Raw genomic sequence first — 57671 nt, 5'->3', positions numbered from 1 at the left:
AGGTGCACCGCGTAGCGGATCGGGTTGGCCACCGCCCACATGCTCATGACCGTCTCGTTGGCCGGTGACACGGCGAGCCGTACTCCCGCCACGTCGGCCAGGCTGAACCGCAACTCGGACACACGCCCCCCAGGAACAGGATTCGGTCCAGCCTAAAAGACTCGACCGGACCGATGGGGGCCCGCTTCACTCCCCGGACATGGGGACCAGAGAAACCATCCGCACCGCCGTTCGAGACGTCGTACCGCCGGCCGGGCTGACCCGCGCCCTGGCCGTGCAGGCCATGGTCTACGCCGTCGGCAGCGGCCTGTTCCACGCCGGCAGCGCCGTCTTCTTCACTCGCGCGCTCGGGCTCAGCGCCGCCCAGGTCGGGTTGGGGCTGTCCGTCGCGGCGGGGGTGTCGCTGCTGGGCACGGTGCCGCTGGGTGGGCTCACCGACCGGTACGGGCCGCAGCGGGTCTGGGTGGTGGGGCTGGTGCTCAACGCGGCGCTGTTCGCGACCTACCCGTTCGTGGGCGGCTTCGCGGGGTTCCTCGCCGTGGTGGTGGCGCTGGCCGCCGTGGACGCCGCTGTCGGCGTGGCCCGACAGGTCTACTCGATCAACGCGCTTCCGCCGGCCGAACGGGTCACGGCGATGGCGTACCAGCGCTCGTCGCTGAACGTCGGCTTCGGGCTCGGCGCGGTGATCAGCGGCCTGGTGCTGGCGGTGGACACGATCACCGCGTACCGGGGGATGGTCTGGTTCATCTCGACGGTCTTCCTCGTGACGGCCCTCTTCGTGCGGCGCCTGCCCCGGCTGCCGCAGGTGGCCCGACCGGCGGAGCCGATGAGTCGGCTCGCCGTGCTGCGGGACCGGCCGTTCATGGCGGTGTCCCTGGTGTCCGGGCTGCTCACCGCGCACGGGGTGCTCTACCTGACGGTCATGCCGCTGTGGATCCTCACCCACACCGACGCCCCGAAGACGATGATCGCCGGGCTGGTGCTGCTCAACACGATCCTGATCGTGCTGCTCCAGGTGCGTGTCAGCCGGGGTGCGGACACCGCAGCCGGCGCGGCCCGGGCCTCCCGCCGGGGCGGCCTGCTGATCGCCCTGTTCTGCCTGGTCCTGCCGATCTCCGGGGTCACCCGGGGCCTGCTGACCGTCGTGGTGCTGGTGGCCGCCGCCATGCTGCTGATCCTGGCCGAGCTGATCGAGTCGGCGGGCAGCTGGGGGCTCACCGCCACCCTTCCGCCGGCCGACCAGCGCGGTGCGTACGTGGGGGCGCTCGGACTCGGCGTGCAGGTCCAGTACCTGATCGCGCCGGCGGGGCTGACCGCGCTCGGGGTGACCACCGGCGGGTGGGGCTGGTTACCGACGGCAGCGATCTTCGTGCTGGTAGCGGCGGCGATCGTGCCCGCGGTGGCCTGGGCGCAACGGACGCCGAGGCTGGGTGCCGAGGCCGCAGAGCCGGCCATGACCCCGGTCCCATAGTCCGGACCTGTCTTTCCACCCCCCGTTCCATCACGTAGGGTGACCTGGACATGTGGCAGGCGCTTCTTCTCCTTAGCCGCCGCGACGAGGCCTGACCGGCCGGCACCTCGTCGCGGAGTCGCATCGCGCCGTCCAGCACATCCGAACTTCTTCTCGGCACCGCCGCGCACCGTCGCCCGGCATTTCGCCGACACCTTCCGATCTGCTGACGCCACATGTTCCAGGGAGCACTCTGAGATGGCTCAACCTGTCACCGACGCTGAGACCGATCCGATCGCCCGGCAACGCCCGAGCCGGATGCCGTACCACCGCTACCAGCCGTACCAGGAGCAGTTCCGGGTCGAACTGCCCGACCGCACCTGGCCCACCCGCGCCGTCGAGGCCGCCCCCCGCTGGTGCGCCGTGGATCTCCGCGACGGCAACCAGGCCCTGATCGACCCGATGTCGCCCGAGCGCAAGCGCCGGATGTTCCAGCTGCTGGTCCAGATGGGCTACAAGGAGATCGAGGTCGGCTTCCCCTCGGCCAGCCAGACCGACTTCGACTTCGTCCGGCAGCTCATCGAAGACGACATGATTCCGGACGACGTCACCATCCAGGTGCTCACGCAGTGCCGGGAGCACCTGATCGACCGGACGTTCGAGTCGCTGCGCGGCGCGAAGCGGGCCATCGTGCACTTCTACAACTCGACCTCCACCCTTCAGCGGCGGGTGGTCTTCGGTCTGGATCGGGACGGCATCGCCGACATCGCCACCACCGGGGCGCGGCTCTGCCAGAAGTACGCGGAGATCCACACCCCGGACACGGAGATCTTCTACGAGTACTCGCCGGAGTCGTACACGGGCACCGAGCTGGAGTACGCGCTGGAGGTCTGCTCCCGGGTGATCGACGTGATCGATCCGACCCCGGACCGGCCGCTGATCATCAACCTGCCGGCCACCGTCGAGATGGCCACCCCCAACGTGTACGCCGACTCGATCGAGTGGATGCACCGGCACCTGCCGCGCCGGGACAGCGTGGTGCTGAGCCTGCACCCGCACAACGACCGGGGCACCGGCGTGGCCGCCGCCGAGCTGGGCCTGCTCGCCGGCGCGGACCGCATCGAGGGCTGCCTGTTCGGCAACGGCGAACGCACCGGCAACGTCGACCTGGTGACCCTGGGGCTCAACATCTTCTCCCAGGGCATCGACCCGATGATCGACTTCTCGAACATCGACGAGATCCGACGAGCCGTCGAGTACTGCAACCAACTGCCGGTGCACGAGCGCCACCCGTACGCGGGCGACCTGGTCTACACCGCCTTCTCCGGTTCCCACCAGGACGCGATCAAGAAGGGCTTCGACGCCCTCGCCGCCGACGCGAAGGCGGCCGGCGTACCGATGGACGAGCACACCTGGGCGGTGCCGTACCTGCCGATCGACCCGAAGGACCTGGGCCGCACCTACGAGGCGGTCATCCGGGTCAACTCGCAGTCCGGCAAGGGCGGCGTCGCGTACATCATGAAGAGCGAGCACCAACTGGACCTGCCGCGCCGGCTCCAGATCGAGTTCTCCGGGGTGGTGCAGCAGGTCACCGATCACGACGGCGGCGAGGTCGACCCGGCCGCCATGTGGGAGATCTTCGCGACGCACTACCTGCTCGACCACCAGCCCGACCCGACGGTCCGGTTGGCCGGCTACACGATCGGCACGGTGGACGGCAAGGTCGAGATCGAGGCCCAGGTCGGTGTGGGCGGCGAACAGCGCTCGCTCGCCGCGGTCGGCAACGGCCCGATCGACGCGTACGTCAACGCGCTCCAGTCGGTCGGGGTGGGCGTACGGGTGCTCGACTACCACGAGCACGCGCTCTCCTCCGGTGGTGACGCGCAGGCCGCCGCGTACGTGGAGTGTGAGGTGGACGGCAGGACGGTCTGGGGTGTCGGCACCGACGCCAACATCGTCACGGCGTCGATCAAGGCGGTCACCAGCGCCGTCAACCGCGCCCGCCGCTGACCTGGGCGCGACACCCTCGAAGTGGCTTCCTACTTCGGGGGTGTCGCGGCGGGCAGTGAATGGCAGGGCTGGGACGGCGGGGCTTTCCGGGGCGGTCGGTGGACCAGCACCAGGGCCAGCAGCGCGCCGGCCACGAGCAGCCCGGCACACCACTCCATCGCAGCCCGGAACGCGTCGGTCAGCTCGGCCTTCTGCTCGTAGCCGCCGCCGGAGAGCCCGACGAGCAGCGGCAGCGCCGCCACCGCGAGCAGGCCGCCGGCGCGGGACGCGGCGTTGTTGAACCCGCTGGCCACACCGGAGAACCGGTCCTGCACGGCGGCCAGCACCGACGCGGTCAGCGGTGCCACCACCAGGGTCAACCCGATGCCGAAGAGCAGCACCCCGGGCAGCACGTCCCGCCAGTACGACGCGCCCGGTCCGACGCCGCGCAGCAGCAGCAGGCCGACCGCGGCTACCACCGGTCCGATTGCCAGCGGCAGCCGTGGGCCGATCCGGGCCGACAGCGCACCGGCGCGCGCGGAGCCGACCAACAGCAGCACTGTCATCGGCAGCAACGCGATGCCGGTGCGGAAGGCCGACCAGCCGACCACGTTCTGCAGGTAGACGGCGAAGAAGAAGGTGAAGCCGCCGAGTGCTGCGTAGACGACGACTGTGAAGAGGTTCAGCACCGAGAAGAGTCGGCTGCTGAACAGCCCGGTGGGCAGCATCGCGGCGTCGCCACGCCGCCGTTCCAGCAGGACGAAGGCCACTGCGGAGAGCACCCCGACCACGGCTGCGATCAGCACCTCGGCGGAGTCGAACCCGCGAGCCGGCGCGTCGATCAGGGCGTAGGTGACGCCGGCGAGCGCGAGCGCTCCGAGCAGGGCTCCGGCGACGTCGAACCGCCGTCGGGCCCGACCCCGTCCCTCGGTGCGGGAGGCGCTCTCGTCCCGGCTCTCCGGCACCCAGCGCAGGGCGGCGAGCAGCACCAGCACGGCGATCGGCAGGTTGAGGAAGAAGATCCAGCGCCAGGAGAGCGCGTCGATCAGCCAGCCCCCGATGAACGGGCCCAGCGCTGTGGACACCCCGGACAGCCCGGCCCAGGCGCCGATCGCCCGGCCCCGGTCGTCCGGATGGAAGCTCGCCTGGAGCACCGACAGCGACCCGGGTGTGAGCAGCGCGCCACCGGCGCCCTGGAGGAACCGGGCCGCGATCAGCATGCCGGTGTCCTGTGCCAGCCCGCAGAGCACGGAGGCGGCGGTGAACCAGACCACGCCGATGAGGAAGACGCGTCGTCGGCCGAAGCGGTCGCCGAGCGCGCCGCCGAGCAGCACGAACGCCGCCAGCATCAGCAGATAGCCGTTGATGGTCCACTGGAGATCGGCCACGTTCGCGCCGAGGTCCTGCCCGAGTTTCGGCAGCGCCACGTTGACGACGGTGCTGTCGAGGAAGACCATGCCAGAGGCGAGTACGGCGGCGAGCAGCGTGCCCCGGCCGGCGGTGGTGCCCATCCGGAGGGCGGTCGCCGGTACGGGTGCGGTCATCCCACCAATCTGCCTTGCATCATGTGGGAGACGCCACGAAACGCCGAAACCATGCCCGGGTACTGTGCGCAATCGCCGGGAGCCCCCAAGCTGGAGAGGTGTCGTCTGTGCGTACCAGATCAGGACCGCGAGCGGCGGTGGCCGCGCTCACCGCGGCGCTGGCGCTCGGCGTGGCCGGTTGCGTCCCGCAGGATGAGCCGACCACACCGCCGTCGAGCGACGGCGGCAACGCCGCGGAGCAGTTGAGTCAGCTCACCGTCGCTACCGCCGGCTCGATGAAGGGCTACAGCCGGGAGCGTTTCCCGCACTGGCGGGACACCGGCAAGAACTGCGATATCCGGGACAGCATCCTCCAGCGCGACGGCAAGGACGTGAAGCTCTCCGGCTGCAACGTGGTCGGTGGGCGCTGGGAGAGCGTGTACGACGGTCGCAGCTTCTCGGATCCCTCCGACGTGGACATCGACCACATGGTGCCGTTGGCCAACGCGTGGCGCTCGGGTGCCGACGAGTGGGACAACGCGAAGCGCGGGGATTTCGCCAACGACACCACCCGTCCGCAGCTCTTCGCGGTTTCCGCCTCGTCGAACCGGGCAAAGGGTGACCAGGACCCGTCGCAGTGGAAGCCGGCAAACCGGTCTTACTGGTGCAAATACGCCCAGGACTGGGTGGCGGTCAAGCACTACTGGCGGCTGACGGTGACCACCGCCGAGAAGGCCGCCCTGACCGACATGTTGGAGGGCTGTTCAGTGGGGAGCGATTCGTGAGCGCCGCCGGGGAGAGCGGTCCGTCCGCCGCCGGCATGACCGCCGACGGCACCGCCGAGACCCCCGCCGCCGTGCCGGGTGCCGGCATGGTCGCGGATTCGGGCGGGGCGGCCGGCCCGCAGGCCCGCACCACCGACATCGTGCCCGGCCCCGGCGGCGTGATGACCGACGAGGTCGGCGTCGTCACCGGTGACCTGACGCTGCGCACCGAGTACGCGGACGGCAAGGTCACAGTGCGGGTGCAGTACAAGGACGCGGACGAGTGGTACGCGGTGACCGGCACGTCGGTCACGCTGGCCGACCCGGCTGGGCTGGACGCGGTGCACGGCGTCGCCGTGGGGCTGCTGAACCGCCCCGAGGGCTGACGAGCGCCGGCACCGCGTCCAGTCTCAGACGTACGAGCCGGGCTCGGTGGGCGCGGAGACCACGCCCGGCGCGTCCCCCTCGCCCTCGGGTCGGACGATCTGCGCGCTGACCCCGTGCGGGCGCAGTTCGCCGCTGGCGATCTGCTCGGCCCAGTGGCAGGCCACCCGGCTGACGCCGATGTCCCGCAGCACCGGTCGCTCGTCGGCGCAGCGGGTGGGCTGCGCCCACGGGCAGCGGGTGTGGAAGCGGCAGCCGGACGGCGGGTTGGCCGGGGACGGCAGGTCACCGGCGAGCAGGATCCGCTCCCGGCGGTCCTCCACGTCCGGGTCCGGCACCGGCACCGCCGACATCAGCGCCCGGGTGTACGGGTGCAGCGGCTCGGTGTAGAGCCGGTCGCTCGGCGCCTCCTCGACCAGCGCGCCCAGGTACATGACGCCGACCGTGTCGGAGATGTGCCGCACCACCGCGAGGTCGTGCGCGATCACCAGGTAGGTCAGCCCCAGGCTGTCCTGGAGTTCGTCCAGCAGGTTGACCACCTGGGCCTGGATCGACACGTCGAGCGCCGAGACCGGCTCGTCGGCGACGATCAGCTCCGGCCCGAGCACCAGCGCGCGGGCGATGCCGATGCGCTGCCGCTGCCCGCCGGAGAACTCGTGCGGGTAGCGGGACAGCGCCCAGCGCGGCAGCCCGACCGCGTCCAGCGTCTCGCCGATGATCCGTCGACGGTCGGTGCGGTCGGTGCCGATCCCGTGGGTCTGCAGGCCCTCGGTCAGGATCGATTCGACGTTCTGCCGGGGGTCGAGGCTGGACATCGGGTCCTGGAAGATCATCTGCATCCGGCGACGCATGCTGCGCAGCTTGCCGGGCGGCAGCGTCGTCAGCTCGACGCCGTCGAAGCTGACCTCACCGGCGGTCGGCGGGGTGAGCTGGAGCAGCGCCCGGCCCAACGTGGACTTGCCGCAGCCGGACTCACCCACCAGGCCGTACGTCTTGCCCCGCGCGATGCTCAGGTCGACCCCGTCGACGGCCTTCACCTGGCCGACCACCCGGTCGAAGAGCACCCCCCGTTTGATCGGGAAGTGCACCTTCAGGTCGCGCACCTCGACGAGGACGTCGTTCTCGCTCACGCTGATTCCTCCTCGCGCGGGGCGGGCACCATGCCCGGCAGCGGCTCCGGGTTGACGCACCGGTAGCTCCGTCCGTCGTGCGCGTGCACCAGCTCCGGCGGCTCACCCACACACTCGTCGATCCGACGGGCGCAGCGCGGGGCGAAGGCGCATCCGTCCGGCCAGGGCAGCAGGTCGCGGACCGAACCGGGGATCGGGTTGAGCTTCTCGCCCCGCCCGGCGTCAAGGCGCGGCACCGAGCCGAGCAGACCCACTGTGTACGGGTGACGCGGCTGGCGGAACAGCGGACGACGGCGGGCCGTCTCCACCACCCGGCCGCCGTAGAGCACGTTGACGGTATCGACCATGCCGGCCACCACACCGAGATCGTGCGTGATCATCAACAGTGCGGTGCCGGAGTCCCGGACCAGTTCCTTGAGCAGCTCCAGTATCTGGGCCTGGATGGTGACGTCCAGCGCGGTGGTCGGCTCGTCGGCGATCAGCAGCCGAGGCTGGCAGGCCACCGCCATCGCGATGAGCGCACGCTGGCGCATCCCACCGGAGAGCTGGTGCGGATACTCCTTGAGCCGCCGCTTCGGGTCGGGGATGCCGACCCGGTCCAGCAGCGCCGCCGCCTCCTTCGCCGCGGTCTCGCCCTTCATCCCCCGGTGCCGGGCGAGCACCTCGGTCACCTGCAACCCGATCGGGATCACCGGGTTCAACGAGGAGAGCGGGTCCTGGAAGATCATCGCGATGTCCCGGCCCCGGATGTCCCGCCGCGACCGGTCGTCGAGCTGGAGCAGGTCCGTGCCGTCGAAGACGGCCTTGCCGCCGACCCGCAGGCCGGGCTGCTTGGGCAGCAGACCCATGATCGCGAGCGAGGTGACGCTCTTGCCACAGCCGGACTCGCCGACCAGGCCGACCACCTCACCGGCGTCGACCGAGAAGGACACCCCGTCGACCGCGTGCACGGCCCGCTGGCCGCGGCGCGCGAACGTGACGGAGAGATCTTCAACTTCGAGCAGTGCCATTACTGGCCCTCCGTTCGCGACTGCGGGGCTCGCAAGCTCACTCCTCGCGCTTCACACATGCCGGGCCTACTTCCGCAGCTTCGGGTCGAGGGCCTCACGCATCGCCTCACCCAGCAGGGTGAAGCCGAGCGCGGTGATGATGATCGCGACGGCCGGGTAGATCGCCAGTGACGGCCGGATGCCGAGGTACTGCTGCGCGTCGGCGAGCATGACCCCCCACTCCGGTACGGCGGTGTCCGGGTTGCCGAGGCCGAGGAAGGAGAGCGCCGCGGCCTCGATGATCGCGGTGGCCAGGGTCAGCGTGGCCTGCACGATCACCGGGGCGAGCGAGTTCGGCACCACGTGGGTCAGCGCGATCTTCGACTTCTTGACGCCGAGCGAGGTCGCCGCCAGCACGTAGTCGCTGTTGGCCTGGGAGATCATCGAGCCGCGCAGCAGCCGGGCGAAGACCGGCACCGAGACCACGCCGACCGCGATCATCACGGTGGTCAGGCTGGCCCCGAGCAGGGCGGCGATGCTCACCGCCAGCAGCAGGCTCGGCATCGCCAGCAGCATGTCGATGAAGCGCATCAGGGTGGTGTCGATCCACCGCCCCCACCGGCCACCGAGGCCGGCCGCAGCACCGGAGACGCCACCGATCAGTGCGCCGATCGCCAGACCGATCAGGGTGGAGACCACGCCGACCAGCAGGGTCTGCCGGGCACCCACGATCATCCGGCTGAACTCGTCACGGCCCTGATGGTCGTAGCCGAACCAGTGGTCGCCGTTCGGGCCGGGGATGACACCGGGCTTGATCAGCCCTTCCCGAATGCCGATCGTGTCCGTCGCCGCGTACGGCACGAGGAACGGGCCGACCACCGCGACCAGTACGAAGAGCGCCAGGATGACGGCGCCGACGATCGCGGCCGGGTTGCCGCGCAGCCGGCGGAACGCCTCCTGCCAGAGGCTGACGCCGCGTTCGTCGTCACGGGCGGCCAACTCGGAGAGCCGGTCGATCTTCTCGCGCTTCTTGCCTGGGCTGAGCGTCATCGCACCCTCACCCTCGGGTCGATGAAGCTGTAGGAGAGATCGACCAGGAGGTTCACCAGCACGTACACCACCGCGATGATCAGAATGAAGCCCATCAGCACCGGATAGTCGCGCTGGCCGATGGCCTCGGCGACGAACGCTCCAATGCCACTGAAGGCGAAGACGGTCTCGGTCAGCACCGCGCCGGAGAGCAGGCCGCCCGCGAGCAGACCGATCGAGGTGGCGACCGGCAGCATCGCGTTGCGCAGTACGTGCCGGCGACGGACCGTCTGCTCGGTCAGGCCCTTCGCCTCGGCGGTGCGGACGAAGTCCTCGTTGAGCACCTCCAGCACGCTCGCCCGGGTGATCCGGACGATGATCGCCAGCGGGATGCTGGCCAGCGCGATGGCGGGCAGCACCAGATGCCAGAGCGCGTCGGCGGCGGCGTCCCACTCGCGGGTCATCAGGCCATCGAGGACGAAGAAGTTGGTGACCCGGGTCGCCTCAAGCGTCGGGTCCTGCCGGCCGCTGGACGGGAACCAGTGCAGGTTCTCCGAGAAGATCGCCTTGAGCACGTAGCCCAGGAAGAAGACCGGGATGCAGATGCCGATCAGCGAACCGCCCACTGACGCGTGGTCCAGGAAACGGCCGCGACGGCGGGCGGCCAGGTAGCCCAGCGGGATGCCGATGCCGATCGCGATGATCATCGCGGTGATGGTCAGCTCGACGGTGCCGGGGAAGCGCTCGATGAACTCCGTGGTGACCGCCCGCTTGGTGGAGGTCGAGGTGCCCAGGTCGAGCTTGATCATCCGCCGGACGAACCGGCCGTACTGCACCAGGATGGGCTCGTCGAGCCCCATGTTGCGGCGGATGGCGGCACGCATCTCGGGCGTGCCGCGCTCGCCGAGGATGGCGGTCTCGGGGCCGCCGGGGAGCCGGCGGAGCCAGATGAAGAGCAGAAGGGAGAGCCCGAACAGCGTGGGTATCAGCTGAAGCAGGCGCCTGACGATGAACCGGAACACGGCGGCCTCGAAGGGGTGCGGAGGGTTGCGGGCGGGCGCTGTGCGACAGCGCCCGCCCGCGTTCCTTGCTGCGTCAGATCAGGACTTACTTGAACTCGGCGGTCGCGAAGCGCTCGTCGGTGAGCGGGCTCGCCTTGACGCCGGTCACGTCCTTGCCGAACACGATCGCCGGCGGCGAGTGCGAGATCGGCACACCGGGCAGGAACTCCATCACGGACTTGTTCAGGGCCTTGTACTTCTCGGTCCGGGCCGCGATGTCCGCGGTGGTGTCCGCGTCCTTGAACTGGTCGAACAGGGCCTTGTTGTTGAAGCCCCACTCGTCCTTCGGCCGGTCGAAGAAGGTGCCGATGAAGTTGTAGGCGTCGCCGTAGTCACCGGTCCAGCCCAGGAAGTGGATGTCGTGCTTGCTACCCGAGGTGGTGGCGTTCAGGTAGTCCGGGCTCCACTTCAGCGGGATCGCCTCGACGGTGATGCCAACGGCCTTCAGGTCCGCCGACAGCAACTCGAAGATGTCCTTCGGGTTCGGCATGTACGGCCGGGTGACCTCGGTCGGGTAGTGGAACTTCAGCGTCAGGTTCGACGCGCCGGCCTCGGCCAGCAGCGCCTTCGCCTTGGCCGGGTCGTAGGTGTACTTCGTGACGTCACCGTTCCAGCCCTCGACGGTGTCCGGCATGAAGTTGTCGGCGACCTTGGCACCCGGCGGCAGCTTGGAGGTGACCAGCTGCTGACGGTTCAGGGCGTACGCGATGGCCTGCCGGACGCGGATGTCGGCGAGCTTCGGGTTGCCCTTCTGGTTCATGGCCAGGTAGAGCACGTTGAACGCCGGGCGCGTGAGCATGTTGAAGCCCTCGCTCTTCAGCGGCTCGACGTCGGCCGGGCCAACCAGGTCGTAGCCCTGGATGTCGCCGGAGCGGAGCGCCTGCTTGCGGGCGTTCTCGTCCGAAATCGTCTTGAAGATGAGGGTCTTCAGCTTGGCCTTGGCGCCCGAGTAGTCCTCGTTGCGCTCCAGGGTCAGCGTCTTGTTGGCGACGTCCCAGGTCTTGAACTTGAACGGGCCGGTGCCGGTCGGGTGCGCCGTCGCGTACGCCGGGTACTTGATGTCCTCGGCGGTGCCCGCGACGTTGCTCGCGTCGAACTCCTGCAGCGCCTTCGGGCTGTGGATGGAGAACGAGGGGAGCATCAGCGCGGCCGGGATCTTGCTGGAAACCCGGGTGAACGCCAGGTCCACAGTGGTCGCGTCCTTGGCGGCGCACGACTTGAAGAGGCTCGCGGGCAGGTCTTCGCTCTCGTTCTTCGCGAAGCCACCCATGACGTCCTGCCAGTACGCGGTCACGTCCGGGCTCTGCATGAGGCCCTTGGCGTTGTACCAGCGGTTGAAGTTGACGCAGACGGCCTCGGCGTTGAAGTCGGTGCCGTCGTGGAACTTCACGCCCGAGCGGAGCTTGAAGGTCCAGGTGGTGCCGGCGGCGTCCGGGGTCCAGGACTCGGCCAGGCCGGGGGTGACCTTCGTGCCACCCTCCTCCGGTCGGACCAGGGTCTCGAAGACCTGACGCGCGACGCGCAGCGACTCACCATCGCTGGCGAAGCTCGGGTCGAGCACCTTCGGGTCTCCGGCGACGCCGAAGACGAGGGTGTCCTTCTTGCTACCACCGGATTTGTCGTCGTCGCGGTTGCTCTCGGCGCAGCCTGCTACCGCGAGGGCCGCGACCGCGATGGCCGCGATCGCGACCTTCGGCCTGGGTGCACGCATGTGTGCTTCACCTCGTCCTTGGGGGTACGGACAACGTGGTGACAGGGGTCACCGATGGCGGTGACCATAGCTCCCGATGCGTCCACCCGGAAACCGCTGAGTGGACGGTTGGTATCGGATCGTGCCTCAACCGCCGCTTGACATTCGATTCTTAGGTAAACAGCGGCAAAAACCGATCAATCAGCACCCGCGATGCCAAACTGTTACGTCGAACAGCCCCGATGAGGGCACAGGTGTCAGATCATTTCCGGGCAGAGACGCAGCGGTGGCCGGCACCCACACGGGGTGCCGGCCACCGGCCGTTCGTCAGGGGGATCAGACCGCGCGGCGCCCCTCGAAGGCCCGACCAAGGGTGATCTCGTCGGCGTACTCCAGATCGCCACCGACCGGCAGCCCGCTGGCCAGCCGGGTCACCGAGATGCCCATCGGCTTCACCATCAACGCCAGGTAGGTGGCGGTCGCCTCGCCCTCGGTGTTCGGATCCGTGGCCAGGATCAACTCCCGTACCCCGCCGCCACCGAGCCGGATCATCAGCTCCCGGATGCGCAGATTGTCCGGGCCGATCCCCTCCAGCGGATTGATCGCGCCACCCAGCACGTGGTAGCGACCGCGGAACTCACCCGTCCGCTCGATGGCCACCACGTCCTTGGGCTCCTCGACCACGCACAGCACCTCGTCGGTGCGACGCTGGTCGCGGCAGATCCGGCACTGCTCGGACTCGGCCACGTTGTAGCAGGTCGTGCAGAACCGCACCAGCTCCTTGACCTTGCGCAGCGCGCCGGCCAGCCGGTTGACGTCGGCCGGATCCGCCGAGAGGACGTGGAACGCGATCCGCTGAGCGCTCTTCGGACCCACGCCCGGCAGCCGACCCAGCTCGTCGATCAGATCCTGGATGGCACCTTCGTACATCTGCCGGCTCAGAAACCGGGCAGGCCGAGGCCGCCCATGCCGCCGGCGACCGGGCCCATCTTGCGCTCGGTCAACTCCCGGGCCGCCTCGGCGGCGTTGTGCACGGCCGCGACGACCAGATCTTCCAGCGTCTCCACGTCGTCCGGGTCGACGGCCTTCGGGTCGATCTTGATGGCCTTCAGCTCACCGGAGCCGGAGACGGTCGCGGTGACCAGCCCGCCGCCGGCGGTGCCGGTCAGCTCGGCCTCGGCCAGCTCGGCCTGGGCGGCGGCGATCTGCTGCTGCATCTTCTGCGCCTGCTTCAGCATCTGCTGCATGTTCGGCTGTCCACCTGGGCGCACGGGATGGCTCCTTCTCGCACTCGTCTGCTCGACCGCCGCTCAGCCTATCCGCTGGGACCGACCTCGCCCCGCCCGGTGCGTCCGCCCACGCCGAGCCTTCGGGTACGGCTACCCCTACCCCGAACCGGCCATCTGCTGGTAGTGCGCCCACAGCCGTCGCACTGGTCTGCTCGTGGCATGAACCTCAACCGCACCGGCCGGCTCGGCGCACTGTGCTGGCTCGCGGCCGCACCCATCTTCCTCGTCGCCAGCCTGATCACCGGGCTGCGGTGGCGCGAGCCCGCCTACAGCTGGGCCACCCACAACATCAGCGACCTTGGCAACGCCCACTGCGGCATCTGGGACACGACCCGCCCCCGCTACGTCTGCTCACCGTGGCACCCACTGATGAACACCGCGACACTGGCCACCGCCGTCCTGCTCGCCGCCGGGCTCCTGCTGACCTGGCGGATCCTCGGTCACGGCCCGGTGGTGCGCACGGCACAGACACTCCTGCTGCTGGCCACCGGCGGATACGCCCTCGTGGCCCTCCACCCGGCCGACATCGACGAGAACCTGCACGTCCTCGGCGCAGTCCTGATCATGGGGATGGGCAACATCGGCCTGCTCCTCGCCGGCTTCGCGCCACGTACCACGACGCTCGGCCGGTGGCGACGGCTAACCCTCACCGCCGGGCTGATCGCGCTGGCCGGAACAACACTGTTCGCCGCCCAGCAGGGCCTGGCCATCGGGGTAGGCGGCATGGAACGAGTAGCCGTCCTACCCTTCCCCCTCTGGGCCTGCGCCCTGGGTGTCCTGCTCGCCGAGGCCCCTCCCCTGCGCGATCTTGCACTTCCTGCCTCGACATAAGGGGGCATTCCACGCAAGACGACGACCGAAGCTGCAAGATCGCCGTGCCGAGCGGGGCCGCTAACGGGCGTCGACTTCGTTGATCTTCTCGGCGCCGAAGGTTTCCCGGAGCAGCCGTACCGCCTGCTCCTCGCTGGACTCCCGTGCGGTCTTCTCGTCGATGATCTCGTCCAACGGCTCGTCGCCCGGGTCGAACCCCTCAAAGGCCGGGGCCGCGGCCGGTGCCGCGCCGCCGGGTCGGCCGGCCCGCGCGGGGCCGTCGAAGTCCGGGTCGTAGGGCGGCTCGCCCGCCCATTCGGCGTCCGCGACCGGCCGGGCTGCCGCTCCGGTACGCGCACCGCGCCCCGCCGCCGCCGCGCGAGCCGCGGCGATGGCGCTGCTCACCGGCGCACCACCGGCTGTCGCCGGCTGCCGGGCCGCCGGTGTCGGGTTACCCCGCCCGCCCGGCTTACCGCCACCGGCCGCTGACCCGGCACCGCCTGCTCCGGTGCCGTTGGTGCCACCACCGTTGGTGCCGCTGCCGTTCGCGCCGCTCGACGCCGGTACGGAGTGGGAGTTCGACTCGTTTCCGGCCGACGCGCCGCCAGGTCGGGCGGCCTCCGGCCAGTCCTCGTCATCCGTAGCCTCGGCGGCGAGAGCGCCGCCGCCGGGGCGGGCCGCCGCCGGCCAGTCGCCGTCGTCGTCCGTCGCCGGGGCGGAGGTCGCTGCGCCCTGCCCACCAGCACCGTGACCAGCGGAACCCGCACCGACACCGCCACGTGAAGCCGAGCCGGCAGCGCCGGTCGGGTTCGCGTCGGTAGGCGAGGCGTTCGTCGGACCGGCGGCGGTCGGGGCGTTGGGTCCCACAATCCCCGGCCGGGCGGCGTTCGCACCTGGCGCTGCGTTCGGGCCTGACCCAGCATTCGAGCCGGGCGCGGCGCTGAAGCCAGGCGCGCCATTCGAGCCAGCCGCCGCGCTCGAACTTGGCGCAGCGTTCGAGCCAGGCGCTGCGTTCGAGCCGGGCGCGCGGTTCGTGCTTGGCCCGGCTGGCGGCGCGCTCGTTGGGCCGGGGGCAGTCGGGGTCGCGGCGTTCGTCGCGGCAGCGGGCGTGTCCGACGTGGCTGGCGGCGCGGCGGGGCGGGCCGGTGCGGTCTGCTGTGTGCGCGGTGAGCCGGACAACGACACGCCACCGCGCTCGCCGGCCACCTCGCAGCGGATCTGCCAGCGCCCGCCCAACTCCTCGTACAGCGCGTCGGTGAGCACCGCCGCGTGGTCGGCCATCATCTTGGCCAGCACTGTGGACTTCACCGTCAGCACCAGCATGTCGCCGTCGAGTTCGCGGACGACCGCGTCGCGCATCAGGGCGGCGATCCGCTTGTTGGTCCGGTTGACCTTGCCGACCACGTCGGGCCAGACGCGGCGGACCGCTACCGCGTCCAGCGCTGCGGCGGGTGCTCCGGGTCGGGGCGGCGCGGGCGTGGCCGGGTCGGGAAGCACCGCCGACGGTGGCACCACGCGACGCGGGGCCGGCCCGGCGGGCGAGACGGGTGCGGCCTGGTCAGCGGGGGCCGACCCGGTCGACGCGCCGGGGGAGGCCGGGATCGGCGAGTCGGCCGCCGAGGCGTACGTGGCCGGTGCACCGGAGGTCGGAGCGGGCGCCCGGGTGACCGAAGCAGCCGGGGCGGAAGCGCCCTGGGCCGGGGACGCCGCCTGGTCGACAGCCCACGGCGGTGCGGAGGTCGGGGCGTTCGCAGGTGCCGGGGTGGCGGCAGCCGGGACCGGGGTGGCTTGCTGTGGGCGTACCCCTGGGTGGTTGGTCGGCGCGGAACCGGCGGCGGCCGACGGCGCGTCGGTGCCGCCCACTGTGAGCCGGCGTTCCATCCGCTCCAGGCGCTGGAGCAGGCCGCCGGTGGAGTCGTCCGCGCCGGGCAGCAGCATCCGGGCGCAGATCAGCTCCAGCAGCAGGCGAGGCGCGGTGGTGCCGCGCATCTCGACCAGGCCGTTGTGCACGATGTCGGCGCAGCGGGACAGGGTGGCAGAGCCGAGCTGCGAAGCCTGGGCTGCCATCCGCTCGATCTGGTCGGCCGGGCCGTCGATGAGACCCTTTGCGGCGGCGTCCGGCACCTGCTGGATCACGATCAGGTCGCGGAGCCGCTCCAGCAGGTCGGAGGCGAACCGGCGCATGTCGTGCCCGGCCTCGGCGACCCGGTCGACGGTGGCGTACGCGGCCGCGCCGTCACCGGCGGCCAGCGCGTCGCACATCTCGTCGATCAGCGCCGAGTCGGTGACCCCGAGCAGCGCGACGGCCCGGGCGTAGCTGACCCCCTCCGCGCCGGCGCCGGCGATGAGCTGGTCGAGCACCGAGAGGCTGTCCCGCATGCTGCCGCCACCGGCGCGGACCACCAGCGGAAAGACCGCCGGCTCGACGGCGACGCCCTCGGCCTGGGTGAGCTGCTCCAGGTACGGGCGGACCACCTTCGGCGGAAACAGCCGGAACGGGTAGTGGTGGGTCCGCGACCGGATCGTGCCGAGGACCTTCTCCGGCTCGGTGGTGGCGAAGATGAACTTGACGTACTCCGGGGGCTCCTCGACCAACTTGAGCAGGGCGTTGAAGCCCTGGGTCGAGACCATGTGCGCCTCGTCGATGATGTAGATCTTGAAGCGGCTGCTGGCCGGCGCGAAGAAGGCGCGCTCGCGCAGCTCGCGGGCGTCGTCGACACCGCCGTGGCTGGCCGCGTCGATCTCGATCACGTCGATCGAGCCGGCGCCGTCGGCGGCCAGCGAGCGGCAGGAGTCACACTTGCCGCACGGCTCGGGAGTGGGGCCCTGCTCACAGTTGAGCGAGCGGGCCATGATCCGGGCGCTGGTGGTCTTGCCGCAGCCACGGGGGCCGGAGAAGAGGTAGGCGTGGTTGAGCCGTCCGCTGCGCAGCGCCTGCGACAGCGGCTCGGTCACGTGCTCCTGACCGATGACCTCAGCAAAGGTACGCGGCCGGTACTTGCGGTAGAGCGCCAGCGTCACTCGTCCCGCCTCCTCTCGACCGAGCCATTCTGCGCCGGTCGGGCGCGGGTGACCACCCACCACCCCGGGCGCCTGGGCCTTCGGGCTTGATCGACTCGGCTATCGGCCTTGATCGACTCGGCTTCCTGGAAACCGCGGTGTCCGCATGGCCGGGACACCGCGACATCACGGATGCCGAGTGGATCAACCGGCCCACAGACAAAAAGGCCTCCCGTGCACCCGGCAGAGCTCGCTTATCCTTGCTGCCTTCCGGCCCTGGGGAGGTTCACGAGATACCGCCGCACGGGAGGTGACGCCCAGCCTACCCGACCGCCCGTCGATCTTCAGGGGGTGGTGGGGTGGCCCGGCCGACAGGGGCCTGTATCCTGGCTCGCGGAGGATTCGCCTAGAGGCCTAGGGCGCACGCTTGGAAAGCGTGTTGGGTTTACACCCTCACGAGTTCGAATCTCGTATCCTCCGCTCGTCTGAGCAGCACGAACGACAGGGCCGGCCCTAACGGGGACCGGCCCTGAGTCGTCTGTGCGGTGGCGGCGTCGCCGAGGTTGGCCTCTTCGAATCGGACACCGGCCAGGTGGGAGTTGGCGAGATAAGCACCGGCCAGGTCGAGTCGGCTGAGGTCCGCCCCGCGGAAATCAAGAAGATCCCCGGAGAGGTACGCCGTGGCCGAAGCGTCGGTGAACCACTCCTGGAGCGCTTTCCGCGCGTCCGGGCTGTCCGGCCAGCGGGTCACGTCGCCGCTGGCCCGCTTGTATCTGCTCATTTGTCGAACACCACCTTGCCGTCCCACTCCGACCTCGGCCCCGATCCGGAACTTAGCGTGCGCTGGCGAGGTCAGGCGCGGGCGCGGGCCCAGGAGAGGAAGCGGTCGGTCAGCCGGGCCGGGTCGACGTCGGTGAGGTGTTCGCCGGCCTCTGTTTGCAGCGTCGCCAGGTAGACGGTCAACGCGAGCCGGTCGTGCCGGTATTCGCCGAGCAGCCGCAGCTTCGCCGCCGAGCAGGGCCAGGCGATGCCGCACGCGGCACAGCGCCAGGTGGGTCGGGTCGGCAGGTGGTTCCGGTAGCGGCGGCGGGGCATGGGCGGATCTCCTTCGCGGTGGACGGGGGCCGCCCCGCCTCCCCGTCGGGGCGACCCCGGACTGACGCCGACCGCCGGGCTCCTGCGCCTCCACCGGCCACGCCGTCTTCTGTGGACCACCCTCGGGAGAGTTACGGGACAGATACACCGCGTAGCGATATGGTTGTCAGATATTTAGGACATCCAATGGAGGGGCCGTGAACGACGCTCTTCGGGTGGCGCTCAGCGACACCGGGCACACCACCGAATCCCTCGCCGAGACCGTCGGCGTCGACCCGAAGACCGTGGGGCGCTGGTTGACCGAGGACCGCATCCCGCATCCACGGCACCGACTGGCGGCAGCGGAGGCGCTGCACAAGGACGTGTCGGACATCTGGCCGGACACTTCAAGACGTCGTGATCCCATTTGGTTTCGTCCGTGGCAGGAGATCGAGCGCGAGGCGGTGTCGCTTCGGTCGTACGAGTCGACAGTTCTGCCGGGGTTGCTCCAGACCGAGGCGTACGCCCGCGCGGTGCTGGGCGGCGCGGGTCTGATCCCTCGCGGTGAGATCGAGCGGCATCTCACGGTCCGGCTCGGCCGGCAGGGCATCCTCAAGCGGGACGACCCGCCGCAGTTCACGGCGGTCGTCGACGAGGCGGTCATCCGCCGTCCGGTGGGCGGCCGGTCGACGATGCGCGAGCAACTGCTGGCCGTGGCGTCGGCCTGCGTCGAGCCGCACATCCGGGTGCACGTCGTGCCCAGCACGGTCGGCGCCTATGCCGGCCTCAACGGACCTTTCGTGATCGCGCACAGCCACGACCACCGGGTCGCCGGCTACCTCGACAACCAACTTCAGGGACAAGTGGCTAGCGACCCCGAGGACATCGCCGCCATGATGGCGGCATGGGAGAACGTGCGCGGCGAGGCGTTGTCCCACTGGCAGTCGGTCGAACTCATCCAGGAAGTGGCGGAGTCATGGAGCTGAACGGCGCCCGGTGGCGCAAGAGCAGCCGCAGCAGCGGCAACGGCGGAAACTGCGTCGAGGTCGCCGACAATCTGCCCGGCGTCATCGGCGTACGGGATTCAAAGGACCCGACCGGCCCGGCGCTCGCCTTCGCGCCCACGGCCTGGCGCGCGTTCGTCACCCAGCTCACCCGACGCACCTGACCTGTACCCGGTCACACGCCCACCTCGGCAGGTAGGTCAGGAGCCGTCGCGGAGATCGCCCAGACGTTCCGCCCGGAACGTGATCTCGTCGAAGGTCACGCCGCACCCCTCACCGGTCGGGGACTGGCCAGCGAGGCCGATCCGGTCGCGAGACGTGTCCGGGTCGAGGAGGAAGACGCGGATCAGCTGCCAGGTCTCCCCGTCGACCGAGGCGTGGTACGCGTAGACCCCGTCGATCCGGGAGACCCGCAGCCACACCGTCGCCCCTGCTCGCCGATGCCCGTTCGTCGGGCGAGACCCCGGTACCGTGCCAGGCACCGACGGGCCGACATCCCGTCGTACACATGTTCTATCCACAGGCTGTGGACGACCGGAGGTTCCATGGGTTACCAGCTCAGCGCGGTGGTCGCGGACATCGAACTGCTCCGCGAGCAGACCGCAGAGCTGGATCACGCGGTCCTCGGCGAGCTGCGCCAGGATTTCGGGCTGCTGCCGGTCACGCCCCAGTTGGTGGTCGAGCTGACCGGGTCGCTGCCGGATTACGCGACGGACGACCGCAGCGCCGAGCACCCGTTCGGCCTGGTGTTGTCGACGGCGCTGGTCGAGGTGCTGACCCGCTGGTCACAGTCGGGGCCGGTGGCCTATCTGGAGGCGGAGTTCGGTGGTGGCGTCGGCTACCAGTCGGCAGCGGTGTGGCTGGGCGGGGTGCCGTCCTGGGGCCCACGCTTCGACGACGAGTTGGATGGGCCGCGCGAGCGGTGGCCGATCAACGGTGCCCTGACCCAGCTGGGTGTCGAGCCCGGCACGTGGGTCGACCCGTTCGCCGAACTGGGGTTGCACCTGGAGCGGAACACCGACGGTTGGCTGGCACACGGGCGGCGTCGACTCAGCGCCGACTACTGGGATGAGCTGGTCGAACAGTGGGAAAACCAGTAATCCGGCATTCGGCAGCAACCTGAACGCTCCCGTTCCGTTGGGGACTGGGGGATTCCATGAAATTGCGACAATTTGCGTTTATCGCCACGCTGTTGACGGCTGCCTCGATCGCGGGCAGCGGCGTACCGCCAACCGGGTCGATTCCGAACGGCCGGCCCGCCGGCAACGTGGAAATCATTGACCTGAACGGCCTGCGCAACATCGAGTTCGGTGCCACCGAGGACGAGCTGACCCGACGCGGCATCCTGCGTACCAGCCTGGACGCCTGCGGGCCGATGCTCGCCGGCCACGACACGGTCAGCCCGGTCTTCATGGAGGACAGGCTCGTGCTGCTCTGGGTCGGCGACCCGATGCGGACACCGGAGGGCATAGCGGCAGGCTCACCCGTCGATGAGGTCTGGGACCGCTACCCGGAGGTCAGCCGGTTGCGCGCTCCACAGGGGACGCGTCGCCTCGACGGGTTGCTCGCCCGCAGCGGCGACCGCGCGTACCTGTTCCTGCACGACGGGCGCACGGTCCGAAAAACCATCGCCGGGTACGCGGACTGGGCCCGCCGTCTCTTCGACGAGGGCGTCGGCCCCTGCTGAACAGCCGTTCAGCTGCTGCCCGACAAGCCGATAGTTGGGCATCGAGCTTCGTGAAATTATGCCTCCGCTCGCGCAGATCGCGCGACTTCGGCGGGGGAGCCAAGCGTGCGTACAACCGTGTTCGATCCGGTGTGGAGATACCTGGCGAGGTGGACGGCCGTGGCCGCCCTCAGCGCCGCCGGGGCGGGCCTGCTGGCCGGTCCTGCCACCGCCGCCCCGACCGGCGAGCCGCCCGCTGCTTCATGTTCAAGCAGCCCGCCGGCACGGTCCTGCACCTGGCCGACCCGGGCGGTGAGGAGGACATCCAGGGCGCCATCCTCAACGGGCAGTTCCAGCCGGTCTGCTCGGTGCGCTACCCCACGGACTGCATGCTCGAAGGGTCCGGGCCGTACCGGCTCTTCCTTCAGGAGACCTACGGCAACAAGGCCGCCTACGCCCTCAAGATGCCGCGGCTCTCACGGTCCGTCGGCTGTCCGGCCCTGCCCCTGACCGCATTCGGGGACCCGGGCGCGGCGATCGGGACCGGCACCGTGCCGCCGAACCAGGGCATCAGCTGTCAAGCGCTGCGGGTCACCACCCCCGGCCCGCTGGTCGTCCGCATGGAGCAGTACGCGAACCAGTACCTCAACTGGCAGGTGTACGACGAGGCCGGACGAGTGGTGTGCACGGAGTGGGACTCCTCGCGGTCCTGCGCCGCACCGACGGCCGGCAACTACACGTTCGTGGCGCAGAACTGGAACTGGGAACCGGTCACCTATCAGGTGGCGGTGGCCCGGCTCGACCAGCTCGAAGGTTGTGCCGCCCCCACCGGGCTCGGGTGGGACCAGCCGACCCTGACGGTGCACCAGACCTCGGCGGTGCAGACCAACTGCCAGCCGTTCCACGGCGAGGCCGGTGAGCGCGTCATGGTCTACCGAACCCCGGACCGGTACAACGACGTCTCCTCCTGGCTCGTCGACGAGCAGGGCGGCGTGGTGTGCACCGAAACCACGGAGGGGGAGGACGGTTGCGTCCTTCCGTCGACCGGGACCTTCCGGGTCATCTCCTACCTCTCCCGCTGGGAGTCGGAGGACACCGACCTGACCTACCGGATGCAGGTGCGCAGCCTCTCGGACGCGACCGGCTGCCCGACGGTCACGCCCGGTGCGTACAACGCCGCCCCGGCCGGCCCGCTCGGCGCCGTCCGGTGCCGCGTCCTGGACCTCCCCGCCGCGGGCACCTACCGGGTCAAGGCGGTCGGGGAAGACAACTACCGGCAGTACGCGAACGTCTACGACAGCACCGGCCACCGGGTGTGCACGGACGAGTCGTGTCAGGTCCCCACCGCCGGCAGGTACACGCTCGTGCTCGGTGGCGGTGCTCCAGACTCGGTGATCGACGAGGGCCTGCGGTACCACCTCGCGGTGCTGCCGTGGTTGCCGTCCGACTGCCGGCCGGCGTCCGACACCGGCTGGCAGGACGCACCGGTACGAGGGCAGCTCGCCAACCCCGCGCAGTACGACTGCCTTCAGCTGAGCAGCCCTTCCGGCGCCCTCATCACCGAACTGCTCTCGGGTGACGCCACCGGAGCCGGCTCGCCCGACGTGACGGTGATCGACTCCACCGGGGCGTTCATGTGTGACTCCTCCTGGGCGCTGCGCCAGTACCACTGCGAGCTGACCGGCCAGGCGCCGTTCCTCGCCGTGCTCAACTCGCGCAACGGCGCCTCGGACGGGCCGTACTCGCTCGCGTTCGCACGTACCGACGGCCCGCCCGCCTGCCCGACGCTGCCGGCGGGTGAGACGGGTGCCACGGTGACGACGGGTGCGGACCGGTTCGGGGTCTGTTTCTCGATCCCGGCCGACGCTCGCGCCGCCACGGAGTCGTTCACGTGGAAGCGGACCGACGGCACCGGTGACGGGCGGCGAGCCGGCCCTCCACTCGGAGAGCCGGCTCGCCGAACACCACAGCGTCAGCGGCCGAGCGACCGCCAGAAGTCGTACTAGTGGACCGTCGCGAAATCGCTCGTTCCCGGCCGCGCCCCGGACGCGGCGACGAAACCGGCGAGCGCGATCTCCGCGGTCTGTCTCAGGTCTTCCCGGCTGACTCCGGCGGCGGCATGCACCGCCTGCCCCTCGGTGACGATCATGACGAAGCGGGCGAGCGCTACCGGATCGGCGTGCGCGGGTAGGTCGCCTTCGGCGACGGCGCGGGCGAGCCGGTCGGCGAGGGCACCTTCACCGCCCAGGCGGCTGGTGGCGAGGAACCCGGCGACGGACGCGTTCTCGGTGGAGCAGCTGGTGCCGCCCTGGATCGACAGGCAACCGGCCGGTCGGTCGGTCCGGGTCACGGCGACCACGTTCTCGCGCAGCAGGGTGGCGACCACCTCGTACGCGGTCGGTTGGGCGAAGGCGTCCCGCGCGTACCCCATGTCCTTTTCGGCGTAGCGGGCCACGGCCTTGCGGAACAGCTCCTCCTTACTGCCGAAGGCGGCGTAGAGGCTGGGCTTGTTGATCCCCATTGCCTCGCTGAGGTCGCTCACCGAGGCGCCTTCGTACCCCTGACGCCAGAACACCTCCACAGCGCGCTCGAGCGCCTCGTCGGCGTCGAAGCCCCGTGGCCGACCTCGCTGCGGCACAGCTCATCACCCCTTCTCCGCCCATCCTACCGACAGCGAAACCGATCGGTACAGAAATTTGCGGACCCGGTCGACGGTTGCTACGGTCTGATATGTACTGCTCGGTACAGAACATGCTGGAGGCCCAGCCGGCCGCACACCGCCACACCCCAACAGAGGAGATCCATCGTGGGACAGCTCGACGGCAAGACCGCCCTCGTCACCGGGGGCACCACTGGCATCGGCCTGGCCGCCGCCCGCCGCTTCGCCGCCGAAGGCGCGTACGTCTTCGTCACCGGTCGCCGCAAGGGCCCGGTGGACGAGGCCGTCGCCAGCATCGGCGCGAGCGTCACCGGCATCGCCAGCGATGTCAGCAAGCTCGACGACCTGGACCGGGTGATGCGGGCGATCGAGGAGCGGGGCGCCGGCCTGGACGTGGTGTTCGCCAACGCCGGCGGTGGCGAGTTCCGGTCGCTCGACTCGATCACGGTCGAGCACGTGGCCACCACCTTCGACACCAACATCTACGGCACCATCTTCACAGTGCAGAAGGCCCTGCCCCTGCTCAACGAGGGCGCGTCGATCGTGCTGACCGGCTCGACCGCCGCCAGCAACGGCACCCCGGCGTTCAGCGTCTACGCCGCGTCCAAGGCGGCCATCCGCTCGTTCGGCCGCACCTGGGCCGCCGAGCTGATCGGCCGGAAGATCCGGGTCAACACCCTGATCCCCGGCTCGACCGAGACCCCCGGGCTCGCGGGCCTCGCGCCCAGCCCCGCGGAGGCTCCCGGGTTGCTGAAGGCCATCGCCTCGGGCGTGCCCATGCAGCGCATGGCACACCCGGACGAGATCGCCAACGCCGCGCTCTTCCTCGCCTCCGACCAGAGCAGCTTCATGACCGGCGGCGAGTTGTTCGTCGACGGTGGGGAGCAGCAGCTCTGACGCGAAAACGCCCGGTCGATCCTCGCGGATCGACCGGGCGTTTCTGCATCTCAGAGCGGTGGCGGAGGGATTTGAACCCTCGGAGGGCGTTAACCCTCACACGCTTTCGAGGCGTGCTCCTTAGGCCGCTCGGACACGCCACCGCCGACGAGGGTACAGGACCGCCGGTTCCGACGCCGAACCGGTATCGCCCGGGCCGGCCTGGCAGGATCTTTGCCATGAGTACGCACATCGGCGCGAAGCCGGGCGAGATCGCCGAGCGGGTCCTGATGCCGGGTGACCCCCTGCGGGCCAAGTGGATCGCGGAGACCTACCTCGAGGGCGCCACCTGCTACTCGACGGTTCGGGGCATGCTGGGCTTCACCGGCCGCTGGAACGGCGTCGAGGTTTCCGTCCAGGGCTCCGGCATGGGCATGCCGTCGGCCTCCATCTACGCCCACGAACTGATCAACGAGTACGGCGTGAAGACGCTGATCCGGGTCGGCTCCTGTGGTGCCCTCAGCACCGACCTGCAACTGCGGGACGTGGTGGCCGCGATCGGGTCGTCCACCGACTCGAACATGAACCGGATGCGCTTCGACGGGCTGATCGACTACGCCCCGGTGGCCGACTTCGGGCTGCTGCGTACGTCGGTCGAGGTGGCCGAGCGGCGCGGCATCACCATGCACGTGGGGCCGATCCTGGCGGCGGACGCCTTCTACACCGACCGGCCGGACCTTTACGACACCCTCGCCGACTACGGCGTGCTGGCTGTGGAGATGGAGTCGGCGGCGCTCTACACGATCGCTGCCCGGTTCAAGGCCCGTGCGCTGACCGTGTTGACAGTCAGCGACCACATCAAGACCGGTGAGAAGACCACCTCGGAGGAGCGCGAGCAGACCTTCAGCCAGATGGTCGAGATCGCCCTCGACACGATCATCGCCTGATCCATTCCGGCGGGGGCGCTGGCACTGCCGAGAGCGGTATGACTCAGAGGTATAAATATGCCTCAGAGTCATACCGCTCTTCCACATATGCCGGGCCCAGACCGCCACGCCGGCCCGACCGCGCCACGCCGGCCCGACCGCGCCACGCCGGGCCAGACCGCCATGCCAGCCCGACCCGCCACCCCAGTCAGACGGCGGCCAGCGCCTCGGTCGGCGCCAGGCGGGCGGCGCGCACCGCCGGATAGAGGCCGGCGAAGCCGCCGATGACCAGTGTCGCGCCCACCCCGCCGAGCATCGCCCAGGCCGGCACCACTGTCGGCCAGTCCTGCGACAGCGCGTAGCCCGAGGTGACCAGGATGCCCAGCACCACCCCACCGATCCCGCCAAGCGCGGAGAGCAGCAGCGATTCGGTGAGGAACTGGGCCCGTACCTGACCGCGGGTGGCGCCGAGTGACCGGCGCAGGCCGATCTCGGCTCGGCGTTCCAGCACCGAGATCACCATGGTGTTCGCCACGCCGACCCCACCGACCAGCAGGGCGACCGCGCCCAGGCCCAGCAACAGGCCGGTGAACGCGTCGTCGGTCGCCTCGGCGGCGGCCAGCGCGTCCGAGGGCCGGGACACCTCGACCTCGTTCGGCGCCTCCGGATTGGTGGTCGCGCCCAGCACCGACCGGACCGCCTCGACCTGCGACTCCTGCGCCCGGGTGTAGACGGTGGTCGGGTGACCGTCGAAGCCCAGGTATTCGGCCGCCGCCGCCCAGCCGACCAACGCCGACGTGTCCAACTCCGGGGCGAGCGGTGCGGCGGCGAGGGTGCCGACCACTGTGAACGGCCGCCCACCCAGCCACACCTGCACCTGCGGGTCCGCCGAGGTGATCCCGAGCCGCTGCGCGGCGGTGGCGCCGAGCACGACCGCCGGGTAGCGGGCGGTCGCCTCGTTGAGCCAGCTGCCGGTCGTCACCTCGGCTCCCACGGTGCCGAGCAGGTCCAGCCGGGCCGCGCGGGTGGCGATGCCACCGGTCTCCGCCGCCGGGATCCGGTCCGAGCGGTACACCTTGGCGTCGGGCACCTGCCCGGTCGCGGACACCTCGGTCACCGGACCGATCCGCCCGATCATCGCGATCGACTCCTCGGGCAGTTGGGCGTCCGCGCCGAACAGGGTGGTGCCCGGCTCGACGGTGAGCAGGTTGGTGCCGAGCGCGTCGAGCGCCCGGTCCAGCTCGGCCCGGGACGACGAGGAGATGCCGACCACCGCGATCATCGCTGCGATGCCGATCGCGATGCCCAACGCGGAGAGGAACGCCCGCAGGGGACGGGTCCGCAGCCCCACCCCACCGACGCGCACGACGTCCGCCGGCCGCAGTCGGGCCGGGGTCAGCGTCGCCATCAGCCGACCCCACCCGACGCGAGGGCCGAGTCGTGCCGCACCGCGCCGTCGCGCATCCGCACCTGCCGGGGCAGGCTTCCCGCGATCTCCCGGTCATGGGTGATCACCACGACGGTGGTGCCGGCCCGGTGCAGATCGTGCAGCAACTCCAACACGCCGGCACCGGAGTGGGAGTCGAGGTTGCCGGTCGGCTCGTCGGCGAGCAGCACCGCCGGCTCGCCGACCACCGCGCGGGCCACGGCCACCCGCTGCCGTTCCCCGCCGGACAGCTCGTGCGGCCGGTGCCCCAACCGGTGGCCCAGGCCGACCCGGACCAACGCGGCCTCCGCCCGTTCGCGCCGCCGCCGCAGCGGTACGCCGGAGTAGAGCAACCCGTCGGCCACGTTGTCCACGACCGGGACGCCAGGAGCGAGGTGGAACTGCTGGAAGACGAAGCCGATCCGGGTGGCCCGCAGCGCGGACAGCTCCCGGTCGGTCAGCTTCGCCGCGTCGTACCCGTCGATGAGGACGCTGCCCGACGACGGCCGGTCCAGGGTGCCGATCAGGTGCAGCATGGTCGACTTGCCCGATCCGGACGGGCCGACGATCGCGACCAACTCGCCGTGACCGATCCGCAGCGACACGTCGTCCAACGCGACGACGCCGCCGGCGTACCGCTTGCTGACCCGGTCGAGCACGATCACCTCGCCGCTCACGTCGGCACCACCACCGACGTGCCCTCGGTGAGGCCCGTACCGGTGACCTCCACCCGGCCGTCGGCGAACAACCCGGTGGTCACCGCGAGGACCCGGCTCGCGTCGCCCTCGGCGACCTGGACGCCGTAGCCGCCCTCGGCCAGCGCCAACAGCGCCGCCACCGGCACGGTGAGCACGTCGCGGCGCTCCGAGACGGTGAACGTCACGTCCGCGCTGGCCTGGTCGAAGCCGGTGAGGGCCTTCGGGTCGGTCACCGCGACGGTCACCTCGATCTTCGTCTCGGCGTCGCCGGCCTGCCCGTTGGCGCCGGTCGCGCCGGCCTGGACGACCGTTTCGACAGTGCTGATCGTGCCCGCCACCGTCCCGCCGTCCGGCAGCCGCACGGTGACCTTCGCGTCGCGCCTGGCCAACCGCTGGTCGTCCACGTCCAACTCGACGGTGACGACCGGGCTGGTGCCGGTGTACGTCAGCACCGCCTGGCCGGGCTGGGTGAGATCGCCGACGTCGACCTGGTGGCTCTCCACCCGGACCTCCCGGTCGGCGTACACGACCCGCCCCGGCTCGACCCGACCGGTCTCGCTCAGGCCCAGATCGTCCTGCCAGTCCCGGACGGCGTCCGCGGTGGCGCCGGTGTACTCGTCGTCGACAGTGAAGCCGGTGTAGCCCAGCGTTTCGAGGTTCCGCTCGAACTGCGCGACGTCGGGCCCCTCCACCCCGGGGGCGAGGGTCCGGTACGCGGGCAACCCGCCGTAGAGCAGCACCACCTCCTCGTTGTCGACCAGGTAGAGCGTCTTGCCCCGCCGCACCGTCGACCCGGTGGCAGCCAGCCCGGTGACGGTGCCGTTGAGCTTCGCCGTGGCGGTACGCGTCGCGCCGTACCCCAGCTCACCGTCCGCGGTCTCCGAGTCGGCGAGGGTCTGCCGGGTGACCGTGGCGGTTGCGGGTGGAGCGCTGCCGGCCTGGGCGTGGCCTCCGTCGGCGCCGCCGCCGAAGCCCACCGCGGCGACCACGCCCACGGCGGCGACCAGCAGGACGACGCCGCCGGTGACGGCGGCGCGCAGCCGCGAGCGTCGGATGGGGCCGGTCACCGGCCACCTCCGAACTGCGGCGCGTGCTGCCGGCACTTCTCCAGCGCGGCCTTCATGGCCGGGTCGCCGATGTTGATCGCGTTGCCCCCCGCCCCGATGCGGACCCGCCCGTCGGCGTCCGGGTCCGGGAAGTCCGGCACCCCGTTCTCCCGCATGCACTTGGCCAGCGTCCGCATCTGCTCGGCCTGCTCGGGGTTGAGCTGCGGTCCCTGCCCGCCGTTGGGCAGCTTGTCCTGGCACTTCTCCATGGCCGCCTGGACCTTCTGCTGATCCACGTCCGCACCGAACCGGAAGCCGGGACGCCCGCCCGCCTCCGGGTCGGGCATGTCCACCCCGTTCTCCCGCATGCAACGGGCGAAGGCGAGTTGCCGGTCCGAGTCACTGACCGGCGTGCCGCTCGCCGTGGCCTCGGCCTTCGCCCCGCCGGCGGTAGCGACCCCGCCGCCGTCGTCGCCTCCCGCGCCGCACCCGGACAGCGCCAGGGCGAGCAGGACGGGGATCGCAAGCATCTGTCGTCGCATGGTGTCCGCTTCCGCTCAGGTCCGGCGCGGTTCGCCGAACGTGGCACCCAGTGCACGGCAGCGGGCGTATCCCCGGCGTTACCGTCGGCGGTTATGCCGGCGTTACCGCACCCCGAGCACCATTGAGGGGTGAGAGTGCTGGTGGTCGAGGACGAGAACGTGCTGGCGGACGCCATCGCCGAGTGGCTGCGTCGGGAGTCGTTCGCTGTCGACGTGGCGTACGACGGGGACGCCGCGTTGGAACGGCTCGGCGTCAACGAGTACGCCGTGGTGGTCCTGGACCGGGATCTGCCGGTGGTGCACGGCGACGACGTGTGCCGGGCGATCGTGGACGCGGGCGGGGAGACCCGGGTGCTGATGCTTACCGCGTCGGCGGCGGTCCGGGAACGGGTGGCGGGGTTGGCGCTCGGTGCCGACGACTACCTGACCAAGCCGTTCGCCCTGGTCGAGCTGTCGGCCCGGGTGCACGCGCTGACCCGCCGATCCCGCCCGGCGGCGCCGCCGACGCTGCGTCGCGCCGGCATCCAGCTCGACCCGGCCCGACACGAGGTACGCCGTGACGACCGGCACGTGGCGCTGTCCCGCAAGGAGTTCGCGGTGCTGGCCGAGCTGCTGCGCGCCGACGGCGCGGTGGTCTCCGCCGAGGACCTGCTGGAACGCGCCTGGGACGAGCACATCGACCCGTTCACCAACGTGGTCCGGGTGACAGTCATGAAGCTGCGCCGCAAACTCGGCGACCCACCGGTGATCGAGACGGTCCCCGGGGCGGGGTACCAGATCCGATGAAACGCCTGACGATCCGCGCCCGGCTCACCCTCATCTACGGCGGGCTCTTCCTGTTGGCCGGCGTGGTCCTGCTCGCCGTCACGTACGTGCTGGTGGATCAGCGGATGCCGCAGCCGTTCGGGGTGAGCCTGCGAGACCTGCCGAAGACAGCCCCCACGACGCCCAGCGGGCAGAACGTCGACAACCTGCGCGCCCTGTTGCAGGAGGTGCAGGACGAGGCGAAGCGCAACGCGTTGGAGTCGCTGCTCACCCAGGGCGGTATCGCGTTGATCGTGGTGTCGACGGTGGCGATCGCGTTCGGCTGGCTGCTCGCCGGTCGGGCGTTGCAGCCCCTGCTCCAGATCACCGGCACGGCCCGCCGGATCGCCGGCGCGGACACCGCCGGCCGTGGTCTGCACGAGCGGATCGCGCTCACCGGCCCTCCCGACGAGGTACGCGAACTCGCCGACACCTTCGACGAGATGCTGGAACGGCTGGATCGCTCCTTCGACGGGCAGCGCCGGTTCGTGGCGAACGCCTCGCACGAGCTGCGTACGCCGCTGGCGCTCAACCGCGCCCTGGTGGAGCTGGCGATCACCCGCCCGGACGCGTCGGCGGAGACCCGGCGGCTGGGCGAGTCGCTGTTGGCGGTCAACGAACGCCACGAGCGGTTGATCGACGGTCTGCTGACCCTGGCCGACTCGGAGAACGAGCTGACCGAGCGTACGCCGGTCGACCTGGCCGAGGTCTGCGCGCACACGACCGATCAGGCCGGGAAGCAGGCACCCGACGTGCGGGTTCGGCGGGCCCTGGCCCCGGCGCCCACCACCGGCGACCCGGTGCTGTTGGAGCGGCTCACGTTCAACCTGGTGGAGAACGCGCTGCGCCACAACCTGCCCGCCGACGGTTGGGTGGAGGTACGCACCGGGCTGGTCGACGGTCGGCCCACTCTCACGGTGACCAACACCGGCCCGGTCATCCCCGGCTACGACGTCGAGACGATGTTCCAGCCCTTCCGCCGGCTGTCGCGGGAGCGGGTCGTCGGCGCGCGGGGCTTCGGGCTGGGGCTGTCCATCGTCCGCGCGGTGGCCCGGGCCCACGGCGGCACCGCCGAGGCGCAGCCCCGGCCGGACGGCGGTCTGATCGTCACGGTCACAGTGCCGCCGGCCTGACCGGCGACGCGGCTTCAGCGGAAGAACGCGCGCAGGACGGTGGCGGTCTCGGCCTCCAGCACCCCGCCGTAGACCTCGGGGCGGTGGTTGAGCCGACGGTCCCGCAGCACGTCCCAGAGCGATCCGGCCGCGCCGGTCTTGGGCTCCCACGCGCCGAACACGACTGTGGAGACCCGGGCCAGCACCAGCGCCCCGGCGCACATGGTGCACGGTTCGAGGGTGACCACCAGGGTGCAGCCGTCCAGCCGCCACCGGCCGGTGCGCTCGGCACCCCGGCGCAGGGCCAGCACCTCGGCGTGGGCGGTGGGGTCTCCGGTCAGCTCGCGCTCGTTGCGTCCGGTGGCCAACTCGGTGCCGTCGGGCCCGTAGAGCACCGCCCCCACCGGCACGTCGTCGACGTCGGTACTGACCGTGTCGTCGACGGGTGGACCGGCGACGGCGATCTCCAGGGCGCGACGCATCCACAGCTCGTGCCGCTGTCGTCGGCCGACCTCGCCCGGGTCCGCCAAACCCTCGTGGGCGCCGGGCCCGGCGCGGCCCACCACGCCGGGGGTCGGCTGGCCCGGTCGGATCGACTCCAGCGACGGATCGGTGGCGTCGGCCGGCTCAGACCTCACGCAGCTCCTCGACCTCGTCGGCGCAGCCGAGCACCTGGCAGATCTCGGCGGTGACGTCCGCCGGCATCATCCCCTCGTGGGTACAGAGGGTCAGCAGCTTCTGCGCGGAGATGCCCAGGTTGGCCAGCAGATCGGCGTCACCGACCGGGTCGGCCTCCGGGTCGACGACGGGCTGCTCGCTCTCCTCGTCACCGGTGCTCACCGGGCGTGGCTCGTCGTCACCGTCGAGCCCGGTGACCGAGGTCTTCAGGTCACCGACCAGCAGCGCCCCGAGCTGCGACTCCTCGGCGTACGCGGAGTCCGAACCGAACACCCGCAGGTCCTCGCCCTCGTCAAGGCGCAGGATCACCAGGTACGCGTCGTCGCCCTCGACGAAGAGCAGCGACACGTCGGCCTCCTGGTCGACGTCACGCAGCCGGTCGGCAACCTCGTCGATGTCGGTGGCGCCACGCAGACTGACCTCGGCCGCGGTCCAGCCACTGTCGTCGCGCACCACGGCCGCAGCGAAGTACGACACGGTCCCCCCAATAGCCCTCGACACAGCGTCGACTCGTTACGCGTGCACGTTAGCCGGTCGGATCGGCAGGTGACCCGTCAACGCCCCGAAGGGCGGGTCATTCCTGACAAAGTCGGATCAGCCGACGACTCGACGGCGGGTGGCGATGAGCTGGCGCAGACGCTCGGTGCGCTGCCGCTGCGGTCGGCTGCGCTGGCGGACCGCCCGGGCGCCCGCCAACTCGGCCAGCAACTGCAGTCGACGGCGATTGCGATCGGGATCCTGCCGGGGAGTGGTCCAGGCCATAGTCCCGAGCGTGCCGAGTCTCGGCGGCCACGTCAAGACGGCGTTCGCTACGCAGCCAACCGGGCACACGGTGCAGTCACCGAGCGCCGTTTCGGGGCCCGTCCGTGCCGGTCACCACAGCGGCCAGTCACCACTGGTGGCCCAGCGGACCGCCACCACGGCGGCCGCGATGCTCCAACCACCCGCCGTGACGATGGCGACCCCGGTGGCCACCCCTCGGTCGCCGTAGCGGACCAGCACCAGGGCGGTGACCCAGGCCAGCAGGCCGGCGAACACCGTCCACCACGCGTAGCTGGTCACGTCGGTGCCGAGCAGGCCGAACAGCAGCAGCCAACCGGCCGCCGCGCCACCACCGGAGGCGACACCACCACCGGTGACCGGGTGCGGCTCGCGGTAGGTGGGCCGCGTCGGTGGCCCGGAGGGGAAGAGACCCGACGGGGTACGCGGCACCGGGCGGACGGCACCGAAATCCGGGCCAGGATCGGGTCGCGCAATGGTCACCGTCGCTGCCCTCTCTCACGCGTGCCGCTCGTGCCCACGGTACCGGCTCTGCCAGGATGACCGGATGTCCTCGCCGACGATCAGGCGCCGCGCTCGTCCGGCGTACCCGATCCTGCTGCTGCTCGCCCCGGTGCTGGCCGCCGGCTGTGCGACCACCCGGCCGGGGGTGCCCGAGGGCGCCGCGCCGACGCCACCTTCGGTCTGGGCGACCGCGGACCAGCCGGCGTCGCAGCCGCCCACGCCGGCGGCGACCGACCCGAGCTCCCCGGCGCCGTCGTCGGCCAGGCCGTCGGCGACGGCACCCCGCACCGGGCTGAAGCACGTCTTTCCGGTACGCGCCGACAACGTCGACTACCACCCGACGCACGGGGCGTACCCAGGGACGGATCTCTTCGCCGACTGCGGCGAGCCGTTCGTGGCGGTGACCGACGGGACGGTGCTGGAGGTGAGCCGCGTGGACCGGTACCGCAAGCGTGGGCCACAGGGCCCGGACAACGGCGGTCTGTCGGTCGCTCTGCTCGGCGACGACGGGGTGCGCTACTACGGCTCGCACCTGAGCGTCGTGACCAGCGGAGTCGACGTCGGGGTGCGGGTCCGCGCCGGGCAGCAGCTCGGCAAGGTGGGCCGCACCGGCAACGCGAACAACGTGTGTCACGTGCACTTCGGCATCTCGCCGGCGTGCGTGGGCAAGGACGGCTGGTGGATCCGGCGCGGGGTGATCTGGCCGGCGCGTTACCTGGACTCCTGGCGGCGCGGCGGCAACCGGGAGCCGGCCGCCGAGGTCACCGCGTGGCAACGCAAGCACGGCTGCCCGAAAGCGCCCTGACATGGCCCGCGCGAGAGATCCCATCGCCGACCTGCGCCGGATCGCGTTCCTGCTGGAACGGGCGAACGAGGCCACCTACCGGGTACGCGCGTTCCGGTCGGCGGCGAAGGCGCTGGCCGGCCTGCCTGCGGCCGAGCTGACCGAACGGGCCGGCAACGGCACGCTCACCGAACTGGCCGGTGTCGGTGACGTCACGGCCCGCTGCGTGGCGGAGTCCCTCGCCGGTGAGGAACCGGTCTACCTCCGCCGGCTGGTGGCGACCGAGGGCAGCGACCTGGACGCCGAGGCCACGGCGCTCCGCGCCGCCCTGCGCGGCGACTGTCACACCCACTCGGACTGGTCCGACGGCGGCTCACCCATTGAGGAGATGGCGCTGGCAGCTGTGGAGTTGGGCCACGAGTACCTGGTGCTGACCGACCACTCGCCCCGGCTGACGGTGGCCCGGGGGCTGACCGCGGAGCGGCTACGCCGGCAACTCGACCACGTGGCGCAGGTCAACGCGGCGCTGCCCGAGGGTTTCCGGATCCTCACCGGGATCGAGGTGGACATCCTCGCCGACGGCTCCCTGGACCAGGACGACGACCTGCTGGCGCGGCTCGACGTGGTGGTCGGGTCGGTGCACAGCGGCCTGAAGGACGAGCGGTCGAAGATGACCCGGCGCATGCTGAAGGCGGTCGCCAACCCGCACCTGGACATCCTCGGTCACGTCACCGGCCGAATGGTGTCGTCCCGCCCGGCCGGGGTGACCGGTCCGGGCGATCGGGGGCACCGCGCGCGTACCCGGGCGGAGAGCGACTTCGACGCGGACGCCGTCTTCGCCGCCTGCGCCGAGCACGACACCGCCGTCGAGATCAACTCTCGGCCGGAGCGGCAGGACCCGCCGAAGCGCCTGATCCGCCGCGCCCTGGAGGCTGGCTGCCGGTTCGCCATCAACACCGACGCGCACGCGCCCGGCCAACTCGACTGGCAACGATTCGGCTGTGAACGCGCCGCCCTCTGCGGCGTCCCCGCCGACCGCGTGATCAACACCTGGTCGGCAGAGCAACTGGTGACCTGGACGCACAACCGCACCTGACCAGCCCTCCGGCGCTGATCCACTCACGTTCCTTGAAATCGGGCTGTCCCGGTCCGCCGGACACCCCGACTTCAAGAAGACCGAGTCGATCACGCGCCGGATCGAGCGGTGGTCTGTCAGCGGCGGGCGGGTTCGGCGGCGGGTGTGGCGGGAGCACCGACGCCGACGACCGGGCTGCTCCGGCGGCGACTGAACATCCCCTGCGAGACCGCGACCCCGAGCAGCACGATCAGCGCGCCGACCGGTTGGTGCCAGTTGAGTCGTTCGTCGAGCGCCAGAGCACCGATCAGCACCGCGAAGATCGGAATCAGGTACGTGACGGTGGACGCGGTGCTCGCGCCGGCCACCCGGATGTTGCGCATGTTGATCACGAAAGCGAGCCCGGTGCCGAGCGCGCCGAGGGTCAGCACACTTGCCACCACCCCCGCCGACAGCTCGGTGGGCAGCGGCGGCAGGCCGGCGACGAAGGGGGTGACGATGGCCAGCTGCGCGGCGGCGAGCAGCAGTTGCGCGGTGGAGAGCGACAGACCCGAGTACGCGCTGCCGGCGACGAACCGCTTCTGGTACGGGATGGACACGCCGTAGCAGGCCGCCGCACCGAAGCACATGAGCTGCCCGGTGAAGTGTGCCCCGCCGATGCCCTCCCAGACCCCGAGCACCACCAGCACCCCGACGAAGCCCAGCCCGAGCCCGACCGCGCGGCGCACTGTGAGCCGCTCGGTGCGGAAGACCAGCACCGCCAGCGGCAGCACGATCAACGGCGTGGTGGCGTTCCAGATGCCGGCCAGCATCGACTCGACCCGCTGCTCGCCGTAGCCGAAGAGGGTGAACGGCACCGCCACGCCGAAGGCGGCGACGACGGTCAGGTGTGCCCAGACCCGGGGCTCGCGGGGCAGCCGGTCGCGCAGCACGGCGAGGACCACCAGCAGGGTCAGACCGCCGGCGACGACCCGGTAGAGGGTGAGTTGGACCGGGTGCAGCTCGGCCACCCCGACCTTGATGAAGAGAAAGCTGGAACCCCAGATCGCGGCGAGGGCGACAAAGCCGGGCAGCCAGGCGCGGACCGGCGCTTTGTCAGGAGTGGTATCGGTGGTCACCCCTGACACTCTGCCGCAACCGTACGACAAAGTCGCGCGCCTTTCGGCCGTCACGCCGTACCTGAACCCGCAGCTCCAACACGACAAACGTCGGCGACACAGGGGTGGGGTGGTCACGTAGGGTCGCAGCGTGGGACGAATTGATGAACTCGCCAACCGTTACGTGGCCGAGTGGGCGCCGTTGAGCCCCACCGGCGCGACCTTCGTCGGCATCGCCGGCCATGACGACCAGCTCGACGACCTCTCGCCCGACGGCTACGGGGCGCGCGCGGACCTCACCCGCCGGACCCTCGCCGAGCTGGAGGTGACCGAGCCGGAGACCGAATCGGAACGGACCGCCAAGGAGGCCATGCAGGAACGGCTCGGCCTGGACCTCGCCCGGTACGACGCCGGCGAGGTGACCAGCGAGGTCAGCGTGATCACCAGCGGGCTGCACGAGATCCGCATGGTGTTCGACCTGATGCCCACCACGACCAGCGACGACCAGGCCAACATCGCCGCCCGCCTCAACGGCTTCGGTGCCGCACTGGAGGGCTACAAGACCACGCTGCGTGAGGCGCTCGCCGCCGGTGCGGTCAGCTCGAAGGTGCAGCTGGTCGAGGTGGCGAAGCAGTGCGACATCTGGGTCGACCCGACCGGTGACAACTTCTTCCACGGGCTGGTCGAGCGGCTCGGGGCGGAGGGCACGCTCGGCTCGGAGCTGCGTCGGGGTGCGGCGGCGGCGACCGCGGCGACCGCGGAGTTCGGCCAGTTCCTGCGTACCGAGCTGGCCCCGCACGGGCGGGACAAGCAGGCCGCCGGCCGGGAGCGCTACGAGCTCGCCTCGCAGTACTTCCTCGGCGCCAAGGTCGACCTGGACGAGACGTACGCGTGGGGCTTCGCGGAGCTGGCCCGCCTGGAGGCGGAGATGCGGGTCGTGGCGGGGCGCATCGCCGGCTCCGGTGCCAGCGTCGACGAGGCCGTGGCCACCCTGGACGCCGACCCGGCCCGGACCATCCAGGGCAAGGAGGCATTCCGGGACTGGATGCAGGCGCTGGCCGACAAGGCGATCACCGAGCTGCACGGCACCCACTTCGACATCCCGGAGCAGGTCCGCCGCATCGAGTGCTGCCTCGCACCGACCAGTGACGGCGCCATCTACTACACCGGCCCGAGTGAGGACTTCTCCCGGCCGGGTCGGATGTGGTGGGCGGTGCCGCAGGGCATCAGCGACTTCTCCACCTGGCGCGAGGTGACCACGGTCTTCCACGAGGGCGTGCCGGGTCACCACCTCCAGGTGGGGCAGACCGCCGTCCGGGCCGACCTGCTCAACCGTTGGCAGCGGCTGCTCTGCTGGGTCTCCGGCCACGGTGAGGGCTGGGCGCTCTACTCGGAGCGGCTGATGGACGAGCTGGGCTACCTGGAGGATCCGGGCGACAAGCTGGGCATGCTCGACGGCCAGGCGATGCGCGCGGCACGGGTGATTGTGGACATCGGCATGCACCTGGAGCTGGAGATTCCGAAGGACAATCCGTTCGGTTTCCACCCGGGCGAGCGGTGGACGCCCGAGCTGGGCTGGGAGTTCATGCGGGCGCACTGCCGGGTTCCGGACGAGAACCTGCGCTTCGAGCTGAACCGCTACCTGGGTTGGCCGGGGCAGGCGCCGTCGTACAAGGTGGGTGAGCGGATCTGGCTCCAGGCCCGCGAGGACGCCAAGGCCCGCAAGGGCGCCGATTTCGACCTGCGGGAGTTCCACCGGCAGGCGTTGGACCTGGGTGCGCTGGGTCTCGACCCGCTGCGCCGGGCGCTGGCCCGGCTCTGACCGGGCGGTGGCTGCGGGCGCCGACGGTACGACGAGTCCGTCGCCGCGCGCAGCCACGCCCCGAGCCGAAGCTGCTCGCGCGACCGGACGCCCGAGGCCGCTCTGCGGCTGTGCGCTCAGCCGAGGGTGAGTGCCAACGCCGGGCGGGCGGTCAGCGTGTCGCTGGTGACGAACGCCAGGTCGATGGTCGGGTCGGTGAACGTGATCGGGATGGGCGAGGTGATCGGAAGGCCGTCCGGTAGCGGCAAATCCGGAGTCAGCGTGATCTTGATGCCGAGCAGTCGGCCGACGAACCGGGTCGCGTAGAAGGCCACGTCTCCCCGCACGGTCAACTGGTTGGTCGCGTACCGCTGGTTGCGCCCTTCGGGGCCGTCGGCCCGCAGCAGAAAGTCGGTGGTCACCGCCTCCCGCATGCTGAACTTCAGCACCTTGAGGTCGCCCTTCACGGTGTGCAGGTCCGTGACCCCGTCGAACCGCAGCCCGGTCATCCGCACCGACGACCCGGTGACCTTCGACGGCGTCTGGGCCACCGTCGGCAGGGACGGATCGGCGGCGATCCGCGGCAGGAGCTTGCCCGGCTGCACCGTTCCCGGCCGGTCGGGTGCCGGTTTTCCGGGCTTGCCCGGGGTCGGCTTGCCCGGGGGCTGCGCCGGGCAGTCGGCGGGGCCGGGGCGGGGCGTCGCCGTGCTGGTCGGCCGGGCTGCCGGCGTCGCGGTGGGGCTCACCGAGGGCGCGGGGTCCTCGCGGCCTCCAAGGCCGAGCAGATCACCGATCCCGTCCAGGATGTCGGTGATCACGTTGCCACCCTGTCCCGGGCTCGGGGCGGGCGTCGGCGTGGCCGCGCTGCGGCTGGGCGACGGGGTGACGGCCCGGGGCGGAGTGGGGCAGCCGGTCGAGGCCGGTCGGCTCGGCGCGGCCTGCACCGCTCGGGGCTGGCTGGCCAACCCGACGGCCGCCAGGCCGAGGACCACGAGAGCGATGGCGAAGGCTCGCGGATCAGCGGAACGTCCCGGCCACTCGGGCGGCGCACCCTCGTCGGACGCTCCAACCCCCGGATGATCGACCCGCGCGACACCGCCCTGGGCAGCACCGCCCTGGTCGACACCGCCCTGGCTGGCGCCAGCGTGTCCGACACCGTCCTGCTCGGCGCCGCCACTGTCAGATCCGTCGGCGCCGACATCAGCCAGGCCAACGCCGGCCAGGCCGGCACCGCCCGGGTCGTCGCCGTTCTGCTCGATCTCGGCCGGTGGCGGGGTGGGTGGTGCGGGGCGGATCGGGGTCCAGGCGAAGGCGAGCGCGCTGCCGACGATGCCGAGCAGCAGACCGGCGAAGAAGCCGCCCAGGTTGAGCCCGATCAGCGAGTACACAGCGGTGACCGCCGCGACGACCGAGTAGAACAGCCGCTGTGCCGGGGTGAACCAGAGCAGCAGGCCACAGGTCACCAGGATGATCGGGATCAGCAGCGAGAGCAGGCCGGTAGCACCACTGTGGAAGCTGAGGCCGTTGAGGGTCATCCGAGTGGAGGCGAACATCTCCAGCCCGGCCAGGGCGATGAGCAGTCCGCCCCAGAACGGCCGGCTGCGCTGCCAGCGGCGGAAGAGCCGCCACGCCTGAGCCGGACCACCGGGCCGGGCGTGGGACGGGTTCGCGGTTGTCACGTACTCCTCCTGGCCGAGCGGGGACGGGACCGAGCGGGGATGGGGTCGTGAGCCCGGCCCGCGGTGCTGACCACCGCGGGCCTGGGCTCAGCTCAGAAGCACTCCTTGCCCTTGGCGTCGTCACCCACGTTGACCTTGAGTCGGAGGCCGACCAGGTTGAACGTGGCCGCCGTGGTGTAGCGGGACACCTGTTGCAGGTTGGTGATGGTGACGTGGTCGGAGTTCTGGCCGAACGAGCCGGCCTGCGCCGTCGGGTTCAGGTCGGTGGCGTCCCGACCGATCCTGATGTTGGTGAAGGTCGCGTTGCCGTTCAACGAGTCCATCGCGATCAGCAGGTCCTTGGCGCGGGCGGGTTCCTTGCCCTCGCCGGCGTTGATGGTGAGCACCACCGGCAGGCCCGGCAGGTCGGCGCGGACGGACTGGCAGAGGCTGTACAACTCGGCGCTGCTGATCTCGGAAAGCGCGATCGGGTGGACCTGACCGGACTTCCCGTCCTTGCCCTTCTCGCGGACGATGCCGCCGTACTGCTTGAAGCCGTCGCCCTCCAGGCGGTCGGCGCCGATTTTGAACGTCTGCCCGGAGACCGTGATGTCGGACGCGATCGCGCCGGTCGACATTCCGAAGAGGATGGCGCCGGCAGCCGCCGTGGCGGGCACCATCATGGCGGCGAAACGCCACCATCGGGTACGACCCTGACTCTCTAACCGATCCTGCACGGGTTCCTCCTCGGGTCGATGCGCGCGAGTGGCCGGTCCCGAGCGGGTGTCCCACACTGGGAGCCCGCAGCCTGTTACCGGCTGGTAACCATCGGGCTTGATGGTGCACCCGTTGCGGCGCAGGTCACAACCCCCTGATTACCGGGCGGTAACAGTCGGGCAACCAAGCGAAGGTGTGGCATCACAGACAGTGAACACATTCGCCCTCGCAACCCTCCTATTTGGCAACAAGGTGGGCATGAAGCGGTAGAGGGATCAGCGCAACGTGACTCTACATTGACTAATTACAATCGAATAACAAATGTAAAGCACGCAGGTCGTACGGGTTGCCACATGGTCGAGGGGTGAACCGCGTCGCGGTCCACCCCTCGGTCGTACGTCCGGTCGTACGCGTCAGCGCTGCTCGACCTCGCCCGGAGCCGGACGCTGGGTCGGCACGGTCGGGTCCTCCGACTTCCAGTTGGTCGAAGCCGGCGGGATCTCGTCGGTCAGTGGCCCACCGACCGGCTGCGGCCTGGGCTGCTCGACGGTGTCCGTGTCGCGTACCGGCTCCTGGTCCACCCGGGTCGGCGTCGGGTCGTCGACCGCCGGCTCGGCGCGGTGCCGGGCCGTCCCACCCTCGGGTCGGGTCACCAGCCACACACCGAAGACGACAGCGATCAGACCGAGGACACCAGCGACGATCGGGCCCCAGAAACTGATCAGGCCGATCTTGAAGCGGTTGTCCTTGACCGTCTCGACACTGCGGCTGACCGTGTCGTCGTTGTAGTTGAAGTCCGCGTCCAGCAGCACCGTGGGGGTGCCGGTGTTCGGCTGCAACTCCTTGTGCTGCTGCTCCCGCACGTTCACGTACGAGCCGGTGACCGGGTCGACCCAGACGGTCCGGATGTTGCTGTAGACGATCTGACCGCTGGTGGCACCTGGCGCGAACTTGCCGACCAACGTCTGGAGGCTGCTCTCCGGCGTGGCCAGCACCTCGTTCTCGATCCGCTGCTCGAAGCGGTACGCCTCGATGCCCTTGATCTTTTCGGTGCCGACGAACTTCGCGGGAGTGGCCCGCTTCAGATCACGGTCGAAAATCTGGTAGTCGCGCTTGTCCGTGCCGAACGGGAACTTGTAGATCTGACCGGAGTACTTGACATTGCCGACCGGAGTCCCGTCCGCCCCGGTCTCGTTGAGCCACTGCTCCTTCCACGAGGCGGCCGCACCGGAGATCCGGTCGAGAGCGAGTTCGGTGCTGTACTGGCTGACCACCACCTCAGGGCTGTCGGTACGCCGGACCGTCTGGTAGACGTCCCAGATCACCGCGTCGCCCTTGAGGTCCTCGGGCAGCCGATCCTTGGTGTCGTCGGGCTGTGGAATGACCTCGACATTGGACGTGAGGTCGCCCTGCAGGACCTCGATGGTCGCCGAATCTCCGACCCGGGTGATCTTCAGGAACTTGGCGTTCTTCGCCTCGGCGACGGACGTCGTCGGCTCAAGATCATAGGGGAGCTTGGTCACGGCAGGGGCCACATAAAACGGCAGCCCGGCCGCGAAGACCAGCAATAAGACGCCAAGCCCGAAGAGCGCGGCGCCCACGCGAAGCTTCACTCATCCTCCTGTAACCTGCCGCCCTACGACCTGTTGTCCGGGGCACCCGATCCTTAACATGGCGGGAGGTTACTCCCCGGTCACCTTCAAAGCGACCCCCTGGATGTCCAGATGTCCACAGCCGCCGCGCCAACAGTTTCGGAGCCTTCGGTAACCGGCCGACTTCCCGCCCTCGACGCGCTGCGAGCAATCGGCGCGGTGGCGGTCGTCGGTCACCACATCGGGTTCCAGACCGCCGTCACCATGAACACCACCTGGGGCGGCTGGCTGGCTCGACTGGACGTCGGCGTCGCCATCTTCTTCGTACTGTCCGGGTTTCTGCTGTTTCGGCCGTGGGCGCTCAACGCCGCGACGGGCCGGGCCCGGCCCCGCGCCAAGCGCTACCTGTGGCGGCGAGCCCTGCGCATCCTGCCCGCCTACTGGTTGGCGATCGTGGTCTGTCTGATCGTCCTGCCGCAGAACGGGCAGGCGTCCGTCGGCGACTGGATCCGCCACCTCACCTTCACCCAGATCTACCAACCCGGGCAGTTGCGCGCCGGGCTCAGCCAGACCTGGAGTCTCGCCACCGAGGTCGTGTTCTACCTGATCCTGCCGCTGGTCGCCGTGCTCGCCGTCGGCCGGTCCTGGCGTCCCGTCCGGACCATCGTGATCGTCAGCGGTAGTGCGCTGCTGACCGCCGGATGGCTCACCCTGATGGGGCTCGGCTGGCTCGACACCGCCCTGCACACCATGTGGTTCCCCTCGTACGCCGCCTGGTTCGGTGCCGGCATGGCACTGGCGGCGGCGCACGTCGCCCTGCGCACCGGGACCGCGCCCGTGGCCTTCCGGGTCCTGGACGACCTGGCCTCGGCACCGGTGACCTGCTGGGCCGCCGCCGTCGGCCTGATGGCGATCGCGACGACGCCCGTCGCCGGCCCCCGCGACCTCACCGAGCCGACGGCCGCCGAGTTCGGCGTCAAGCTGGCCCTCTACCTCGTGATCGCGGCGCTGATCCTGATCCCGGTGGCCTTCGGCGGGCCGAGCCGGGCCAAGGAGATCTTCGGCAGCTCGTCCGCCCGGTGGCTCGGCGCGGTCTCGTACGGGCTGTTCCTGTGGCACCCCATGGTCATCGAACTCATCTACCTGGTCGACGACCGACCGCTGTTCACCGGTGGGCTGCTCAACACGTTCGCCCTCACCATGGCCTTCGGTCTGGTGTACGCCGCGGTCAGCTACTACGGCGTCGAGCGGCCCCTGCAACTGCTCGGGTCGCAGGGTCGCCGCCGATCCACCGGGCGTGGGCAGACGCCCGGGGCCCCCGCCACCGACGTGGCCGCACCGGCCACCACACCGCCGACCGTCGCGGCTGGCACTCCGGTGCCCACGGTCGGCGGGTAGCGCCCAGCGCTGGCCCATCGGGGCATTGCCGGCCGGCACACCAGCCCCTAATGTGACGCGGGTCGCTAAATTACTTGAGAGTAGGGTTCGCGTGGAGCGTCGCTTCGGCATGCCCGGACACGTGTTGTTCCTCAACTGGCGAGACACCCGCAACCCCGAGGGTGGCGGTTCCGAGGTGTACGTGGAACGGATCGCCGCCGAACTGGTGGCGCGCGGATTCCGCGCCACTCTCTTCTGCGCCGCCCACAGCCAGGCTCCCGCCGACGAGGTCAACGAGGCGGGCGTACGGCTGGTAAGGCGCGGCGGCCGACACAGCGTCTACCTCTGGGCGGCACTCTGTTACGTCGCAGGCGCGCTGGGTATCGGCCCGCTGGCGGCCCGCCGTGGCGGCCGGCCCGACGTCCTGGTCGACGTCTGCAACGGGTTGCCGTTCCTCGCCCCGCTGTGGGCACGGCGTCCGGTGGTCAAGCTGATCCACCACGTGCACCGCGAGCAGTGGCCCGTAGTGCTTCCACAGTGGGCGGCCCGGTTCGGCTGGTGGATCGAATCGTCGCTCGCCGTACGCCTCTACCGGCGGTGCCGGTACGTCACCGTCTCCGAGGCGACCCGCCGAGAGTTGGCAGTGCTCGGTGTGCCGCCGGAGCAGGTCTCCGTGGTGCACAACGGCACCCCGACGATGCCCCACACCGACGCCGAACGGGCGACGTTCCCGCTGCTCGTGACGCTGAACCGACTGGTGCCACACAAGCGGGTGGAGGTGGCGCTGCGGGCCGTCGCGGCCCTCGCCGACGAGCTGCCCCAACTACGTCTGGTCGTCGCCGGCCAGGGCTGGTGGGAGTCGCACCTGCGTGAACTCGCCGCGGAGCTGGACATCACCGAGCGGGTGGACTTCCGGGGCTTCGTGACCGAGGAGGAGAAGGCCGCCCTGCTCGCCTCGGCCTGGGTGGCCCTGACCCCGTCCCTCAAGGAGGGCTGGGGGCTCACGATCGTGGAGGCGGGTTCGGCGGGCACCCCGACTGTAGCGTTCCGGGGAGCGGGCGGAGTCGCCGAAGCGGTCGTCGACGGGCGTACCGGCCTGCTGGCCGACGACATCGACGACTACCTGATGAAGGTGCGCACGCTTCTGCACCAGGATGAGCTGCGGCGGGAGATGGGCGCCCAGGCCCGGGAGCACGCCGCCAGCTTCACCTGGCAGGCCGCGGGTGGGCGCTTCGAGGCGATCCTCAAGGGTGTGGAGTCGCCCCGCCCAGTGCAGCAGCGGGGCGAGCCGTCCTACCTGTCGCCGTAAACCGCGGGGGCGTACGGGTCCTTCTTACCGGCCCGCTTGGCCGCCTCCGAGACGAGCTTGGCCTCCTTTGCGGCCTCCTCGTCGGTGGCGGTCGCGGCGGCCGAGATCCCGCCGAGAGCCAGGACCCCCAGCAACGCCGCCACCAGGCCAGACACGACCAGGGTCAGAGCTCTACGCATGCCAATCCTCCAATGGCGAGACGTGCGAGCGGACGTTACCACGCGGTAGCTCGCCGGTGTAGTGCCGAAACGGCGGCAGCGATGACCACCAGAAGGGCAGCGCTGAGGGCCGCCACCACCGCCAGTCGGGCCGGCCCGGACCCGCCCGATTCCCGCACGGTCGCCGGGTTGCGGTACAGCGTCAGGAACGGTCCGTCGTGGACCGTCACCAGGCCGCCGAGCACCTGAGAATCCACCTCGCCGGAGAGCTCGCGCTGCACCAGGACCCAGCGCACCCCCGTGGTCCAGACCGGCCGCCCCTCGACCAGCGCCTCGCGCATCTCACGGACGCGCGGGTTCTCGCCGGCCACGGCGACGTCGCCGACCCGGAGCGTGTCGTCGGTCAGGACCGTCCCGGGCAGGTAGCGGGGCGCCGGGTCCAGGACGACCCGACCAGGGTTCCACGGGTACGCCCGGTAGGCGCTCAACGGCAACGAGAGGATCTCCCCCGGCTCCTCCTCGATGTGCTCGGCCACCCGCTGCCACTCCGCCGGATAACTCACCGACCGAAGCCGGCCGGCACCGCCGAACGCGAGGTCCGGCAGGACCGCCACCGGCAGGAACAGCAGCCCGACCAGGACCACCCCGGCCACCTCCCGGTCGATCCGGGCCACCAGCCGCTCGGCCCCCAACGCCGCGCACACCACCAGCAGCAGGGCGTACGGCGCCAGGAACTTCTGCCCATCTCGCAGCAGCCCCGCGCCCGGCAGGTGCACCACCGCCCAGCGCAGCGCGGCATCCCCGCCGGGGAGCAGCCCGAAGGCGGCGAGCAGACAACCGGTCCCGGCGAGCACCGCCAGGCGCGCCGCCCCACCCGGGGGTAGCCGGCGCCGCAGCAGGCCCGCACCGACACCGGCCAGGATCAGCAGCAGGAGAGTCGCCACCGGCACCAGTGGCGCCGCGCGACTGGCGGGGGTGGCCTGTGCGCTCCAGATGCCACCGGTGCCGGCCAGCGCCACCAGCGGGCCGGCCCAGTTCTCCGAACGCGCCGCGAACGCCGCCACCCCCGCCGGGTCCGACGAACCTCCGGCACCGGTGACCAGGGCCGCGACCACCCAGGGGGCGTTGAGCACTCCGACCGCGGCCAACGCCTGCCGGGACCGGTGCGGATGCATCCGCTGCGACACCAGCAGCGACCGGGGCGCGCGCATCCGGTCCGACGTCAGCACCAGCACAGTGCCCAGCGCGATCAGACCGCCGGTCGGCGTGATGGCGGCGGGAGCGGCGGCGAGCACCACCCGGGCGAGCGCGCCGTCGCGCCCGGCCCGCAGGTCCAGCGCCGCCCGCACCAGCCAGGGCAGCGCGGCGTACGCGAGCAGCAGCCCCCACTGCCCGATCAGCAAACGCTCGGCGAGGTACGGCGACCACGCGTACGCCAACGCGGCGAACAGCCGGACCGCGCGCCGTTCGGTCGGCACCAACCGGCCGGCGCCGACCGCCGCGAGGAAGACCGCCCCGGCGAGCGCCAGCCGCTGCACCAACCAGCCCGGCACGAGCTGGGTGACCAGCGAGACCAGTGCGTCCATCGGCACCGCCCGGGGCAGACTCTGCGCCGGGGCGACGAGATCCCAGGTCAACGGCTGCCGGGGTACGAACACCATGTCGTACAGCAACGCGTAGCCGGGCGCCGCCAGCGGGGCCAGCACCACCACCGTGACCGCCGCCGCTACCGCGTACAGCGACAGCGTGTCCCGCGTCCGCCGAACCGGTGCGGCCTCGACGCCGTCGGTGGGCTCAACCATTCACGACGCCGGCACCGCCCGGCCGACGGTGATCAGCTCGGTGCACACCCCGACCCCTGGCGTCCGGACGGTGACCTCGACGGCGTCCCCCGCACCCTCCAGCAGGAAGAACAGGTCGTTCAGCCCGCGTCGCAGGGTGATCTCGCGCGTGGCGTCCCCGAGCCGGAACAGCGCCGTCGAGTCGCCCGAGCTGAGGTAGCCGAAGTGCACCACGTACGGCCACTCCACCAGGTATCCGTCCAACGGGATCCGAGTGGGTCGGCCGCCCTCCGCCAGGTGCCCGCAACCGTCCACCCGACCAGGAACGATCTTCCGTCCCTGGACCACCACCGGACGGATCCGGCCGAGGTCATCGAACGTCGACGGTCGCGCGGCCTCCGTCACGAAGGTGGGTCGACGCTCGGCCGGGCGGAAGAAGTGCGACTGGAGATTGTCCGGCCAGAAATAGCCGGCGATCACCCGGTCCGGGACGGCGGTGTCGAAGAAGACGGTGCCCGGCGGGGCTGCGGCGAGCTCGGCCTGCGTCGTCGCGAGATAGTCCCGCCCGTACTTGGTACTCCAGTTGTCCCCGAAACGGGCCGTGCTCCACAGGGTGCCCACGCCAATGGTCGCCAGGACGACAATCACCGAGACCAGGCCGACCGCGAACGCGCCCGGCTCGCGCAGGACCGTCGGCACCGGCCACGCCGACACCTCGTCCTCGTCGGTGTCCTTGATCCCCAGCAGGGCCGCACCGACACAGATCGCGGCGACCAGCACCACGTCGGCGACGTACCGGGGGACGACGCCGATCAGCGGGCCGAGCGGCCCGCCCAGCCGGGTGATGGCGAAGAGCGCGGCGACCAGGCCGAGGTAGGAGGTGAGCAGCAGCCAGGCCCGGCCGGCCGACGGACGCCGCCGGACGGTGACCACGACGAGCGTCGCCAGCACCGCCCACGACAACCACTTGGCGATGTCGTACGGGTCGACGAGTGGGGGACCGTCACCGGCGTAGCTCCAACGCCAGGGACCTCCGAGCAGACCCGGCACCACGGTCTCGCCGACCAGGTCACCGAGGAAGTTGAGCACCGGACCGACCGAGGTCGGGTCCCGCAGTTCACCGGAGGGACGGCTCAGGTAGAACGCCAGGTATCCCCCCGACAGCGCGCCGAGCATCAGCCAGGCCGGCCAGTGCCGGCGGATCGCCGTCGCGAGACTGCGCAACACGCCACCGGAGGTGAAGAGGAAGACGGTCAGCAGGAACAGCAGCGGCACGATCAGCAGGGACTTGGTGTCGAAGAGCAGGCCGAACACCAGCCAGAGCGCGATCGCCACGAGGTGCCGCAGGCGACCGGTCCGCACGTACCGGACCTGGGCTGCCACCGCCATGACCAGGGCCAACTGCATCGGCAGCACGAGCAGCCCGACCAACCACAGCGAGGAGACCTCAAGCGTCAGCGGGCTGAAAATGAACAGGCACAGCGGAATGAGCAGGCCCCAACCGGGCCGGAGCAGATCGCGCAACAGCCGGTAGAGCGCGATCCCGGTCGCCGCCTGGCCAACCGCCAGCAGCAACACCCACGGCCAGGTGGCGAAGCCCGCCGCCCGCACCATCGCCCACGCCACCAACAGGCCGCCGGGCATGAGGTGGTTGTTGAACGTACGCAGGAGATAGTCCGCGTCCAGCCCGGTGTCGAGAACCTGGGCGGCGATGACGAACTCGTCCTGCGAGAACCAGCCACGGGTGGCGAGACCGGCGCGCCAGGCGACGGACACCGCGATGAGGGCGATCGCCACGGCGCGGACGGGGTCGGCGCGGAGCCATCGGCCGATCGGCCCGGGCCCGTCGCCGTCGGACGCGACGCGTTCCGGATGCGTCTCGGCCTCAGCTTCTGGCATTGACATGGTCGGCAGCCTGCCACACGCTTACACGCCGTGGGGACGGCCGTTCTCCCGATAACGCCACCGCAGCGCCCCTGGTCGCCCGTCCGTGCCCGGTCCGGATAACGTCGCGCGACAGTCGTCGGCTGCAGGTGCGCGTCCGGCCGGTGAAGACAGGAGCCGAAATGCGTGCAGAGGTGGCCAGTGGCGCCGCTCCGGGGTCCAGCCGGAGCCGGCACACGGCCCGACGGTTCCGGCACCTGGTCATCTGCATCGCTCTCACCGCCCTCGCCTTCCAGCAGGCCCCGGGCCAGGTCGTCCCCGACACCAAGGTCGACCTGAACGTCAACCCGGCCGGGTGGCTGCTCCGTTCGCTGCACCTGTGGGACCCCACCGGCACGTTCGGCCAACTACAGAACCAGGCGTACGGCTATCTCTGGCCGATGGGCCCGTTCTTCCTGCTCGGGTCGGAGTCCGGCCTCGCGCCGTGGGTGGTGCAGCGGCTGTGGTGGGCACTGCTCTTCTGTGTCGCCTACCTGGGGGCCGTGCGCCTGGCGGGCCGGCTCAACATCGGAACGCCCGCCGGGCGCATGATCGCCGGCGTCGCCTTCGCGCTGTCACCGCGCATCCTCACCCAGCTCGGCTGGTCCTCGGTGGAAGCCTGGCCCAGCGCCGTCGCCCCCTGGGTGCTCATTCCACTGGTCGGTCTCGCCGCCGGCACGCGACTGCGACGCGCCGTCGCCGCGTCAGCCCTCGCCGTCGCCTGCGCCGGTGGGGTCAACGCCACTGCCGTGTTCGCGGTGGTGCCACTGGCCCTGCTCTGGCTCGCCACAGTCCAGCCCGTACGCCGCCGGGTCACCGCCATCGCCGCCTGGTGTGGCGCGGTGGCCCTGGCCACCGCGTGGTGGTTGGTTCCGCTGCTGGTCCTCGGGCGGTACAGCCCACCCTTCCTGGACTACATCGAGACCGCCCGGAACACCACGAGCGTCACCGACGGGGTGACCACCCTGCGCGGCGCCTCCTACTGGGTCGCCTACCTGGCCTCCCCGTTCGGACCGACCATCCCGTCCGGTGCGCGACTCGCCAACGAGGCGGTGCTGGTCGCCGCCACCCTGGCGGTCGCCGCCCTCGGTGTGCTCGGGCTGTCCCGACGGGGGATGCCGCACCGCCGGTTCCTCATCACCGGTCTGGTGCTCGGCGTCGCGCTCGTCGGTCTCGGGCACGTCGGCGACCTGCCGAACATCCTCGCCGGGCCACAGCGGGAGTTCCTCGACGGCATCGGCGCGCCCCTGCGCAACGTGCACAAGTTCGACGTCCTGCTCCGCCTACCCCTGTGCCTGGGCATGGCGCACCTGATCGGGCTGACCGTCCGGGCGGCGCGCACCGCGCCCGCGCGGCACCGTCCGCGAACCGTCGCACGCGCCTGGCTGACCGCCGGCGCCGCGATCGCCGCCGTCACGGCGGTCGCCACGCCCGCACTCGCGGGCGGTCTCGCCACCCCGGGCAGCGTCAAGGAGGTGCCCGGCTACTGGCACGACGCCACCGACTGGCTCGACGCGAACACGGGGCGCGGGCGGGTGCTCGTCGTACCCGGGGCGCGTTTCCCGTCGTACGACTGGGGCAGCACCACCGACGAGATCACTCAGCCGCTGCTCAACAGCCGATGGGCGGTACGCAACGCCATCCCCTTCACCCCACCGACCACGATCCGACTGCTGGACGTGATCGAGTCGACGCTCGCCACCGGCGCCGGGTCGACCGGTCTGGCGGACCTGCTGGCCCGATCCGGAATCAGCCACGTCCTGTTCCGCGCCGACCTCGACCACGGCCGCTCCGACACGACCCGCCCAGCGGTGGTCCGGCAGGCGCTGGAGCGCTCACCCGGGTTGACCCGCGTCACGTCCTTCGGCCCCCTGCGCGGCGGGCCCTCGTCCCCCGACGAGTTCCGCGACCACGGGCTCGACGTGCCCGTCCGGGCGCTGGAGGTCTACCGGGTCGACCGGCCCGTCGAGCCGGTGGTCGCCTACGACAGAGCCGCCGTGACGACAGTGGTCGGTGGCCCCGAATCGCTGCTCGACCTCGCCGCGGCAGGGCAACTCGGCTCGGCGCCCACCGTCCTGGCCGGCGACGCGTCGACCGCCGACGTCACCGGACCGCTGGCCATGACCGATGGACTGCGCAGGCGGGACGTGTCGTTCGGCGGACTACGTGACAACACCTCCCAGACGTTGACCGCCGACGACACCTTCGAGGTCACCGCGCCCGCCCACGACTACCTCCCCGAGTGGGGTTCGGAGCACTCCACCGTCGCCCGTTTCGAGGGCATCAACGCGATCCGCACCTCCACCGCCCGTTCGCAGGTGGACTCCCCCGGCGGTGCCCGCCCCGAGCACCAGCCGTACGCGGCGATGGACGGCAACCCGGCGACCTCCTGGCAGTCCGCGCCGTACTCGCCCAGCGACCAACAGTGGATCGAGGTGGGCCTCGCCAATCCGACGACGGTCACCCGGGTCGAGGTGTGGTTCGACCTGAAGGCCGATGCCCTGCCCACCACGGTGACCGTCAGCGCCGGGTACGAGAGCAGCACCATCGAGCAGTTCAGCGACCACATGGTGTTCGAACTGCCCGGCATCCACGCCACCCGCGAGGTCCGGGTCTCGGTCGACAGCGCGTACGACCTGCGCCCGTTCGGAAACGGCTCGGTCGGCATCGCCGAGATCAAGATTCCGGGTATCCAGACCAGCCGCACCCTGGTCCTGCCCACCGCACCGGTCACCGACCGGCCGGCGACAGTCGTCGTGTCCGCTGCACCCACCACGCCGGGCTGCTTCTCCGTCGACGGGCACCCGCGCTGCTCCACCGACGCCATCCGCGGTTCCGAGGACGGCTCCACCATCGACCGGACCCTGACCCTGCCGGCCGCCGGCGCGTACGACGCCAAGCTGTGGGCGCGGCCGACGGCCGGCCCTGACCTGGACAACGCCCTCGACAAGCTGGTGACCGACGCGCAGCCGCTTCGCCTCTCGGCGCAGATCAGCGCCTCCTCGACGGCAGTGCCCGACCCGACCGGCCGGGCCGGCGCGGCGCTCGACGGGAACCCGGCCACCAGTTGGTCACCGGCGATCGACGACGAGGCACCGATCCTGCGACTCAAGTGGCTCAAGCCGCAGACCATCACCGGGCTCCGCTTCTCGACCGACCCCAAGACACCCGCCACCCGTCTCGGCAGCGTCCGGGTCGTCGGCGACGACGGGTTCCGCAGCAGCCTGCTCGGCGACGACGGGCTGCTCCGCCTGGACCCGCCGATGCGGACCGACGAAATCACCATCCAGTTCCTCGACAAGCCGTCCGCCACCAGCACCGACCCGTACAAGCTGCGGCTGCCGGAGAAGTTGTCCATCGCGGTCGGCGAGGTGACCGTGCTACCCGGAGCGCCCACCGTCGGACCGCGCCTCGACACACCCCTGTCGCTGGCCTGCGGATCGGGGCCGACGCTCCAGATCGGCGCGGCGCGGGTGACCACCACGCTGCGCGGCACGCTCCGCGACCTGCTGGAAATGCGCGAGATGCCGGTGACGCCGTGCGGCCGGGGCACGCCCCGGCAGCTTGACCTGGGCCGCGGGGAGCACCGCATCGTCGCCGCCCCGAGCCAGCTTGCCTCGCCCACCAGGGTCGCCCTGGTACCGAGGACGGCCACCCCGGCCTCGGCGACCGCCAGCGCCACCGAGATCGAATCCTGGGCGGCCACCAAGCGCCGGGTACGGGTGGCCAGTCGCCCCGTCGACCGGGTGCTCGCCGTGCGGGAGAACACCAACACCGGCTGGCAGGCCACCCTTGGCGGGCGGACGCTGAAACCACTGGTGGTGGACGGGTGGCAGCAGGGCTGGATCCTTCCCGCCGGCGCCTCCGGAGAGGTGCTGTTGCGTTTCGCCCCGGACACGCCGTACCGGGCGGGGCTTCTCCTCGGCGGCATCCTGCTCGCGGTGGTGGTCCTGCTCGCGGTGCTGCCCGCCCGACAGCCCACCGGGCGAACCTCGGCGACCGCCCCACCACGCGGCCGACGCCGGGTCACCCGCTCGCTGCCGCTGCTGGCCGTCGGGGCCGCCGCGCTGGTGCTGTGGAGCGGCCTCATCGGCGGCCTGCTGGTCGCGGCGGGATTCATGCTGGCGGTACCCGGCCCACGCCGTCTGCCCTGGCCGGCCGACCCACGTCGGGCCAGGACGATCAGCCGGGCCGTCGAAACCTGGCTCCCTGGCGCGCTCGTCCTGCTCGCCGGGTGGCTCTACCTCGACTCGACACGGCGGAACACCGACGCGCTCGTGCAACTCACGATCGTCGTCGCCCTGGGCGCCCTCTGGCTCTCCACCGCCTCCAGACGACGCCCGGTACGCCGGCCCACGCCAACCACCGGGACCTCAGCCGTTGCGGCGGCTGCCCTGGTCGCGCAGGGACCGAAGCCGGACCCGGCCGGGCACGACGCGGCCGAGCCGGCGAGGCCCGGCCAGTCGGCCGGGCCAGCCGACGGGCAACTTCCGACCTTCTCCGAGATCACATGAGTCTTCGACGACCCGTCCGTCGGGAGACGACGGCCCAGACGGAGCTGACACGCGGATGGAGTACGGGCCTCGGCGCTGCCGGGGTCAGCGTCACAGTGGCCGGGGTCCTGGTCAACGGCCTGGCCTACCTGGTGCCGGTCCTGGCCGCCCGGCGACTCGACCCGGCCGACCTCAGCGCGCTCGCCGCCGCCCTCGGTCTGGTGGCCATCGTCGGTGTGCCCGGGCTCGGCCTGCAACTTGCCGTCGCCGTACACCGCGCCCGGCACGGCGCCTCCGACACTCGGCGGCTCACCGCGGTCACCGCCGCAGTGTGCGCGGGAACCCTCGTCGCGGCGACACCACTGCTGGTCACCGCCCTGGATCTCCCGGTCGAGATGCCCGCGCTGCTGGCGGTCACCACAGCGGCGATCGTGCTCTCCTCCCGGTCCCTCGGAGAACTGCAGGGTGGCCAACGCTTCGTACGACTCGCCGTCGGGATGGCAGTGCTCGCCGCCGGCCGCTACGGCGGCGTCATCGCCGGGTTGCTGCTCGGCGCGGGACCGACCGGCGCGCTGGCGGTCGGCGCGTTGACCGCCGCCCTCACCCCTGCGGTGCTGGCCCGACTCGCCCGCGAGCCCCGACGGTCGTCCACCGCGCCACGGCTGACAGTTGCTCAGGTCGTTGCCGGCTGCGGTGCGACAGTGGCGATGCTCGTCGTCTCCTACGCCGACCTGCTGCTGGCCCGGCAACTGCTGTCCCCGTCGGATTCCGGGGCGTACTCGGTCGGCACCGTCCTGAGCAAGGGCGCGCTCTGGGCGCCGCAGGTCGCCGCCGTCCTCGCCCTACCTCGGCTGGCCCGTGGTGACCGGCGCAGCCGAACGGTTGCGCTCGCGGTGACGGGCGGGTGTGGCGTGGTGCTGGTCCTCGCCTCGACCCTCGCCGGAGGGCTCGCATTCCGCCTCGCCGGTGGGCCCGACTACGACCACCTGGGCCGGTACGCGCCCCTCTTCGCGGCGGTCGGTGCGCTCTACGCGGTGGCGTTCGTGCTGCTCAACGACCGCCTCGCGGCCAGCGCACGCTGGGCGGCGGCACCGCTGTGGGTGGGTGTGGCCGGCCTGGTGGCCGTCACCGCGACCCTCCGACCCCACACCGTCAGTGGCCTTCTCCTCGTGGCCGTGGGCACGGCCATCGTCACCACCGCGCTGATGGCGGTGACGGCCCGTCGACCCGCTCCGGTTCCGGCGGCTGACCCTAGCCCTCCGCGAGCCAGTCCGTCAGCAGTCGGTGGTCGATCGAGTCCACCCGACCGAGCGGACGACCCGATGCCGCCCGGTCCCGCAGCTCCGCCCGGGTGAACCAGCGCGCCTCCAGCAACTCCTCGCCGTCCACGCGTACCTCGTCGGAGGTGGCGGTGGCCCGGAAGCCCACCATCAGGCCGGCGGGGAACGGCCACGCCTGTGACCCCTGGTAGGTCACGTCGGTGACTGTCACGCCCGCCTCCTCGCCCATCTCCCGACGGACCGCGTCCTCCAGGCTCTCGCCGATCTCGACGAAGCCGGCCAGCGTCGAGTACGCGTCCTCGGCCGCGCCCGCGTGCCGGGCCAGCAGACAGCGCCCCGACCGACCGGGTGCCTCGACCAACACGATGATGGCCGGCTCGATCCGGGGGAACAGCAGACGTCCGCACTCCGTGTCGGTGCAGGTCCGCAGGTGCCCGCCGCCGTCAGCGACGGCCGGCGCGCCGCACGTCCCGCAGAATCGCTGCTGCCGGTGCCAGTGCAACAAACCCCTGGCGTACGCCTGGACGGCCGCGTCGCCGGGTTCGAGCCGCCCGACCAGTGCCCGCACGTCGACGGACCGCGCCGCACCGGCCATCTCGACGGCGGACCGCTCGGAGAGCGCGGAGAGGTCCGCGGCGAACACGGCGGCCTCCCCGTCGAGCCCCAGGAAGACGGTCTCGCCGGCGGCGGACCGGACCAGCGCCGCGCGCTCCGCACTGAGCCGAACCGGCCCGTGCCCGTCGACGAGACAACGGTCCCGCCACATCGGCAGCAGCATGGTGGTCGACTCGGTGAGCAGCGCGCCCAACCGCGTCGGATCGGTGCGCAACGGTCCAGCCCGGTCCAGCGATCCGCCGCCGTACGCCAACACCCGCTCCGCAGCGTCCACCCGGTCACCGTGCCACGTCGGTGGTCGGCCGTCGGCACCGCCCCCGGACCGGTGCGACACGCCGAACGACACGCGGTAGCTGCGCCTGGTGGGCGCAGCCGACGAGTACGGCCGGGGATTCGTTACCGTAGGTGCCTCCGGGAGGGAGGACCTCCCGCGGCACCCTGGCGATCGAGGTTGCAGTGACGCTGTACGGCGAAAACAGTCCACCCGCCGACGACCGGCCCACAGTGCAGGTCACCGCGGTCACCTGGCCGGACGACGGAGCTGAGCCGGTCACCACAGCCGCTCCCGGCGAGCCGGACGGCGGCCCGCGCCGGCCGCGTCGGATGCGCGTGCTGCTCGCCGCCGGCATCACCGGTGGCGTCCTCGCCGCCGTGGCGGGTGCCGGCGCCTGGGCGTACGCCGGTGACGTCCCCCGCGGCACCAGCGTGCTCGGCACCGAACTGGGCGGCCGGAGCCGCGCGGACGCCGACCGGGAGTTGCGGGCGGAGCTGGACCGGCGGGCGGCAACGCTCGCCACGCCGCTGAAGGTCACCGTCGACGGGCGTACCGCCGAGATCAACCCGGCCGACGTGGGGCTGGCCGTCGACGTGCCGGCGACCGTCGCGGCAGCGGCCGAGGCCGACGCGCACCCGGTCAGCCGGTTGGTCGGCTCCCGCACCGTCGAGCCGGTGGTGACCGTCGACGTGGGCCGGTTGGACGACGCGCTCCGTAAGGTGCTCGGCAACCAGGCCCAGGGCATGACGATGCCGGCGATCACCTATCAGGGCACCACGCCGAAGGTCGTACAGCCCAAGCCCGGGCTGGCTCTGAACCCGGAGCGTTCCGCCGAGGTGGTCCGCGCCGGCTGGTTGGCCGGCGCCCCGGTCACCGTGCCCCTGGTGGAGACCCACCCGACGACCACTCCAGAAGAGTTGGACCGGATGGTCAGTGAGCTGGCGAAGCCGGCGGTCGCCGCGCCGGTCACCCTGCGTACCAACAAAGGCCAGGTGACGGTCCCGCCCGCCGCCATCGCGAAGAGCCTCCGGTTCGGGGCCGACAAGACCGGCAAGCTCACCCCGTCGGTGGACGTCAAGCGGCTGCGGGCGGCGCTCGGCGACAAGCTGGCCGCCATCGAGGTGCCACCGAAGGACGCCACGATGACGATTTCCGGTGGCCGACCCACAGCCAAGGAGGGGCGGTCCGGGCAGCAGCTGGACACGGCAGCCCTCAGTCGAGACCTGCTGGCCGTGCTGCCGAAGGCGGACGGCCGCGAGGTGACCGGCGAGTTGAAGCCGACGCCGCCGCAGTTGACCGGGGAGAAGCTCGCCGGCCTGGGCATCAAGGAGCGGGTGTCGACCTTCACCACCCGGTTCACCGGCGGCATGGCCTCGTCACGCAGCCAGAACATCGCGACCATCGCGAGGAAGGTGGACGGCACTGTCGTGCTACCTGGAAAGACGTTCTCGCTCAACGGGCACACCGGCGAGCGCGGCTACGCCCAGGGCTACCGGGACGCACCTGTCATCCTCGACGGCAAGCTCGTCCCGGGCGTCGGCGGCGGCACCTCGCAGTTCACCACCACGCTGTTCAACGCGACCTACTACGCCGGCTTGGAAGACGTCGAACACAAGCCGCACTCCTACTGGTTCGACAGGTACCCGGCGGTCATCGAGTCGACCATCTTCTGGCCGAATCTGGACTTCAAGTTCCGCAACAACACCGAGTACGGCGTGCTCATCGACACGTCGTACACGTCCAGCACGATCACCGTGTCGATCTGGAGCACGAAGATCTACGACAGCGTGAAGACCGAGTACGGGCCGCGCCGCAACATGACGGCGCCGAAGCAGATCCATCTGGCTCCCGGCCCCTCGTGCATCGAGACCAACGGCATCAACGGCTTCACCCAGGACGCCTTCCGGGTCATCAAGAAGGGCGGCGTGGTGGTCAAGCGGGAGAAGTTCACCTGGCGCTACGACGCCGAGCCCCGCTACGTCTGCGGGCCGAAGGCCTCCTGAGGCCCCACCCGCGCCGGATCGGTCCTGCTCCGAGGTTGGTGCTGCTCTGAGGTCGGTGCTGCTCCGGGACGCGCCGAAGGCAAACGCCACAACGCCGCCCTCATCTGCCTCGCCCGCCGCCGCTGCGACGTCCTGTTCGCCATGCTCCGCGACAAGATCCCCTACCAGGCAAGACCGATCGTCGCGGTCATCCCCGGCTGACCACATCAGGCAAAATCCGCAGATGACCCGACCCCTGCTCCTGCTCGACGTCGACGGTGTCCTCAATCCCTACGGAACTTCTCAACCACCGGCCGGCTACACCGAGCACCACCCTTTCCCCGACGAGGAACCCGTCCGTGTCAACTCCGCACACGGCGCCTGGATCACCGAAGCGAGCACCGTCCTGGACGTCGCATGGGCCACGGCCTGGAACGACGAAGCCAACCAGCTCCTCGCACCGCTACTACACATCACCTGCCTGCCCGTGATCACCATGCCAGCCGCACCGTTCCACCCCAGCGACAAAATCCCGCTCATCGCCGCCTACGCCCAGCAACGGCCCGCGGCATGGATCGACGACCTCCACACACCCCAAGCCCACACCTGGGCCGCGACACGCAGCAGCCCCACCCTGTTGATCACCGCCGACCCGACGATCGGCCTGACCCGCGATGCCATCGACCACGTCATCGTCTGGGCCAAAGCCCTCGATCCGCGTTGACAGACCCCATAGGGACACCTCGAACGCCGACCTGCAACATCCTGGATGTAGTGGCGTCCGCACGCCGTGAGGCCGCTACATCCTGGTTCGAGCGTGACCTTGACGGCTTCGGAGCAGCTCGGACCCCT

The 57671-nt window shown here is 71.0% G+C and carries 53 protein-coding genes, 2 tRNA genes and 1 other RNA gene (1 of these 56 running past the window's edge); 24 read left to right on the top strand and 32 right to left on the bottom strand.

The features are described from left to right. Positions 1-122: the start of a helix-turn-helix domain-containing protein gene (locus FB453_RS32300; RefSeq protein ID WP_145796342.1), read on the bottom strand. It extends 865 nt beyond the left edge of the window; 122 of the gene's 987 nt are visible here — the first part of the coding sequence; its start codon is at positions 120-122; its stop codon lies beyond the left edge, outside the window. A gap of 77 nt (positions 123-199) precedes the next feature. Between FB453_RS32300 and FB453_RS32295 the strand changes: the two genes are divergently transcribed. Together FB453_RS32295 and leuA are read left to right on the top strand one after the other, a co-directional pair. Beyond that, positions 200-1471 carry an MFS transporter gene (locus FB453_RS32295; protein ID WP_145796340.1) on the top strand — a complete coding sequence of 424 codons (1272 nt, stop codon included), beginning with the start codon at positions 200-202 and terminating at the stop codon, positions 1469-1471. Positions 1472-1708: 237 nt separating this feature from the next. Beyond that, the gene (gene leuA, locus FB453_RS32290; RefSeq protein WP_145796339.1) at positions 1709-3460 is read left to right on the top strand and encodes a 2-isopropylmalate synthase; all 1752 of its coding nucleotides are present in this window, start codon (positions 1709-1711) and stop codon (positions 3458-3460) included. A 29-nt stretch (positions 3461-3489) separates the two neighbouring features. Here leuA and FB453_RS32285 read toward each other — a convergent pair whose 3' ends face one another. Continuing rightward, positions 3490-4983 (bottom strand): MFS transporter, encoded by a 1494-nt coding sequence (locus FB453_RS32285; RefSeq protein ID WP_145796337.1) that lies wholly within the window; start codon positions 4981-4983, stop codon positions 3490-3492. A 107-nt stretch (positions 4984-5090) separates the two neighbouring features. On the opposite strand from FB453_RS32285, the gene FB453_RS32280 reads away from it, so the two are divergent. Next, positions 5091-5747 (top strand): HNH endonuclease family protein, encoded by a 657-nt coding sequence (locus tag FB453_RS32280; protein ID WP_145796335.1) that lies wholly within the window; start codon positions 5091-5093, stop codon positions 5745-5747. After that, entirely contained in the window at positions 5723-6112 is a 390-nt protein-coding gene (locus tag FB453_RS32275) for a hypothetical protein (RefSeq protein WP_145796367.1), read from the top strand. The genes FB453_RS32280 and FB453_RS32275 overlap by 25 nt, the downstream gene beginning before the upstream one ends. Before the next feature lie 24 nt (positions 6113-6136). Here FB453_RS32275 and FB453_RS32270 read toward each other — a convergent pair whose 3' ends face one another. The 7 genes from FB453_RS32270 to FB453_RS32240 form a co-directional block, all read right to left on the bottom strand. After that, positions 6137-7240 carry an oligopeptide/dipeptide ABC transporter ATP-binding protein gene (locus FB453_RS32270; protein WP_145796333.1) on the bottom strand — a complete coding sequence of 368 codons (1104 nt, stop codon included), beginning with the start codon at positions 7238-7240 and terminating at the stop codon, positions 6137-6139. Next, positions 7237-8250: an ABC transporter ATP-binding protein gene (locus tag FB453_RS32265; RefSeq protein WP_091403410.1), complete on the bottom strand. Its 1014-nt coding sequence runs from the start codon at positions 8248-8250 to the stop codon at positions 7237-7239. The genes FB453_RS32270 and FB453_RS32265 overlap by 4 nt, the downstream gene beginning before the upstream one ends. Before the next feature lie 66 nt (positions 8251-8316). Further along, positions 8317-9279, bottom strand: a complete 963-nt coding sequence (locus tag FB453_RS32260) for an ABC transporter permease (protein ID WP_091403413.1) — start codon at positions 9277-9279, stop codon at positions 8317-8319. Beyond that, positions 9276-10280, bottom strand: a complete 1005-nt coding sequence (locus tag FB453_RS32255; RefSeq protein WP_088950603.1) for an ABC transporter permease — start codon at positions 10278-10280, stop codon at positions 9276-9278. The genes FB453_RS32260 and FB453_RS32255 overlap by 4 nt, the downstream gene beginning before the upstream one ends. Positions 10281-10365: 85 nt before the next feature. Next, on the bottom strand, positions 10366-12030 hold the full coding sequence (locus FB453_RS32250; protein WP_112588588.1) for an ABC transporter substrate-binding protein: 1665 nt from the start codon (positions 12028-12030) through the stop codon (positions 10366-10368). 315 nt (positions 12031-12345) lie between these two features. Continuing rightward, positions 12346-12939 (bottom strand): recombination mediator RecR, encoded by a 594-nt coding sequence (gene recR / locus FB453_RS32245; RefSeq protein ID WP_091403417.1) that lies wholly within the window; start codon positions 12937-12939, stop codon positions 12346-12348. Between the two features lie 8 nt (positions 12940-12947). Next, positions 12948-13256, bottom strand: coding sequence for a YbaB/EbfC family nucleoid-associated protein (locus tag FB453_RS32240; RefSeq protein WP_007466279.1), 309 nt, complete (start codon positions 13254-13256; stop codon positions 12948-12950). 201 nt (positions 13257-13457) lie between these two features. Between FB453_RS32240 and FB453_RS32235 the strand changes: the two genes are divergently transcribed. Next, the gene (locus FB453_RS32235; RefSeq protein WP_145796330.1) at positions 13458-14129 is read left to right on the top strand and encodes a DUF998 domain-containing protein; all 672 of its coding nucleotides are present in this window, start codon (positions 13458-13460) and stop codon (positions 14127-14129) included. Positions 14130-14189: 60 nt separating this feature from the next. Here FB453_RS32235 and FB453_RS32230 read toward each other — a convergent pair whose 3' ends face one another. Further along, on the bottom strand, positions 14190-17129 hold the full coding sequence (locus FB453_RS32230) for a DNA polymerase III subunit gamma and tau (protein ID WP_145796328.1): 2940 nt from the start codon (positions 17127-17129) through the stop codon (positions 14190-14192). 202 nt (positions 17130-17331) lie between these two features. Continuing rightward, positions 17332-17421: signal recognition particle sRNA small type (gene ffs, locus FB453_RS32225), an RNA gene on the bottom strand. A gap of 82 nt (positions 17422-17503) precedes the next feature. Here ffs and FB453_RS32220 point away from each other — a divergent pair. Then, positions 17504-17588, top strand: a tRNA-Ser gene (locus FB453_RS32220). On the opposite strand, the gene FB453_RS32215 is transcribed toward FB453_RS32220, so the two are convergent. Continuing rightward, positions 17554-17889, bottom strand: a complete 336-nt coding sequence (locus FB453_RS32215) for a pentapeptide repeat-containing protein (protein WP_145796326.1) — start codon at positions 17887-17889, stop codon at positions 17554-17556. The genes FB453_RS32220 and FB453_RS32215 overlap by 35 nt on opposite strands. Positions 17890-17960: 71 nt before the next feature. Continuing rightward, positions 17961-18203, bottom strand: a complete 243-nt coding sequence (locus FB453_RS32210) for a flavin reductase (protein ID WP_112604744.1) — start codon at positions 18201-18203, stop codon at positions 17961-17963. Between the two features lie 197 nt (positions 18204-18400). Here FB453_RS32210 and FB453_RS32205 point away from each other — a divergent pair, with 197 nt between their 5' ends. Both FB453_RS32205 and FB453_RS32200 read left to right on the top strand, forming a co-directional pair. Further along, complete coding sequence (locus tag FB453_RS32205) at positions 18401-19168, top strand: helix-turn-helix domain-containing protein (protein WP_145796324.1); 768 nt, start codon at positions 18401-18403, stop codon at positions 19166-19168. Then, a complete protein-coding gene (locus FB453_RS32200; protein ID WP_145796322.1) occupies positions 19159-19350 on the top strand; it encodes a DUF397 domain-containing protein in 192 nt (63 codons plus the stop codon). Before FB453_RS32205 ends, FB453_RS32200 begins: the two co-directional genes overlap by 10 nt. Before the next feature lie 36 nt (positions 19351-19386). On the opposite strand, the gene FB453_RS35240 is transcribed toward FB453_RS32200, so the two are convergent. Continuing rightward, positions 19387-19608 carry a DUF1349 domain-containing protein gene (locus FB453_RS35240; RefSeq protein WP_249037858.1) on the bottom strand — a complete coding sequence of 74 codons (222 nt, stop codon included), beginning with the start codon at positions 19606-19608 and terminating at the stop codon, positions 19387-19389. A gap of 123 nt (positions 19609-19731) precedes the next feature. On the opposite strand from FB453_RS35240, the gene FB453_RS32190 reads away from it, so the two are divergent. The 3 genes from FB453_RS32190 to FB453_RS32180 all read left to right on the top strand — a co-directional run bounded on the left by FB453_RS32190 (position 19732) and on the right by FB453_RS32180 (position 22858). Then, on the top strand, positions 19732-20286 hold the full coding sequence (locus FB453_RS32190) for a hypothetical protein (RefSeq protein WP_145796318.1): 555 nt from the start codon (positions 19732-19734) through the stop codon (positions 20284-20286). 92 nt (positions 20287-20378) lie between these two features. Then, the gene (locus FB453_RS32185) at positions 20379-20873 is read left to right on the top strand and encodes a hypothetical protein (protein WP_486480563.1); all 495 of its coding nucleotides are present in this window, start codon (positions 20379-20381) and stop codon (positions 20871-20873) included. A 242-nt stretch (positions 20874-21115) separates the two neighbouring features. Next, complete coding sequence (locus FB453_RS32180) at positions 21116-22858, top strand: hypothetical protein (protein ID WP_145796314.1); 1743 nt, start codon at positions 21116-21118, stop codon at positions 22856-22858. Here FB453_RS32180 and FB453_RS32175 read toward each other — a convergent pair. After that, entirely contained in the window at positions 22855-23490 is a 636-nt protein-coding gene (locus FB453_RS32175) for a TetR/AcrR family transcriptional regulator (protein ID WP_145796312.1), read from the bottom strand. The genes FB453_RS32180 and FB453_RS32175 overlap by 4 nt on opposite strands. A 168-nt stretch (positions 23491-23658) precedes the next feature. Here FB453_RS32175 and FB453_RS32170 point away from each other — a divergent pair, with 168 nt between their 5' ends. Further along, positions 23659-24408, top strand: coding sequence for an SDR family oxidoreductase (locus FB453_RS32170; RefSeq protein ID WP_145796309.1), 750 nt, complete (start codon positions 23659-23661; stop codon positions 24406-24408). A 56-nt stretch (positions 24409-24464) separates the two neighbouring features. On the opposite strand, the gene FB453_RS32165 is transcribed toward FB453_RS32170, so the two are convergent. Next, a tRNA-Ser gene (locus FB453_RS32165) sits at positions 24465-24551 on the bottom strand. 75 nt (positions 24552-24626) lie between these two features. Between FB453_RS32165 and deoD the strand changes: the two genes are divergently transcribed. Continuing rightward, a complete protein-coding gene (gene deoD / locus FB453_RS32160; RefSeq protein WP_074315244.1) occupies positions 24627-25334 on the top strand; it encodes a purine-nucleoside phosphorylase in 708 nt (235 codons plus the stop codon). A 187-nt stretch (positions 25335-25521) separates the two neighbouring features. Here deoD and FB453_RS32155 read toward each other — a convergent pair whose 3' ends face one another. From FB453_RS32155 to FB453_RS32140, 4 genes are read right to left on the bottom strand one after another with little or no spacing between them, the layout of a single operon-like run. After that, a complete protein-coding gene (locus tag FB453_RS32155; protein ID WP_145796307.1) occupies positions 25522-26721 on the bottom strand; it encodes an ABC transporter permease in 1200 nt (399 codons plus the stop codon). Continuing rightward, entirely contained in the window at positions 26721-27404 is a 684-nt protein-coding gene (locus FB453_RS32150) for an ABC transporter ATP-binding protein (protein ID WP_211326764.1), read from the bottom strand. Before FB453_RS32150 ends, FB453_RS32155 begins: the two co-directional genes overlap by 1 nt. Positions 27405-27412: 8 nt before the next feature. Then, the gene (locus FB453_RS32145) at positions 27413-28504 is read right to left on the bottom strand and encodes a peptidoglycan-binding protein (protein WP_145796305.1); all 1092 of its coding nucleotides are present in this window, start codon (positions 28502-28504) and stop codon (positions 27413-27415) included. Next, positions 28501-29013, bottom strand: a complete 513-nt coding sequence (locus tag FB453_RS32140; RefSeq protein ID WP_486480562.1) for a hypothetical protein — start codon at positions 29011-29013, stop codon at positions 28501-28503. The genes FB453_RS32145 and FB453_RS32140 overlap by 4 nt, the downstream gene beginning before the upstream one ends. A 141-nt stretch (positions 29014-29154) precedes the next feature. Here FB453_RS32140 and FB453_RS32135 point away from each other — a divergent pair, with 141 nt between their 5' ends. Further along, on the top strand, positions 29155-29811 hold the full coding sequence (locus FB453_RS32135; protein WP_181518658.1) for a response regulator transcription factor: 657 nt from the start codon (positions 29155-29157) through the stop codon (positions 29809-29811). Beyond that, entirely contained in the window at positions 29808-30962 is a 1155-nt protein-coding gene (locus FB453_RS32130) for a sensor histidine kinase (protein WP_145796300.1), read from the top strand. The genes FB453_RS32135 and FB453_RS32130 overlap by 4 nt, the downstream gene beginning before the upstream one ends. Before the next feature lie 14 nt (positions 30963-30976). On the opposite strand, the gene FB453_RS32125 is transcribed toward FB453_RS32130, so the two are convergent. From FB453_RS32125 to FB453_RS32115, 4 genes are all read right to left on the bottom strand, one after another. Beyond that, positions 30977-31423, bottom strand: coding sequence for a nucleoside deaminase (locus tag FB453_RS32125; RefSeq protein WP_091403639.1), 447 nt, complete (start codon positions 31421-31423; stop codon positions 30977-30979). Between the two features lie 145 nt (positions 31424-31568). After that, the gene (locus tag FB453_RS32120) at positions 31569-32096 is read right to left on the bottom strand and encodes a tRNA adenosine deaminase-associated protein (RefSeq protein WP_112586846.1); all 528 of its coding nucleotides are present in this window, start codon (positions 32094-32096) and stop codon (positions 31569-31571) included. Between the two features lie 117 nt (positions 32097-32213). Next, the gene (locus tag FB453_RS34535) at positions 32214-32381 is read right to left on the bottom strand and encodes a hypothetical protein (RefSeq protein ID WP_167362451.1); all 168 of its coding nucleotides are present in this window, start codon (positions 32379-32381) and stop codon (positions 32214-32216) included. 111 nt (positions 32382-32492) lie between these two features. Continuing rightward, positions 32493-32882 carry a hypothetical protein gene (locus FB453_RS32115; RefSeq protein ID WP_181518659.1) on the bottom strand — a complete coding sequence of 130 codons (390 nt, stop codon included), beginning with the start codon at positions 32880-32882 and terminating at the stop codon, positions 32493-32495. A gap of 64 nt (positions 32883-32946) precedes the next feature. Here FB453_RS32115 and FB453_RS32110 point away from each other — a divergent pair, with 64 nt between their 5' ends. Then, a complete protein-coding gene (locus tag FB453_RS32110; protein ID WP_145796298.1) occupies positions 32947-33708 on the top strand; it encodes a peptidoglycan DD-metalloendopeptidase family protein in 762 nt (253 codons plus the stop codon). A gap of 1 nt (position 33709) precedes the next feature. Continuing rightward, a complete protein-coding gene (locus FB453_RS32105) occupies positions 33710-34783 on the top strand; it encodes a PHP domain-containing protein (protein ID WP_112586852.1) in 1074 nt (357 codons plus the stop codon). A 116-nt stretch (positions 34784-34899) separates the two neighbouring features. Here the strand turns inward: FB453_RS32105 and FB453_RS32100 are convergent, their stop codons facing one another. Then, positions 34900-35880 (bottom strand): DMT family transporter, encoded by a 981-nt coding sequence (locus FB453_RS32100; protein WP_145796296.1) that lies wholly within the window; start codon positions 35878-35880, stop codon positions 34900-34902. 130 nt (positions 35881-36010) lie between these two features. On the opposite strand from FB453_RS32100, the gene FB453_RS32095 reads away from it, so the two are divergent. Continuing rightward, a complete protein-coding gene (locus FB453_RS32095; RefSeq protein ID WP_145796295.1) occupies positions 36011-37681 on the top strand; it encodes a DUF885 domain-containing protein in 1671 nt (556 codons plus the stop codon). A 116-nt stretch (positions 37682-37797) separates the two neighbouring features. Here FB453_RS32095 and FB453_RS32090 read toward each other — a convergent pair whose 3' ends face one another. The 3 genes from FB453_RS32090 to pgfA all read right to left on the bottom strand — a co-directional run bounded on the left by FB453_RS32090 (position 37798) and on the right by pgfA (position 41648). Further along, the gene (locus tag FB453_RS32090; protein ID WP_145796293.1) at positions 37798-39339 is read right to left on the bottom strand and encodes a DUF6114 domain-containing protein; all 1542 of its coding nucleotides are present in this window, start codon (positions 39337-39339) and stop codon (positions 37798-37800) included. Between the two features lie 92 nt (positions 39340-39431). Then, the gene (locus FB453_RS32085; protein ID WP_112586860.1) at positions 39432-40055 is read right to left on the bottom strand and encodes a DUF6230 family protein; all 624 of its coding nucleotides are present in this window, start codon (positions 40053-40055) and stop codon (positions 39432-39434) included. Positions 40056-40448: 393 nt separating this feature from the next. After that, positions 40449-41648, bottom strand: coding sequence for a cell envelope lipid trafficking protein PgfA (gene pgfA, locus FB453_RS32080; RefSeq protein ID WP_145796290.1), 1200 nt, complete (start codon positions 41646-41648; stop codon positions 40449-40451). Between the two features lie 111 nt (positions 41649-41759). On the opposite strand from pgfA, the gene FB453_RS32075 reads away from it, so the two are divergent. Together FB453_RS32075 and FB453_RS32070 are read left to right on the top strand one after the other, a co-directional pair. After that, positions 41760-43025: an acyltransferase family protein gene (locus tag FB453_RS32075; RefSeq protein WP_145796287.1), complete on the top strand. Its 1266-nt coding sequence runs from the start codon at positions 41760-41762 to the stop codon at positions 43023-43025. A gap of 109 nt (positions 43026-43134) precedes the next feature. Beyond that, positions 43135-44313: a glycosyltransferase family 4 protein gene (locus FB453_RS32070; RefSeq protein ID WP_145796365.1), complete on the top strand. Its 1179-nt coding sequence runs from the start codon at positions 43135-43137 to the stop codon at positions 44311-44313. On the opposite strand, the gene FB453_RS32065 is transcribed toward FB453_RS32070, so the two are convergent. From FB453_RS32065 to FB453_RS32055, 3 genes are read right to left on the bottom strand one after another with little or no spacing between them, the layout of a single operon-like run. Continuing rightward, positions 44298-44492 carry a hypothetical protein gene (locus FB453_RS32065; protein WP_145796285.1) on the bottom strand — a complete coding sequence of 65 codons (195 nt, stop codon included), beginning with the start codon at positions 44490-44492 and terminating at the stop codon, positions 44298-44300. The genes FB453_RS32070 and FB453_RS32065 overlap by 16 nt on opposite strands. A gap of 35 nt (positions 44493-44527) precedes the next feature. Next, positions 44528-46273, bottom strand: coding sequence for an MmpA family trehalose lipid delivery protein (locus tag FB453_RS32060; protein WP_145796283.1), 1746 nt, complete (start codon positions 46271-46273; stop codon positions 44528-44530). Then, entirely contained in the window at positions 46274-48151 is a 1878-nt protein-coding gene (locus tag FB453_RS32055) for a hypothetical protein (RefSeq protein WP_486480566.1), read from the bottom strand. It lies immediately after the preceding gene. A 167-nt stretch (positions 48152-48318) separates the two neighbouring features. Between FB453_RS32055 and FB453_RS32050 the strand changes: the two genes are divergently transcribed. Continuing rightward, positions 48319-52689: an alpha-(1->3)-arabinofuranosyltransferase gene (locus FB453_RS32050; protein ID WP_145796278.1), complete on the top strand. Its 4371-nt coding sequence runs from the start codon at positions 48319-48321 to the stop codon at positions 52687-52689. Beyond that, positions 52686-54023: a lipopolysaccharide biosynthesis protein gene (locus tag FB453_RS32045; protein ID WP_486480561.1), complete on the top strand. Its 1338-nt coding sequence runs from the start codon at positions 52686-52688 to the stop codon at positions 54021-54023. The genes FB453_RS32050 and FB453_RS32045 overlap by 4 nt, the downstream gene beginning before the upstream one ends. Here the strand turns inward: FB453_RS32045 and nudC are convergent. Further along, a complete protein-coding gene (gene nudC, locus FB453_RS32040; RefSeq protein WP_145796276.1) occupies positions 53920-54837 on the bottom strand; it encodes an NAD(+) diphosphatase in 918 nt (305 codons plus the stop codon). The two genes, FB453_RS32045 and nudC, sit on opposite strands and share 104 nt — an antisense overlap. Positions 54838-55019: 182 nt before the next feature. Between nudC and FB453_RS32035 the strand changes: the two genes are divergently transcribed. Both FB453_RS32035 and FB453_RS32025 read left to right on the top strand, forming a co-directional pair. Then, positions 55020-56840 carry a VanW family protein gene (locus FB453_RS32035; RefSeq protein ID WP_145796274.1) on the top strand — a complete coding sequence of 607 codons (1821 nt, stop codon included), beginning with the start codon at positions 55020-55022 and terminating at the stop codon, positions 56838-56840. Between the two features lie 223 nt (positions 56841-57063). Next, positions 57064-57543 (top strand): HAD domain-containing protein, encoded by a 480-nt coding sequence (locus FB453_RS32025; RefSeq protein ID WP_145796272.1) that lies wholly within the window; start codon positions 57064-57066, stop codon positions 57541-57543. The last annotated feature ends 128 nt before the right edge of the window (positions 57544-57671 follow it).

It is taken from the genome of Micromonospora sp. CNZ322, from assembly GCF_007827755.1.
This window is presented reverse-complemented; position numbering and strand designations above follow the sequence as displayed.

Coding starts and splice junctions, on each gene's coding strand:
- FB453_RS32130 (WP_145796300.1), top strand. CDS start 29,808: ATGAAACGCCTGACGATCCGCGCCCGGCTCACCCTCATCTACGGCGGG.
- FB453_RS32295 (WP_145796340.1), top strand. CDS start 200: ATGGGGACCAGAGAAACCATCCGCACCGCCGTTCGAGACGTCGTACCG.
- FB453_RS32180 (WP_145796314.1), top strand. CDS start 21,116: ATGTTCAAGCAGCCCGCCGGCACGGTCCTGCACCTGGCCGACCCGGGC.
- FB453_RS32155 (WP_145796307.1), bottom strand. CDS start 26,721: ATGGCGACGCTGACCCCGGCCCGACTGCGGCCGGCGGACGTCGTGCGC.
- FB453_RS32065 (WP_145796285.1), bottom strand. CDS start 44,492: ATGCGTAGAGCTCTGACCCTGGTCGTGTCTGGCCTGGTGGCGGCGTTG.
- recR (WP_091403417.1), bottom strand. CDS start 12,939: ATGTACGAAGGTGCCATCCAGGATCTGATCGACGAGCTGGGTCGGCTG.
- FB453_RS32250 (WP_112588588.1), bottom strand. CDS start 12,030: ATGCGTGCACCCAGGCCGAAGGTCGCGATCGCGGCCATCGCGGTCGCG.
- FB453_RS32055 (WP_486480566.1), bottom strand. CDS start 48,151: ATGCCAGAAGCTGAGGCCGAGACGCATCCGGAACGCGTCGCGTCCGAC.
- FB453_RS32285 (WP_145796337.1), bottom strand. CDS start 4,983: ATGACCGCACCCGTACCGGCGACCGCCCTCCGGATGGGCACCACCGCC.
- FB453_RS32025 (WP_145796272.1), top strand. CDS start 57,064: ATGACCCGACCCCTGCTCCTGCTCGACGTCGACGGTGTCCTCAATCCC.
- FB453_RS32070 (WP_145796365.1), top strand. CDS start 43,135: ATGCCCGGACACGTGTTGTTCCTCAACTGGCGAGACACCCGCAACCCC.
- FB453_RS32060 (WP_145796283.1), bottom strand. CDS start 46,273: ATGGTTGAGCCCACCGACGGCGTCGAGGCCGCACCGGTTCGGCGGACG.
- FB453_RS32125 (WP_091403639.1), bottom strand. CDS start 31,423: ATGCGTCGCGCCCTGGAGATCGCCGTCGCCGGTCCACCCGTCGACGAC.
- FB453_RS32045 (WP_486480561.1), top strand. CDS start 52,686: ATGAGTCTTCGACGACCCGTCCGTCGGGAGACGACGGCCCAGACGGAG.
- FB453_RS32265 (WP_091403410.1), bottom strand. CDS start 8,250: ATGGCACTGCTCGAAGTTGAAGATCTCTCCGTCACGTTCGCGCGCCGC.
- FB453_RS32210 (WP_112604744.1), bottom strand. CDS start 18,203: ATGCCCCGCCGCCGCTACCGGAACCACCTGCCGACCCGACCCACCTGG.
- deoD (WP_074315244.1), top strand. CDS start 24,627: ATGAGTACGCACATCGGCGCGAAGCCGGGCGAGATCGCCGAGCGGGTC.
- FB453_RS32260 (WP_091403413.1), bottom strand. CDS start 9,279: ATGACGCTCAGCCCAGGCAAGAAGCGCGAGAAGATCGACCGGCTCTCC.
- FB453_RS32110 (WP_145796298.1), top strand. CDS start 32,947: ATGTCCTCGCCGACGATCAGGCGCCGCGCTCGTCCGGCGTACCCGATC.
- FB453_RS32105 (WP_112586852.1), top strand. CDS start 33,710: ATGGCCCGCGCGAGAGATCCCATCGCCGACCTGCGCCGGATCGCGTTC.
- FB453_RS32235 (WP_145796330.1), top strand. CDS start 13,458: ATGAACCTCAACCGCACCGGCCGGCTCGGCGCACTGTGCTGGCTCGCG.
- FB453_RS32240 (WP_007466279.1), bottom strand. CDS start 13,256: ATGCAGCAGATGCTGAAGCAGGCGCAGAAGATGCAGCAGCAGATCGCC.
- FB453_RS32190 (WP_145796318.1), top strand. CDS start 19,732: ATGGGTTACCAGCTCAGCGCGGTGGTCGCGGACATCGAACTGCTCCGC.
- FB453_RS32215 (WP_145796326.1), bottom strand. CDS start 17,889: ATGAGCAGATACAAGCGGGCCAGCGGCGACGTGACCCGCTGGCCGGAC.
- FB453_RS34535 (WP_167362451.1), bottom strand. CDS start 32,381: ATGGCCTGGACCACTCCCCGGCAGGATCCCGATCGCAATCGCCGTCGA.
- FB453_RS32200 (WP_145796322.1), top strand. CDS start 19,159: ATGGAGCTGAACGGCGCCCGGTGGCGCAAGAGCAGCCGCAGCAGCGGC.
- FB453_RS32140 (WP_486480562.1), bottom strand. CDS start 29,013: ATGCTTGCGATCCCCGTCCTGCTCGCCCTGGCGCTGTCCGGGTGCGGC.
- FB453_RS32075 (WP_145796287.1), top strand. CDS start 41,760: ATGTCCACAGCCGCCGCGCCAACAGTTTCGGAGCCTTCGGTAACCGGC.
- FB453_RS32050 (WP_145796278.1), top strand. CDS start 48,319: ATGCGTGCAGAGGTGGCCAGTGGCGCCGCTCCGGGGTCCAGCCGGAGC.
- leuA (WP_145796339.1), top strand. CDS start 1,709: ATGGCTCAACCTGTCACCGACGCTGAGACCGATCCGATCGCCCGGCAA.